This window comes from Sorangium sp. So ce834 (assembly GCF_051521425.1).
In the GTDB taxonomy this organism is placed as follows: Bacteria; Myxococcota_A; Polyangia; order Polyangiales; family Polyangiaceae; genus Sorangium; species Sorangium cellulosum_D.
This window is the reverse complement of the sequence record NZ_CP150351.1, coordinates 115,343-173,013: the sequence shown is the minus strand read 5'-3', so window position 1 is coordinate 173,013 and position 57,671 is coordinate 115,343. Positions and strand designations below refer to the sequence as shown.

At 71.6% G+C, this 57,671-nt stretch carries 44 protein-coding genes and 1 pseudogene; 29 read left to right on the top strand and 16 right to left on the bottom strand.

The features are described from left to right. Nucleotides 1–309 precede the first annotated feature (309 nt). Nucleotides 310–1,626: a DUF6531 domain-containing protein gene (locus WMF20_RS00620; protein WP_437609733.1), complete on the bottom strand. Its 1,317-nt coding sequence runs from the start codon at nt 1,624–1,626 to the stop codon at nt 310–312. A gap of 68 nt (nt 1,627–1,694) precedes the next feature. On the opposite strand from WMF20_RS00620, the gene WMF20_RS00615 reads away from it, so the two are divergent. The 5 genes and pseudogenes from WMF20_RS00615 (at nt 1,695) to WMF20_RS00595 (ending at nt 6,163) form a co-directional block, all read left to right on the top strand. Beyond that, nucleotides 1,695–1,976, top strand: a complete 282-nt coding sequence (locus tag WMF20_RS00615) for a tetratricopeptide repeat protein (protein ID WP_437617250.1) — start codon at nt 1,695–1,697, stop codon at nt 1,974–1,976. Nucleotides 1,977–2,195: 219 nt separating this feature from the next. Then, nucleotides 2,196–3,179, top strand: coding sequence for a TauD/TfdA dioxygenase family protein (locus WMF20_RS00610; RefSeq protein WP_437609731.1), 984 nt, complete (start codon nt 2,196–2,198; stop codon nt 3,177–3,179). Beyond that, nucleotides 3,176–4,033, top strand: coding sequence for a dienelactone hydrolase family protein (locus tag WMF20_RS00605; protein WP_437609728.1), 858 nt, complete (start codon nt 3,176–3,178; stop codon nt 4,031–4,033). The genes WMF20_RS00610 and WMF20_RS00605 overlap by 4 nt, the downstream gene beginning before the upstream one ends. A 309-nt stretch (nt 4,034–4,342) precedes the next feature. Next, nucleotides 4,343–5,155 (top strand): dienelactone hydrolase family protein, encoded by an 813-nt coding sequence (locus tag WMF20_RS00600; protein ID WP_437609726.1) that lies wholly within the window; start codon nt 4,343–4,345, stop codon nt 5,153–5,155. Between the two features lie 146 nt (nt 5,156–5,301). Next, nucleotides 5,302–6,163, top strand: a pseudogene (locus WMF20_RS00595) (alpha/beta fold hydrolase). A gap of 30 nt (nt 6,164–6,193) precedes the next feature. Here WMF20_RS00595 and WMF20_RS00590 read toward each other — a convergent pair. The 3 genes from WMF20_RS00590 to WMF20_RS00580 all read right to left on the bottom strand — a co-directional run bounded on the left by WMF20_RS00590 (nt 6,194) and on the right by WMF20_RS00580 (nt 8,792). After that, nucleotides 6,194–6,670, bottom strand: coding sequence for a DUF2059 domain-containing protein (locus tag WMF20_RS00590; protein WP_437609723.1), 477 nt, complete (start codon nt 6,668–6,670; stop codon nt 6,194–6,196). A 130-nt stretch (nt 6,671–6,800) separates the two neighbouring features. Then, complete coding sequence (locus tag WMF20_RS00585; RefSeq protein ID WP_129572468.1) at nt 6,801–7,628, bottom strand: MOSC domain-containing protein; 828 nt, start codon at nt 7,626–7,628, stop codon at nt 6,801–6,803. 180 nt (nt 7,629–7,808) lie between these two features. Then, nucleotides 7,809–8,792 (bottom strand): hypothetical protein, encoded by a 984-nt coding sequence (locus WMF20_RS00580; RefSeq protein ID WP_437609720.1) that lies wholly within the window; start codon nt 8,790–8,792, stop codon nt 7,809–7,811. A 79-nt stretch (nt 8,793–8,871) separates the two neighbouring features. On the opposite strand from WMF20_RS00580, the gene WMF20_RS00575 reads away from it, so the two are divergent. The 3 genes from WMF20_RS00575 to WMF20_RS00565 all read left to right on the top strand — a co-directional run bounded on the left by WMF20_RS00575 (nt 8,872) and on the right by WMF20_RS00565 (nt 11,781). Further along, nucleotides 8,872–9,528, top strand: coding sequence for a ferritin-like domain-containing protein (locus WMF20_RS00575; protein ID WP_129572466.1), 657 nt, complete (start codon nt 8,872–8,874; stop codon nt 9,526–9,528). Between the two features lie 397 nt (nt 9,529–9,925). Continuing rightward, nucleotides 9,926–10,264, top strand: coding sequence for a four-helix bundle copper-binding protein (locus WMF20_RS00570; RefSeq protein WP_237244898.1), 339 nt, complete (start codon nt 9,926–9,928; stop codon nt 10,262–10,264). Nucleotides 10,265–10,659: 395 nt separating this feature from the next. Next, nucleotides 10,660–11,781: a DUF4185 domain-containing protein gene (locus WMF20_RS00565; protein WP_437609716.1), complete on the top strand. Its 1,122-nt coding sequence runs from the start codon at nt 10,660–10,662 to the stop codon at nt 11,779–11,781. A 403-nt stretch (nt 11,782–12,184) separates the two neighbouring features. On the opposite strand, the gene WMF20_RS00560 is transcribed toward WMF20_RS00565, so the two are convergent. Then, a complete protein-coding gene (locus WMF20_RS00560) occupies nt 12,185–13,105 on the bottom strand; it encodes a transposase (RefSeq protein ID WP_437609714.1) in 921 nt (306 codons plus the stop codon). A gap of 550 nt (nt 13,106–13,655) precedes the next feature. Between WMF20_RS00560 and WMF20_RS00555 the strand changes: the two genes are divergently transcribed. Beyond that, on the top strand, nt 13,656–14,621 hold the full coding sequence (locus WMF20_RS00555) for an AraC family transcriptional regulator (protein WP_437609712.1): 966 nt from the start codon (nt 13,656–13,658) through the stop codon (nt 14,619–14,621). Between the two features lie 202 nt (nt 14,622–14,823). Then, nucleotides 14,824–16,368, top strand: a complete 1,545-nt coding sequence (locus WMF20_RS00550) for an IMP dehydrogenase (RefSeq protein WP_437609709.1) — start codon at nt 14,824–14,826, stop codon at nt 16,366–16,368. 206 nt (nt 16,369–16,574) lie between these two features. On the opposite strand, the gene WMF20_RS00545 is transcribed toward WMF20_RS00550, so the two are convergent. Next, the gene (locus WMF20_RS00545) at nt 16,575–17,489 is read right to left on the bottom strand and encodes a LysR family transcriptional regulator (RefSeq protein WP_437609707.1); all 915 of its coding nucleotides are present in this window, start codon (nt 17,487–17,489) and stop codon (nt 16,575–16,577) included. A 218-nt stretch (nt 17,490–17,707) separates the two neighbouring features. Between WMF20_RS00545 and leuC the strand changes: the two genes are divergently transcribed. The 4 genes from leuC to WMF20_RS00525 all read left to right on the top strand — a co-directional run bounded on the left by leuC (nt 17,708) and on the right by WMF20_RS00525 (nt 23,571). Next, a complete protein-coding gene (gene leuC, locus WMF20_RS00540; RefSeq protein WP_129572459.1) occupies nt 17,708–19,117 on the top strand; it encodes a 3-isopropylmalate dehydratase large subunit in 1,410 nt (469 codons plus the stop codon). 27 nt (nt 19,118–19,144) lie between these two features. Then, nucleotides 19,145–19,762: a 3-isopropylmalate dehydratase small subunit gene (leuD, locus tag WMF20_RS00535; protein WP_437609704.1), complete on the top strand. Its 618-nt coding sequence runs from the start codon at nt 19,145–19,147 to the stop codon at nt 19,760–19,762. 1,114 nt (nt 19,763–20,876) lie between these two features. Continuing rightward, complete coding sequence (locus tag WMF20_RS00530; protein ID WP_437609702.1) at nt 20,877–22,364, top strand: hypothetical protein; 1,488 nt, start codon at nt 20,877–20,879, stop codon at nt 22,362–22,364. Nucleotides 22,365–22,629: 265 nt separating this feature from the next. Next, complete coding sequence (locus WMF20_RS00525; protein ID WP_437609700.1) at nt 22,630–23,571, top strand: fibro-slime domain-containing protein; 942 nt, start codon at nt 22,630–22,632, stop codon at nt 23,569–23,571. A 32-nt stretch (nt 23,572–23,603) separates the two neighbouring features. On the opposite strand, the gene WMF20_RS00520 is transcribed toward WMF20_RS00525, so the two are convergent. The 4 genes from WMF20_RS00520 to WMF20_RS00505 are packed head-to-tail and all read right to left on the bottom strand — an operon-like array spanning nt 23,604 to nt 27,138. Further along, complete coding sequence (locus tag WMF20_RS00520; RefSeq protein WP_437609698.1) at nt 23,604–24,518, bottom strand: lycopene cyclase domain-containing protein; 915 nt, start codon at nt 24,516–24,518, stop codon at nt 23,604–23,606. Between the two features lie 15 nt (nt 24,519–24,533). Further along, a complete protein-coding gene (locus tag WMF20_RS00515; protein WP_437609696.1) occupies nt 24,534–25,442 on the bottom strand; it encodes a prenyltransferase in 909 nt (302 codons plus the stop codon). After that, the gene (locus WMF20_RS00510; protein ID WP_437609694.1) at nt 25,439–26,182 is read right to left on the bottom strand and encodes a ferrochelatase; all 744 of its coding nucleotides are present in this window, start codon (nt 26,180–26,182) and stop codon (nt 25,439–25,441) included. The genes WMF20_RS00515 and WMF20_RS00510 overlap by 4 nt, the downstream gene beginning before the upstream one ends. Further along, nucleotides 26,179–27,138, bottom strand: coding sequence for a UbiA family prenyltransferase (locus tag WMF20_RS00505; protein WP_437609692.1), 960 nt, complete (start codon nt 27,136–27,138; stop codon nt 26,179–26,181). Before WMF20_RS00505 ends, WMF20_RS00510 begins: the two co-directional genes overlap by 4 nt. Before the next feature lie 424 nt (nt 27,139–27,562). Here WMF20_RS00505 and WMF20_RS00500 point away from each other — a divergent pair, with 424 nt between their 5' ends. The 6 genes from WMF20_RS00500 (at nt 27,563) to WMF20_RS00475 (ending at nt 36,826) form a co-directional block, all read left to right on the top strand. After that, a complete protein-coding gene (locus tag WMF20_RS00500) occupies nt 27,563–31,315 on the top strand; it encodes a UvrD-helicase domain-containing protein (protein WP_437609690.1) in 3,753 nt (1,250 codons plus the stop codon). Between the two features lie 531 nt (nt 31,316–31,846). Continuing rightward, the gene (locus tag WMF20_RS00495) at nt 31,847–33,883 is read left to right on the top strand and encodes a right-handed parallel beta-helix repeat-containing protein (RefSeq protein WP_437609688.1); all 2,037 of its coding nucleotides are present in this window, start codon (nt 31,847–31,849) and stop codon (nt 33,881–33,883) included. A gap of 107 nt (nt 33,884–33,990) precedes the next feature. After that, a complete protein-coding gene (locus WMF20_RS00490; RefSeq protein WP_437609686.1) occupies nt 33,991–34,374 on the top strand; it encodes a hypothetical protein in 384 nt (127 codons plus the stop codon). Nucleotides 34,375–34,462: 88 nt separating this feature from the next. Continuing rightward, complete coding sequence (locus WMF20_RS00485; RefSeq protein WP_437609684.1) at nt 34,463–35,095, top strand: hypothetical protein; 633 nt, start codon at nt 34,463–34,465, stop codon at nt 35,093–35,095. 160 nt (nt 35,096–35,255) lie between these two features. Then, the gene (locus WMF20_RS00480; protein WP_437609681.1) at nt 35,256–35,981 is read left to right on the top strand and encodes a hypothetical protein; all 726 of its coding nucleotides are present in this window, start codon (nt 35,256–35,258) and stop codon (nt 35,979–35,981) included. Then, nucleotides 35,978–36,826 carry a GNAT family N-acetyltransferase gene (locus WMF20_RS00475; protein WP_437609679.1) on the top strand — a complete coding sequence of 283 codons (849 nt, stop codon included), beginning with the start codon at nt 35,978–35,980 and terminating at the stop codon, nt 36,824–36,826. Before WMF20_RS00480 ends, WMF20_RS00475 begins: the two co-directional genes overlap by 4 nt. Nucleotides 36,827–36,879: 53 nt before the next feature. On the opposite strand, the gene WMF20_RS00470 is transcribed toward WMF20_RS00475, so the two are convergent. Beyond that, nucleotides 36,880–37,191 (bottom strand): hypothetical protein, encoded by a 312-nt coding sequence (locus WMF20_RS00470; RefSeq protein WP_129572446.1) that lies wholly within the window; start codon nt 37,189–37,191, stop codon nt 36,880–36,882. Between the two features lie 614 nt (nt 37,192–37,805). On the opposite strand from WMF20_RS00470, the gene WMF20_RS00465 reads away from it, so the two are divergent. Together WMF20_RS00465 and WMF20_RS00460 are read left to right on the top strand one after the other, a co-directional pair. Beyond that, nucleotides 37,806–38,807 (top strand): N-acetylornithine carbamoyltransferase, encoded by a 1,002-nt coding sequence (locus tag WMF20_RS00465; protein WP_437609677.1) that lies wholly within the window; start codon nt 37,806–37,808, stop codon nt 38,805–38,807. Between the two features lie 5 nt (nt 38,808–38,812). Next, nucleotides 38,813–40,153 carry an acetylglutamate kinase gene (locus WMF20_RS00460; RefSeq protein ID WP_437609675.1) on the top strand — a complete coding sequence of 447 codons (1,341 nt, stop codon included), beginning with the start codon at nt 38,813–38,815 and terminating at the stop codon, nt 40,151–40,153. Nucleotides 40,154–40,223: 70 nt separating this feature from the next. On the opposite strand, the gene WMF20_RS00455 is transcribed toward WMF20_RS00460, so the two are convergent. Next, nucleotides 40,224–40,997 carry a GNAT family N-acetyltransferase gene (locus WMF20_RS00455; protein ID WP_437609672.1) on the bottom strand — a complete coding sequence of 258 codons (774 nt, stop codon included), beginning with the start codon at nt 40,995–40,997 and terminating at the stop codon, nt 40,224–40,226. 339 nt (nt 40,998–41,336) lie between these two features. Next, on the bottom strand, nt 41,337–41,945 hold the full coding sequence (locus tag WMF20_RS00450) for a superoxide dismutase (protein ID WP_129572442.1): 609 nt from the start codon (nt 41,943–41,945) through the stop codon (nt 41,337–41,339). 366 nt (nt 41,946–42,311) lie between these two features. On the opposite strand from WMF20_RS00450, the gene WMF20_RS00445 reads away from it, so the two are divergent. The 3 genes from WMF20_RS00445 to WMF20_RS00435 all read left to right on the top strand — a co-directional run bounded on the left by WMF20_RS00445 (nt 42,312) and on the right by WMF20_RS00435 (nt 49,841). Further along, nucleotides 42,312–44,138, top strand: a complete 1,827-nt coding sequence (locus tag WMF20_RS00445; RefSeq protein WP_437609669.1) for an OmpA family protein — start codon at nt 42,312–42,314, stop codon at nt 44,136–44,138. A gap of 14 nt (nt 44,139–44,152) precedes the next feature. Beyond that, nucleotides 44,153–48,415, top strand: coding sequence for a hypothetical protein (locus WMF20_RS00440; protein ID WP_437609667.1), 4,263 nt, complete (start codon nt 44,153–44,155; stop codon nt 48,413–48,415). Nucleotides 48,416–48,974: 559 nt separating this feature from the next. Next, nucleotides 48,975–49,841, top strand: a complete 867-nt coding sequence (locus WMF20_RS00435) for an Hsp33 family molecular chaperone HslO (RefSeq protein WP_437609665.1) — start codon at nt 48,975–48,977, stop codon at nt 49,839–49,841. 43 nt (nt 49,842–49,884) lie between these two features. On the opposite strand, the gene WMF20_RS00430 is transcribed toward WMF20_RS00435, so the two are convergent. Both WMF20_RS00430 and WMF20_RS00425 read right to left on the bottom strand, forming a co-directional pair. Continuing rightward, complete coding sequence (locus tag WMF20_RS00430) at nt 49,885–50,520, bottom strand: TetR/AcrR family transcriptional regulator (protein ID WP_437609663.1); 636 nt, start codon at nt 50,518–50,520, stop codon at nt 49,885–49,887. 177 nt (nt 50,521–50,697) lie between these two features. Beyond that, the gene (locus WMF20_RS00425) at nt 50,698–52,323 is read right to left on the bottom strand and encodes an FAD-dependent monooxygenase (protein ID WP_437609661.1); all 1,626 of its coding nucleotides are present in this window, start codon (nt 52,321–52,323) and stop codon (nt 50,698–50,700) included. 507 nt (nt 52,324–52,830) lie between these two features. Between WMF20_RS00425 and WMF20_RS00420 the strand changes: the two genes are divergently transcribed. Next, a complete protein-coding gene (locus tag WMF20_RS00420; protein ID WP_165373723.1) occupies nt 52,831–53,295 on the top strand; it encodes an SRPBCC family protein in 465 nt (154 codons plus the stop codon). A gap of 30 nt (nt 53,296–53,325) precedes the next feature. Here WMF20_RS00420 and WMF20_RS00415 read toward each other — a convergent pair whose 3' ends face one another. Continuing rightward, entirely contained in the window at nt 53,326–53,796 is a 471-nt protein-coding gene (locus WMF20_RS00415; RefSeq protein ID WP_437609659.1) for an ATP-binding cassette domain-containing protein, read from the bottom strand. A gap of 155 nt (nt 53,797–53,951) precedes the next feature. Here WMF20_RS00415 and WMF20_RS00410 point away from each other — a divergent pair, with 155 nt between their 5' ends. The 3 genes from WMF20_RS00410 to WMF20_RS00400 all read left to right on the top strand — a co-directional run bounded on the left by WMF20_RS00410 (nt 53,952) and on the right by WMF20_RS00400 (nt 57,671). Beyond that, nucleotides 53,952–54,755, top strand: coding sequence for a nucleotidyltransferase domain-containing protein (locus tag WMF20_RS00410; protein ID WP_165373722.1), 804 nt, complete (start codon nt 53,952–53,954; stop codon nt 54,753–54,755). Nucleotides 54,756–55,295: 540 nt separating this feature from the next. Beyond that, on the top strand, nt 55,296–56,111 hold the full coding sequence (locus WMF20_RS00405) for a cellulose binding domain-containing protein (protein WP_437609656.1): 816 nt from the start codon (nt 55,296–55,298) through the stop codon (nt 56,109–56,111). A gap of 375 nt (nt 56,112–56,486) precedes the next feature. After that, nucleotides 56,487–57,671, top strand: coding sequence for a PLP-dependent aminotransferase family protein (locus WMF20_RS00400; RefSeq protein ID WP_437609654.1), 1,185 nt, complete (start codon nt 56,487–56,489; stop codon nt 57,669–57,671).

Genomic DNA, 57,671 nt, shown 5'->3' with positions numbered 1-57,671 from the left:
ATCCACCGGTGGACCCCGCCCTTCTCGTCCCGCATCTCCACGAGCCGCCCGAGGAAGTCGTAGCGCAGCGCGCGCGTGCCGCCGTCCGGCTCGACGATCTCGACGCGGTTGCAGAGCGCGTCGTACCTCATCGACGTCTTGCCGCCGCCCTCGGTCTCGGCGTGGATCAGGCAGCCGCGCTCGTCATAGCGGAAGCTCGCGACCAGGCCCATCGCGTCCGAGAGGTAGATCTGGTTGCCGTTCGTATCGCGCGCGTGCTGCGTCTCGAGGCCATCCGGGCCGCGTGTGGTCACGACGTCCCCGCGATCGTCATACACGTAGTCCGTCGCACGCCCCAGCGGGTCGACCACGCGGTACACGCCGTCGGCCTCGCCCATCCTCCACGCGCGCCCGAGGCCGTCGCGGTATCCCACGAGCTCGCCCGACTCGTCGAACGCGTTGTCGTGCACCTGCCCCCGCCCAGACGATCCGGTCGGCCTTGCCGAAGGCGTTCACCTCGACCCTCCGCAGCGCGCGCGAGGTGATGACGTTGTTCTCGCCCGCGCCGTACTCGACCTTCGCATGCAGGAATCCCTTCGCGCGGCTGCCGTCCGCGAGCACCTCGGGCACGCCCTCGACCAAGAGCGCGCGCTCGTTCGGATCGTTGCACCACGTCTCCACGCAGCGGCCGTGGTCGTCGTAGCGGTAGTGGACCTCGAGGCCCGTGGGCCAGCGCTCCAGCACGAGCCGGTGGTCTGCGTCGTACGCGAAGGTCATCGCGTGACCCAGGGCGTCGCGCGCGGCCACGAGATCTCCGCGCTCGTCGTATTCATACGTGCGGAAGGACGTCCAGGCGCCCCTCGCGGACGCGTTCTTCACCTCGAACGCGGCGATGCGGCCGTCGCGGTGCCGGCGCACGCGGAGCAGCCGGCCCACGCTGTCGTTCACGAACTGGAGCGGACCGGTCCCGTTCTCGTAGAAGAGCCGGGCCTGGTTGCCGTTGCGATCCAGGAGCGCGCTGAGGCGGAACTCGTTGTCGATGGCAAAGGCATGCTCGAAGACCCGCGTGATCCCGTCGTCGACCTTGAGGAAGTAGCCCTCGCGGGTTCGCGTCAGCAGCCCGACCGGGAGCTTCACGGTCTCGCCCTCGTCGGGGCAGCGGCCCTCGCACGCGAGCGCGGTGGCCGTGACGACGCGCACCCGGCGGCGGCGGAGCTCGATGACGCGCCAGCCGAGCGAGTGGTTCCAGCCGTGGCCGAGGCCATCGTCGACGTCGCGCTGCGCGGAGCTGTAGGCGCGCTCGATCACGAGCGGAAACGCTCCCGGCAGCGCCATGTCGGTGACGGCGAGGGTGTAGACACGGCCCGTGACCGGATCGATGGGGTGTCCGGCCTGCGTTCCTCCCCCGCCCCCGTGCGCCGGGTTGGGGCAGCCGCCGCCGCTGCCCTGGCCGCAGCTACTGGCGTTGCGGCCGCCGCCCTCGGCGCCGTTGCCGCCGTTCTTGCCCCCTGCGCCCTGATCTCCGCCGCGTCCGTTGCCGCCGCGCCCGCCGCGGCCCCCGCCGCCGGCGCCGCCGCCCATGATGAAGACACCGGGGTTCATTCCCGGAATGGCGGGGATGTTGGGGACCGGAGCCGTGCGCGCCATGAGGCGATGGTCGCGCATCGAGACGCGGTGTCAATAGCCACCGCGAGGATGGATGATGCTCCGAAGCGATCCTGGGGAACGCCCATGCCGGCCTCGGGGATCCCCTGCTGGCCATCCAGCATTACGACCGACAGATGGCGATCGCCTGTGAGATCGGCGATCGGGAGGCGGAAGCTGCGTCGAGCTGGAACATCGGTATCGTGCATGAGGCGCTGGGCAACATCCCTCGAGCCGCCGGTGCAATGCGCAATTACGTGGAGTATCTCCGGTCGACTGGCCACGCGGACCTGCAGCATCATGAGGCTCACTTGAATCGTCTTCGCGCGAGGTTGGGCCACTGCGCACGGTGAGGGCGAGGCGATCGTCGCAGCATGAGGACGCGAGCGTTCGACGCGGTGGCCTGCGTGAAGCCGCCATCCACGTCGCGCGTCCATACGTTCACGCTGCGCGCTCGGTGTGTGCCCTCGCCTCCCCGTCTCCGCGCGCGTACCCCGCGGCTCGCTCCCTGGCACGGCACCCGCATACCTGACGCCCGTAACCGCGACGGGGGGACTACGCGGAGGAGACCCATGAGCCAGAGACCATCCGAGTCATCCATCCAGGTGAAGCCGCTCGCAGGGCACATCGGCGCCGAGATCCACGGCGTCGACATCTCCAGGCCGCTGCCCGACGAGTCCGTGGCGACCATCCGCGCGGCGCTGCTGAAGTGGAAGGTCGTCTTCTTCCGGAACCAGCCGCTCGGCCACGCCGAGCAGATCACCTTCGCCGCTCGCTTCGGCGAGGTGACCTACGCGCACCCGCACGAGGACGAGCCGTTCGACGAGCACCCGGAGATCCTCGCCATCGACAGCCGCCGCTACGATCGCCGCTACGGCAAGCGCTTCAGCTACGAGAACCGCTGGCACACCGACGTCACCGCGGCCGTGAACCCGCCGGCGGCGTCGATCCTGCGGGCGCACATCCTGCCTCCCTACGGCGGCGACACGACCTGGACCAACCTCGTGGCGGCCTACGAGGGGCTGTCCGCGCCGCTGCGCGCGCTCGTCGACGGACTGCGCGCCGAGCACCGCTTCGGGCTGAGGTTCGCCCCGCAGGACCAGGACAGCCCGTACCTGCGCAAGGTGCGGGAGAACCCGCTCATCTCGATCCACCCGGTGGTGCGCGTCCACCCCGAGACGGGCGAGCGCGCGCTGTTCGTCAGCCCCGGGTTCACCAGCCACATCGTCGGCCTGTCGCCGCGCGAGAGCAGCGCGATCCTCGACCTGCTCTTCGAGCAGATCAGCCGCCCGACGTACACCGTGCGGTTCCGGTGGGAGCCGGGCAGCGTCGCGTTCTGGGACAACCGGGCCACCGCGCACCTCGGCCCGCAGGACCTCGGGCACCTCGACGTCGAGCGCGTGCTCTACCGCGTGACGCTGACCGGGGACATCCCGGTCGGGGTCGACGGGGTGCGCTCCGAGATCGTGGCCGGCGAGCCGTTCGGCAAGCGGCCCCCGAGCAAGCTGAAGGCCGCCCGAAAGGACAAGGCGCCCGAGGCGGAGGTGCAGGCGTGACCGCCGCGAGCGCAGGCGTCGAGAGGACGTCGTTCCGGGGTCCCCATGGGACGGTCGAGGCGGTACAGGTCCGCCCGTCGTCGGCCGGGCGCTCGCCGGCGCCGGCGGTGCTGATCCTCCATGAGGGGCTGGGGCTCACGGCCCACACGGTCGAGCTGGCGAGGCGCTTCGCGCAGGAGGGTTACCTCGCGTTCGCGCCGAACCTGTACTCGCACGACGCGGTTCACCGGACCTTCACCGAGGCGGAGGTGGCCCGCGGCGTCGGGCTGCTGCGCGCTCCGGACCGCGACGAGGCGGTCGCGCGGCTGCCGGCGGGCGAGCAGGAGCGGCTGAAGGCGGTGTTCGCCTGGTTCAGCGAGCGCGATACGTCGACGTACCTGCCGGACGCCCGGGCGGCGGCGGCGCACCTGGCTGGGCGGCTCGACGTGCGTCCGGGGGGCATCGCCGCGGTCGGCTTTTCGCTGGGCGGAGGGCTGGTGGGACAGCTCGCTGTTGCGGGTGTGGAGCTCGCGGCGGGCGCGGTCTTCTACGGGCAGGCGCCGCCGCTGGACCAGGTGACGAGTGTGCGATTTCCGCTGCAGGTGCACTATGCGGAGGAGGATCCGGCGATCACGCCGAAGGCGCGCGCGGTGCAGGAGGCGTTCCGGGCTGCGGGGCGGGAGCTGATCTCGTTCGTGTACCCGGGGACGCGGCACGGGTTTTTCAACGAGACGCGGCCCGCGTACCACGCCGATGCGGCGCAGCTCTCGTGGCGGCGCACGCGGGAGTTCTTCGCCGAGCGCATCGGCGGCGGCGTCGCCGCGCAGCCGCGGCCGCATGCGGTCGCCGGCGAGGGCGTGCGGGCAGCGGGGTAGCCGCATAGGAGCACGGCCGCCCCGGACATAGGGATGTTGCGGTAACCGCAACCTGGTAACCGCAACCTGGGTCGGCTACCGCAACCTCGGTCGGCTAACCTGGGCCGGCTGCCTGGTCGGGTACCTCAACCTGGGTCGGTCACCTCAACCTCGGTCGGCTACTTCAACCCAGGTCGGTCGCTCAACCCAACCTGGGTCGGTCACCTCAACCTCGGTCGGCTACTTCAACCCGGGTCGGTCGCTCCGGTCGGTCGGTCGCTCCGGTCGGTCGGTCCCACCTCTGGCACGGCGGCTGCTCGGGCCCAGGCCATGACCGCCTCCACGCCCATCGCCGAGAGCAACGCTCCGAGCCCCATCCACACCGACGACGCCGGCCTCATCGCCGGCGCCGTCACCGTTCCCGCACCGGCCGGCGACCTCCCCGGCTACCGCGCCCACCCCGCCTCCGGCGGGCCGTTCCCGCTGGTGCTCGTCATCCAGGAAATCTTCGGCGTCCACGAGCACATCCGCGACGTCGTCCGCCGCTTCGCGAAGCGCGGCTACTACGCCCTCGCCACGGATCTGTTCGTCCGCCAAGGCGACCCGAGCCGCCTCACCACCATCGACGAGTTCCGGGCGCTGGCCGGTCGCGTGCCCGACCGGCAGGTGCTCTCCGACCTCGACGCCAGCATCGCCTTCGCGCGCGCCTCCGCCAAGGCCGACGCCACCAAGGCCGCCGCGGTGGGCTTCTGCTGGGGCGGGCGCATCACGTGGCTCTATGCCGCCCACAACCCCGCGCTCAAGGCGGCGGTCGCCTGGTACGGACGCCTCACCGGCGACCGGACCGAGGCGCAGCCGAAGCACCCGATCGACGTGGTGACCGCGCTGCAGGTCCCCGTCCTGGGCCTCTATGCCGGGCAGGACCAGGGCATCCCCCTGTCGACGGTCACCGAGCTCCAGCAAGCGCTCCGGGCCGCCTCCGAAGCCGGCGGCGCGCCCGGCGCCGCGCGCTCCGACATCCGCGTCTACCCCGACGCCCCGCACGCCTTCTACGCCGACTACCGGCCGAGCTACCGTCCCGAGGCCGCGGCCGACGCCTGGGAGCGCCAGCTCGACTGGCTGACCCGACACGGCGTCGCCTGACCGCGCGCCGGACGCGATCTCGCCTCGGCGGCCGCTGCTGCCCCGGCACCACGCTGCGCCTCCGCTGTTCCTCCGCACGCACCCAAGCTCCCTCGCTCCGACGCTCCCGCGCCCCCGGCGCGCCGCCGATCGGCTACCCTGACGCCGTGCGCGCGAGGATCCGAGACACCGAGATCTACTTCGACGTCGAGGGAATGGGCCTCGTCCCCGACGGCCCCGAGATGCGCCAACGGCCGGTGATGTTCGTCGTGCACGGCGGGCCGGGCGCCGATCACTCCTCGCACAAGGGCGGGATGACGCCGCTCTCCGACCGCGCGCAGCTCGTCTACTTCGATCACCGCGGCCAGGGGGCGCTCGGCGCGCGGCCCGAAGGAGACATATACCCTCGAGAACAACGTCGAGGACATGGAGGCGCTTCGCCAGCACCTCGGCCTCGATCGCATCGTGGTGATGGGCACCTCCTATGGCGGCATGGTGGCCATGGCCTATGCGCTCCGGTACCAGCAGCACATCTCGCATCTCATCCTCGTGGCCACGGCGGCGAGCCACCGCCTCATCGACCGATCCAAACAGATCGTGGCGAGCCGCGGCACCGACCAGCAGAAAGACGCATGCGAGCGCCTCTGGGCCGGCAAGCTCGAGAGCGACGAGCAGTTCGCCGAGTTCCTCCAGATCATGGGGCCGCTCTACTCGACCACGTTCGACCCGCAGAAGGCGGCCGAGGCCAGCGCGCGCGCCATCTACAACGTCGAGGCGTGGAACGTGGCCCTGGAGCGGTTCATGCGGACATTCGACTTCACGCCGCGCCTGCCCGAGATCAAGGTCCCTACCCTCGTCATCGCCGGCCGGCACGACTGGATCTGCCCGCCCGATCTGTCGGAGGAGATCGCGCGCCTCATCCCGGGCGCCGATCTACGCGTCTTCGAGCGCAGCGGCCACTCTGTGCGCGCCGACGAGCCGCGGGCGCTGCTCGACGCCATCGCCGGCTTCCTGGTCTACCGGCGGTAGCGCAGACGATGGCTCCGAGCGCGGCGCGCGCTACTGGATCCCGACCTTCTTCATCGCCGCGGGCATCCGCTGCATGATGACCGACCCGACCTTCTTTCCCACCTCCCCGCTGATCTCGGGGAGGAGCTTCGCGGCCTTCTTGCCGACCGGCGTGCCGTAGAACTTGATGAGCTCCTTCAGCTCATCGGCGGTGAACTTCCCCGCGTAGATCTCGACATTCCACTGGACCAGCTCGTCGTACGGCAGGACCTCGGCGACGACCGCCTTCAGCTTGCCGGTGTCCTTGGCCGAGATCTTCGCGCCCGCTTGCTGCATCGACGCCCCCATGTTGGTCATCAGCTGATCGATGAGGGCGTTGTAGACCTCCTTCGGCATGACGAGGTGCGTGAGCTCCATGGCGAGCTTCTTCTCGGCCTCACCGGCGTGGGCGTCGCCGAGCGACACGAGGGAGAGCAGGGTCACGAAGGCGAGCGAGACGATCCAGGAACGGGGCGCGTGCTTTCTCATGATCCATGTCTATCACGGACGCGCCGCGGTCTGCGTCGCCCCCGCGAGCCCGCCGCCTCCCGCAGCTCGATCCGCCGGGGCGCCCGTGGTGCGGGCGCGCGCGAGCCGCGCGGGCGGCCCACGCTCCCCGTCATACGACCGTCACCTCGTCCCCCACCCGCAAGGCGCCGGACTTCGTCTCGTGGATGTAGTTCTGACCGAAGTTCACGTCGCCGGGCTTCTGCGGATCGCGCCGGTACGTGGCGAGCGTGCGGAGCGGCTCCGGGCCGCGCTCCGCGGTGAGCTGATCGGTGGTGGTGACGACGCATCTGGCGCACGGGCCGCCGGCGCGGAGCACGAGCTCACCGACGCGGACGCGGCCCCACCGGTCCTCGTCGAAGGCTTCGCAGCCGCTCACGACGAGGCTGGGACGAAAGCGATCCATCGGCAACGCCGCGGCGCCCCGGTCCTTGAGGTGAGCATTCAGGTCGGCGAGGGAGGCCTCCGAGATCACGAGCAACGGGAACTCGTCGGCGAACGACACCACATCTTCCGGGCGTGCCACCGAATCCTTGAGGACGGGCCGCCGGAACGCCGCGCCGGCCCGGACGAGCCGCGCCGGGTGATCCAGGAAGTCGCTGAGCCACGCGGCGACGTCATCGCCGCAGTCCTCGGCCAGGAGGCCGGTGCTGCTCCAGACCTCGACGGTGAGCAGGCGCGCGCCTTGCGCCGACTGCGACGCGCGCGGCACGGAGATCGGCGAGCGGCCGGCGGCGCCGAGCGTGAGCTCGCCCTCGGAGAGCTGCGTCTCGATGAGCGCCATGCGCGGCAGCGGGCGCTGGGTGAGGGGTTTGCACTCGGGGTCGACGATCATGAACCGCCGGTCGCCGACGAGGCCGAGCTCGTCGACGGCCGCCGCGTCGAGCGCGACGCCACGGCAGCCTTTGACGGGATAGATGTGGATGGCGGAGAGTCGCATTCAGGGCTTATATCACTCCTCGGCTCCGCCGAGGGCTCCGGCGTCGCGCGCTCCGCGCCGGCGGGCGACGCCCTCCTCGACGGCGGCGTCGCTCGGCCGGCGCAGCGTTCGGCGGCGCTGGAAAGGGGCCTCCTCCGGCGGCGATCGCGCGTCGGGAGAGGCTCCCTCCGCCGCTCCCCTTCATGCCACGCCGCCGTCCTCCGGGATCCCGAGCACCTGCCGCAGGTCCATCCCCACGATGATCTCGGCGTTCTGCCGCACCCAGTCGACGAGCGCCGGGCGCAGGGCGCGCGCGATCTCTTCCTTGACGAGCCCTTCGACGGCGCTGGGGCCGAGGTGCTTCGGGTCGAGCGTGACGCCGCCGCCCGCGGCCAGGGCGCTGAACAGGCGCACGAGCGACTCGACGCCCGCGGCCTGGCCGGCCGCGCCGAGCGGCTCGACCCGCTCGACGGCGATCTCCCCGCCGCGCCTCACGACGAAGCGGCGGAGGTCGGCCTGCTCGACGCCGCGCTTGAGGAGCACCGCCGAGGAGCAGTCGACCTCGATGCGCTGCACGCGCGGCGCCGTCTCGATCTCCTGCCGGGTGCCCTCGACGTCGACGCTGGCCGCGATGGTGGCGCCCGCCGGGATGCGGAACCCGTCCGAGCCCACCGCGCCCGCGAGCGCCTCGCGCAGCGTCAGCCGCGCGGACACGCGGGCGCCGCGGACGGCGGGGCCGCCGCCGTCGGACTCGAGGTTCAGGAGCACCTGACGCACGGTCACGACGAGATCGGGATCGCTCGTCGGGTCGTACGGGGGTATGGCCATGGGCGTCGAGGTGACGAGTCCGCGCATGAAGGCGCGGGCCTCGTCCTCGGCCGAGTCCTTCCCGACCCGGACGAGCCCTCCCGTGTAGAAGACGTTGGGCGTCATGGCGCCAGTGCGGAGGTCGTACTCGACCTGCTGCAACCCCATGTCGCCGAGCGGCGGCGGCAGGTCGATGACGAGGTAGGGCTCGAAGGCGACGCGCAGGAGCGTCGGCGCGAGCGTCAAGCGCAGCGCCGTGGCGCTCGACGTGGCGAGCGCGGCTATCCCGGTGCGCTTCAGGACGGTGCGCGCGGGGAGGTCGAACGAGATCGAAACCGACTCGAGATCGAGCCACGGGGGCAGGAAGCGCCAGGCCATTCGGGGAGGGTACACCCATCTCGCCCCCGGGAGGGCGGCCTATTGACCCGCCGCCCGGGGCGCGCCAATCATGCCACCCATGAAGCCAGAGGAATTCCTGGGTGAGCTCGACCGTAGGGTGGGAGAGCGCCTCGCCCGCATCGGGGCCGCGGCCGGCGCGGCGGAGCCAGGGAGCGGGATCGGCATCCCGGAGCTGCTCGCGACCGCGCTCAAGAAGGAGCTCGAGGCGACCGAGGAGGCTGCGCTCTGGCTCACCACCGAGACCGACGTCGAGGTGAAGCTCGCCCTCGCCCGGCAGTGCGGCGATGAGGCGAGGCACTACCGGCTCATCGCCGAGCGCCTCCGCGCGCTCGGCGTCGATCCGGCGGCGATCCCGGCCAGGTTCGGGCCGCCCACGCCGATGTTCGGGTACCTGAAGGGGCTCGGCTCGACGGTCGAGCGCGTCGCAGCGGGCCAGTTCACGCGGGAGGCGCTCGCCAAGGTGCACAACCAGGCCTTCATCGAGTACTGCGAGTCGCAGGGGGACGCGGAGACGGCGCGCCTCTACCGCGACGTCATCCAGCCCGACGAGGGCCATCACCACGAGATGGGCCGGCGGCTCCTGGCGCGCCTCGCGACCACCGAGGAGGCCCAGGCGCTCGCGCGCGCCGCGGCGATGCGCACGCTCGAGATCGCCGAGGAGCTCCAGGAGATCGCGCGTATCAAGATGGGTATCTGCCGCGCGCCCGGGTGCTAGCCGCCCAGCCCGCGACACGGCAGACGCGGGTGGCCTCCGCGCGGCTCTCGCCGCCCGCCGCGAACTCGCGAACGCGAGGCGGGCCCTGGCTCTCCCGGTCGACGCCTGGACGTCGTTCGCGCGCCGCCGCGTCCAGCCATCGCGCCGAGCGGGCGACCAGGGCGGGCGCAGCCGTTCGATCGCGCGCTAAATGCGTCCCCGGGCGTCCGAGCCGTTCGCGCGACGCGTTCGGGACACGAGGGCGAAAGCGCGTCGGCCGCTGTTCGGAGGCCTATATGCGGGATGGCCCGACGTGCGAAGATCGCTCAATCCATTCAACCTCTGGATACCAAGGTTGCCTCGTTGTCGCGAGATATCCTCGAGGCGAAGAGCGGCCCAGTTGATCGAGGGGATTGCCATGAGCAGGTTTCCGGGGGACAGATCGTTCCGGGAGGTGGCTCGGTTCACCCAGGATTGTGGTGCGATCTGCACCCATGCAAGCCAGTACTGCCTCGAGATGGGAGGCGCGCACGCCGACGCCACGCAGGTGCGGCTGCTCCAGGACTGCGCCGACATCTGCGAGGCGGCCTCGAAGCTCCTCCTGCGCAGCTCGCCGCAGCGCGCCCAGATCACGAGCGTGTGCGCGAGCCTCTGCGACCTGTGCGCGGCGAGCTGCGACAAGTTCACCGGCGACGCGCAGATGAAGACGTGCGCGGACGAGTGCCGCCGCTGCGCCGCTGCGTGCCGGCAGATCTGAGGTGTCGGGGCGTCGGCGCGCTCCGACCGTGCGCGTCGCGCCTTCCGGCCCATGCGCGCTCGCGCGATGCTCTGCCGGGAACAGCAGGGCGGCCAGCGGATACCGTCGAGCTTCTTGGTGCTGTACCTGAATTGACTTACGGCTCTGGCCACCGGAGCGCTTCGACGAAGCACGTTGTTTGATGTTCTTTTCGCCCTGGCGATCTTTCCTTTGAGCCGAGCAGCGGTGTAGCTTCCTGGCCTTCCTGCGGCCCCTGTCGTTCCGCATCGCCCCATCCCTTGCGCACGCGGCCTCTGCGCGCGGCGGCCGGACCGCGCTCGCGGCCGCGCGCGGTCCGGCCGTCGCGCGCGACGCATGTGGCGGCGATCATCGGCTGCCGTGGTACGCTCGCGCGCATGCGTTATCGAAGGACGACGGGGGCGGCCGGGGTCGCACTCCTGTGCGCCGGGTGCGGCGCGGACGCGCCCGAGGCTCGGGTGCGCGAGGTGCGCGACCTGGGCGCGCTGACGTTCGAGCCATCGATTCGAGGGCGGGACGGCGGGTACAGCGCGCGGTGGGGTGACCGCTCGGTGTGGGTGTTCGGCGATACGACCCTGGAGACGCCTGGGTCCGACGGATCGGGCTGGAGATCGAGCACCTTCTGCTCGACCGACGACCTGAACGCGTCGGACGGGCTCTCGTCGCTGACCGAGCCGCTCGACGCGGCCGGCGCGCCTGGGGAGTTCCTGCCGTTCACGGGGGAGGAGCTCGAGTTCAACGTCGCGCACTCTGGCCCTCAGGCGGAGGGGACGTGCAAGGAGGACTGTGGGGCGCGCTATGCGTTGTGGCCGGGGCCGATCGTCGTCGATGAAGCGACCGGCCGCGCGCTGGTCTTCTACAGCAAGCTGATGGGGCGTGCCGGGGGGTTCGACGTCGACGCGCTGGGCTCGTCCATCGCGGTCTGGGAGGGCCTTGACGCGCCGATCGTACGTCCGGCGGTGCGCCCGGACGCCGCGGATCCCACGCTGCTCTTCGGCGCGGACGAGCCGTCGTTCACGTCGGCGGCGCTCGTCCACGAGGGGCTGCTTTATGTATATGCCTGCGCGTGCTCGGGGCTCACGTGCCCGTGCCTCATCGCGCGCGTCCCGCTCGCGCAGGTGACGGAGCGCGGGGCGTGGAGGTTCTTCTCCGATGGCAGCTGGGTGGAGGGTTACGACGAGGCCGAGCCGGTCATGGCGGGAGCGCCGATGATGTCGGTGCACTGGAACGAGCACGCCGGCAGGTACGTCGCGATCTACAGCGAGCCGGTGTCGTCGGAGATCTCCGTGCGGACGGCCCCCGCACCGGAGGGCCCGTGGTCGGACAGTGCGGTGGCGTTCACCGCCGAGGCGCCGTCAACCCCGGAGGCATGGCCGTACGCCGGCCTGGGGCACGCGGAGCTCGCCCAGGAAGGAGGCCGGGTGGAGTATGTGACCTACTTCCGGGAGACGGGTTTCTTGGAAGGAGAGCTCCGACTCGTGGAGCTAGAGCTCGAGTGAGCCGGACGACCTGACCCGGGTTGACCGGGCTGACCCGACCTCACCCGGGTTGACCGGGCTGACCCGACCTCACCCGGGTTGACCGGGCCGCCACCCGGGTTGACCAGAGGTGATCAGACGATCCGACCCGGGTTGACCGACAGCAGCGGACCCGACCCGGGTTGGCCGAGCGCCACCCCATCCGCGCCACTTCACGCCGGTCGGGCTAACCCCCGGTTGACGGAGTGGCCCAATCCGGGTTGACCTGTCGATTGGACCAGCCACCCATACGTACGCCCGTGTTCGGTCAAACCGGGTCTACAACAACCTGCTTGAGTCGCCTCGCTCCGCCATCTTCAGACGCACGTGCCCTCCGGCGACGTATCGCCCCCCGTCGCCTCTCCGTGCCCCGCCGGCGCAGCAACTACACCGTGAGCACGGCGTCCGCCACGGTGGCTCCGTGAAACGCGCGCATCCACCACGTCCCCGCGGGGAATACGGCGTTGCGCACACCGCTGCGCCACCGTTCGAGCGCCGCGCGATACGACGCACGAAACGTACGCACGGCGGCAGCAGCGATTCGCCATGCATCGCCCTGCTCGCGGCCGACCGCAAACGTCGGACTGCAGTCGCGCAGCGGTTCGAAGCTCGTGGCACGCTCAAATGGGGACACCCGGCTGGCGCCCTCGGCGCCAAGGACGTGTTGCCCTCGCTGCTCCACCGCTTCACGGGCCTGCGCTTCCTGTCGCTCCAGCTCGGCGGCGACCTCGCAGCGAAAGCCATCGCCGCCGTCCTGTTCTATGGCAGGTGGCAGCGCGAGCGCGAGCGTTACTTCTTCTGGCCACTGCGGATTTTTCGGATCGAGATATGCCGCGGGTCGCATCGCGCGCAGCACGCTGCAGCCGAGATCGTTCACATCCACCTTGGCGCCGGGCCACTCGTGCGCATGTCGGACCAAGCCGGCGGCCACAGGATTCGCGAGCACGTAGGCGATCTTCTCCACCACCGCCGCCCGCGTCAGCAGCCGCACCACGCTCGTAGCCTCGTGGTCCCACACTGGCCCTTCCCACGTGCGGAGCACCTTGGTCCCGAGCGCGACGATGCGATGGAAGAATTGCAAAAAACGCGGCAGGACGCCCATCGTATCGGTCACGACGAGGTGCAGGTGCGTCGACATCGCGCAGAGCGCGTGGACCTCGATGCCGAAGCGGCGCGTCGAGACGGCGAGGATGTAGACCAAGAGCTGGGTGATGGCCGCATCCGGGCGGAAGAGCAGATGCCTGCGCAGGACGCGACGGGTGATGAGGTAGGTGGCGCCTGCGGCAATTTCGCGGGGCTGGCTCATGGCTGGCGTACAATGACAAACGCCGTGCCGTCGGCTGGTGCGAATGATTTCAAGGACTTGGCTCGCTTCTTTGGGTGGCGCCGCCAGGGCGCCAGGTGGTCCGCCACCTGGACAGTCCTTGCGGCTCGCCCAACCTGCGGCTGCTCCTCCGGCCTGGGCTAGTCCAAATCTGAAGTCCCAAAACTCACTCCAACCTGCGTCGGGTTCCCGGTTGATCCAATCCAATCCACCCCAACCTGGGTCGAGTCGCCCCGAGTCGCCCAACCTGGGTCGAGTCGCCGACCTGCGGGACTTCGAGCCGGATCGGGACGGGTAACTTGGATCGGGACGTCCAACCTGGGTCCGGTCGCCAGCGCGCCCAACCTGGGTCGGGTTTGCCCAACCTGGGTCGGGTCGCAGGGTCGGGTCGCAGATCGCAGCGCCCAACCTGGGTCCGGTCGGCAGGGTGCGGTCGGCATCGGCGCGCCCAACCTGGGTCAGGTCGCCGCCGGGTCGCCGCCGGGGTCCAGTCGCGGTTTTTCTCAAACCAGCCATCAGGTAACCTCCCCCTGTGGCGACCAGCGACAGGAGCCGAGCCGAGTACCAGAAGCGGGTCAACCGCGTCATCGACTACATCCAGGCCCACCGCGGCGAGGAGCTCTCCCTCGAGACGTTGGCCGCGGTGGCGGCGTTCTCGCCGTTTCACTTCCACCGCGTCTTCAAGTCCATGACCGGCGAGAACCTCCGCGAGTTCATCCAGCGGACACGCCTCGAGACCGCGGCCGGCCATCTCACGTTGCGGCCGCACGCCGACATCCTCGAGATCGCGCTCGAGAACGGCTTCAGCTCGGCGAGCGCCTTCGCCCGCGCCTTCAAGGAGCGCTTCGGCATGAGCGCCTCCGCCTGGCGCAACGGAGGCGCCGCGGCCGCGCGCAAGGCGCGGCAAGCGGATCGCAAGCCGGGTGAAGTCGACCGCAACCCCGGCCAAGCAGCGGCGCGCGCCGTCGCGCACGATGACGCCTCGTCGGGCACGGACGCCCGCCAAAACGAGGAGGAGATCATGAACGTGACGGTGAAGATGCTGCCGAGCTACCACGTGGCCTACGTCAGGGGCGTCGGCGCCTACGGCCCCGGAGGCAGCGTCACCGAGTCCTGGCAGCGCCTCATCCGCTGGGCGAGCGCGCGCGATCTGTGGACCCCGGACCGCATCTGCCTCGGCATCGCGCACGACAACCCCAAGATCACCGACCCGTCCAAGTGCCGCCACGACGCCTCGATCGTGATCCCGGACGGCTTCAAGGCGGACGGCGAGGTCAACGTGACCGACATCGCCGGCGGAAAGTACGCTGCGAGCCTGTTCGTCGGCGAGGCGCACACGATCGGCGCCGCGTGGGACCGGCTCTTCGGCGAGTGGCTCCCGCAGAGCGGTTATCAGCCTGACCACCGGCCCTGCTTCGAGCTCTACCAGGGCGAGTTCCACGATCCCAAGACCAACACCTACCGCTGCGAGATCTGCCTGCCCGTGCGCCCGCTCTAGCTGCGCTCGCCCGACGCCCGGCGCCCCTGGCCGGACCTCTGCGCCGCGCCAGCCGCGCCGGGCGCGGGCGCCCCCGGCTCTGCCCGGCCGGGGCCCCGCCGCCCCCTCCGTGCACCCATAAATGCCCGATTTTGCTCACATTTCATCCGGTACCCGCCCCGGCCGCATTTGACAGCGCGAAACGCGTGCACTACGAGCCGACATGGCATTCATCTACGATGAGCCGAGCAGGACCTTTGGCGAGTACCTGCTCGTCCCGAATCTGACGACGAAGGACTGCGTCCCTGCGAACGTCGATCTCACGGCCCCCGTCGTCCGGTTCAAGGCCGATCCGGGCGCGGGGCCGCCGGACCCGAGGCTCGCGCCGCTCACGATCAACGTGCCCATCACCAGCGCGATGATGCAGTCGGTCTCGGGCGCCGAGCTCGCGATCGCGCTCGCGCGCTGCGGCGGCCTGTCGTTCGTGTACGGCTCGCAGGGCATCGAGGAGGAAGCCGCCATGGTGCGGCGCGTGAAGAACTACAAGGCCGGGTTCGTCGTCAGCGACTCGAACCTGCGCCCCGAGGCCACGCTGGGCGACGTCCTCGCGCTGACCGATCGCACGGGCCACTCCACGATCGCGATCACCGAGGACGGCACCCCCACGGGCAGGTTCGTCGGCATCATCACGAGCCGCGATTACCGGCTCGGCAAGACGCCGCTCAGCACGCCGGTGCGCGAGATCATGACGCCGTTCAAGTCGATCCACTGCGGCAAGGTCGGCATCGATCTCCAGGAGGCGAACGAGCTCATCTGGCGCCACAAGCTCAACACCCTCCCGGTCATCGACGAGCGGCAGCACCTGCAGTACCTGGTGTTTCGGAAGGACTACGAGTCGCACCAGGCGCACCCGCTCGAGAACGTCGACCATGAGAAGCGGCTGATCGTCGGGGCCGGCATCAACTCGCGCGACTACCGGGAGCGCGTGCCGGCGCTGGCGGAGGCGGGCGCCGACGTGCTCTGCATCGACTCGTCGGACGGCTACTCGGAGTGGCAGCGCGACACCATCGCCTTCGTGAAGTCGCAGGGCAAGCCGATCTACATCGGCGCCGGCAACGTCGTCGATCGCGAGGGGTTCCTCTACCTCGTCGAGTCCGGCGCCGACTTCGTCAAGGTCGGCATCGGCGGCGGCTCGATCTGCATCACGCGCGAGCAGAAGGGGATCGGCCGAGGCCAGGCGTCGGCCGTGATCGAGGTGGCCAAGGCGCGCGACGAGTACTTCCAGCGCACCGGCGTCTACGTGCCGATCTGCTCCGACGGCGGCATCAGCCAGGACTACCACATCACGATCGCGCTCGCGATGGGCGCCGACTTCGTGATGATGGGCCGCTACTTCGCGCGCTTCGACGAGGCGCCCGGGCGCAAGGTCCGCGTGAACAACCAGTTCATGAAGGAGTACTGGGGCGAAGGGAGCAACCGCGCGCGCAACTGGCAACGCTACGATCACGGCGACACCAGCAAGAAGAAGGACCAGCTCGAGTTCGAGGAGGGGGTCGACAGCTACGTCCCCTATGCCGGCAAGCTCAAGGACAACCTCGACACCACGCTCGCCAAGGTGCGCTCGACGATGTGCAACTGCGGCGCCATCTCGCTGCGCGACCTGTACATGCGCGCGCGCCTGACCGTCGCCTCGGCGGTCAGCATCCACGAGGGCGGCGTCCACGACGTGATGCTGAAGGACACGCGCAGCAACCCGCGCGAGGCCTGAGCCCCGGAGGCCGGCCGCGCCGGCCTCTCCGATGAAGATACGAAGCTCGGGCTCGCCCAGCTGGCTCGTATCGATGGGGATCTCGACCTCCATCCTCTCGTCGACCTCCGGAACGTCGCTGAACCCGGCGGCGTTCGGCCGACGAGCTGTGCGCCCGGCGGGCCGCGGCGACGCTCGCCGCCGCCCCGCCGCGCGCTGCGATCTCGCTACGCCCGGAGGAGCGCCCGCGTCCGCTGCTCCGCGCGGCGCCCCTCGGCCGCCAGGCGCTCGATGAAGCGCTCGATGATCGGATTGCGTCGGAAGTTTTCACGCGTCATCAGCTCGACGGGCAGCGGCTCGACCTCCTCGGCGATCTCGACGTCCAGCCGCGAGCGCGCAACCTCGGTCAGCGCGAGCGCCGGCGCGAGGCCGATGCCGAGCCCACCCGAGACGTACGAGACGAGGAGCGACACGCTCGACACGTCGATCGTCGAGATCGGCCGGATCCGCTCGCGATCCAGGTAGGCGTCGAGCAGCCGCCGCCCCACGCTGCCGGGCGCCAGCCGGAGCAGCGGCTCGTGCCGGAGCCGCTCGCGCAGCGCCGGCGCCTTGCCCTTGAGCCGCGGCCCCACCCACAGGAACGGCTGCACGAACAGCGGCTGCTTCACGAGGTCGCCGCCCGCCGAGGACGCCGACGCGAGGCCCAGGTCCACCTCCCCGCGCTCGACCCACCGCGCGGCGTCGATCGAGTTCGCCGTCGTGATCGCGAACCGCACCGGCGCGCGCTGCTCGAGCATCTGGCGGATGACCGGCACGAGCAGCCCCTTGCCGAGGTAGTCGCTCGCCGCGAGGCGCAGCGTCGTCGACGGCTCCCCCGCCAGCTCCGAGAGCAGCTCGAACACCCCTTCCGCCTGATCGAACAGCCGCGTGATCGCGCCGAGCGCCGCCTCGCCGGCCGGGCTGAGCCGCACGCCGCGCCCGTCGCGCTCGAACAGCGCCACCCCGAAGTGCTCCTCCACCCGGCGCACCTGCTGGCTGATCGCCGACGGCGTCTTGTGCAGCCGCCGCGCCGCCTCGGCGACCGAGCCCGACCGGGCCACCAGGAGGACATCCTCGAGCGCGGGGAGGAGCGACGCATCCATGTAGCGTTACTTAACCCATCGTGAAAAAAGTTTCATTCGACTTAATGCTCGCGGGCCCGCATAGTCATGACGCCCGCCCGACGCCGGACCGCCGGATCGGGGGCGCGCCGGCCGCCTCCGCGGAGCCGGCTGGCGCGCCCCGGCGCTCGGGCCGGTCCGCTTCGTACGCCGTCCCCTTCAGCCGCGTTCAGCGTTCAGTTGCACCGCGAGAGGCCATCATGGGTAAGAGTCTCTATGACAAGGTTTGGGACCTCCACAAAGTCCGCACGTTGCCGAACGGCGAGGATCAGCTCTTCATCGGCCTTCACCTGATCCACGAGGTGACGAGCCCGCAGGCGTTCGGGATGCTCCGCGATCTCGGCCTGCGCGTGCGCATGCCCGATCGGACGTTCGCGACGCTCGATCACATCGTCCCCACCGACAACCGCAAGCGGCCGTTCAAGGATTCGCTGGCCGAGGGGATGGTCGACGCGCTCAAGAAGGCGTGCACCGAGCAGGGGGTCACCTTCTTCGATCTCGAGTCCGGTCGGCAGGGCATCGTGCACATCATCGGCCCCGAGCTCGGCCTGACGCAGCCTGGCATGACGATCGCGTGCGGCGACTCGCACACGTCGACGCACGGCGCGTTCGGCGCGATCGCGTTCGGCATCGGGACGACGCAGGTGCGCGACGTCCTCGCCACGCAGACGCTGAGCCTCCAGCGGCTCAAGGTCCGGCGCATCCAGGTCGAGGGCAAGCTCGGCCCGGGCGTCTACGCCAAGGACATCATCCTCGAGATCATCCGCCGGCTCGGCGTGTCGGGCGGCACGGGCTACGCGTACGAGTACGGCGGCTCGACCATCGACGGGTTCTCGATGGAGGAGCGGATGACCCTGTGCAACATGTCGATCGAGGGCGGCGCCCGGGTCGGGTACGTCAACCCGGACCAGACGACGTTCGATTACATCAAGGGTCGTCCGTACGCCCCGAAGGGCGAGGCGTGGGAGAAGGCGCTCGAGTACTGGCGCTCGATCGCGTCGGACGAGGACGCGCGGTACGACGATGTCGTGCGGATCGACGCGAGCGCGATCGCGCCGACGGTCACGTGGGGCATCACGCCGGGCCAGGCGATCTCGGTGAAGGAGAAGGTGCCGGCGGCGGAGGACGTGGCGAACGAGTCCGAGCGGGCGCTGATCCGCGAGGCGCTCGAGTACATGCGGCTCGAGGGGGGCAAGCCGATCGAGGGGACGAAGATCAACGTGGCGTTCATCGGCAGCTGCACGAACGGCCGGCTCTCGGATTTCCGCGAGGTGGCGCAGCGCCTGAAGGGGCACAAGGTCGCGCCGCACGTGCGCGCGCTGGCGGTCCCCGGATCGATGGAGGTGGCGCGGGCGGCCGAGGCCGAGGGGCTGGATCGGGTCTTCCGCGAGGCGGGCTTCGAGTGGCGCGAGCCGGGCTGCTCGATGTGCCTGGCGATGAACCCGGACAAGCTCATCGGCGATGAGCTGTGCGCGTCCTCGTCGAACCGCAATTTCAAGGGCAGGCAGGGGAGCCCCACGGGGCGCACCGTGCTCATGAGCCCGGTGATGGTGGCCGCCGCCGCGGTCCGCGGCGAGATCGCCGATGCTCGTGACGTGTTCGGAATCTGACGACGCTCGCACCCGAGGGAGATTTCCATGGCACTCGACTTGATCCAAACCGTCACCGGTCGCGCCGTTCATGTTCCGGGGGACGACATCGATACGGACCGCATCATCCCGGCGCGCTTTCTCAAGTGCGTCACCTTCGACGGCATCGGCGAGCACCTCTTCCGGGACGTGCGCTTCGACGAGCGCGGCGAGAAGCGGGAGCACCCGCTGAACGACCCGCGGTTCGCGGGGGCCACGATCCTGATCGCCGACCGCAACTTCGGCTGCGGGTCGTCGCGCGAGCACGCGCCGCAGTCGATCGCCAAGGCGGGGTTCAAGGCGATCGTCGCCGAGAGCTTCGCCGAGATCTTCTTCGGCAACTCGACGACGCTGGGCATTCCTTGCGTGTCGGTGAGCCGCGAGGGCCGCGCCGCGCTCGCGGCGCGCGTGAACGCCGATCCGTCGGCGCTCGTCACGGTGGACCTGCAGGAGCAGGTCGTGCGGGCGGGGAGCGATCTCGCGGTGCCGTTCACCATCAAGCCGGGGGCGCGCGAGTCGCTGCTCCGGGGCACGTGGGATCCGATCGCGCAGCTGCTCGAGGGAGCCGAGGAGGTCCAGAAGGTGGCGGCGCGGCTGCCGTACGTGCAGCGCGCCGCCGCGCAGTAGCCCCGCGCTCAACCGGTGCCGCCGCGCGAGGCGGCTCGCCGGCAACGAGCACCTCAACCTGGGTCGAGCACCTCCGAGCACCTCAACCTGGGTAGGCACCCCAACCTCGGGCACCTCAACCTGGGTAGGCCATCTCCGGGCACCTCCGGGTACCTCAACTCGGGTCGGCCATCTCTGGGTGCCCCAGGTGCGGCAATGGCTCAAATTGGCACACCGCCAGGGCCCCGCTACACTCCGACCTCATCGCCCTCCACTGTAGCTCGCAGAGATCGCTCTACCCTCACGCACGCCTCCAACCCGGGGTCCCGCTGCTCTGTTTCCTCAACCTGGGTCGGCCACCTCCACCTCCGGGAACCTCAACCCGGGCACCTCAACCTGGGTCGGATGCCGGTTCACCCACGGGCACCCCAAACCTAGATCGAACGCCTCAATCTCGGTCAGGTCTGTTTCGCGTATTGGGTCGGGCGCCTCAACTTCGGTCGGGTACGCGCGGTCCGTCGGGTCGCAGCCGCCGCCGTGCCCTCAACCTGGGTGGGGTCGCCGCTGTGCCCTCAACCTGGGTCGGGCCGCTCAATCTGGGTCGGGTCGCCCAACCCGGGTCGGGTCGCCCAACCTGGGTCGGGTCGCCCAACCTGGGTCGGGTCGCCCGGGTCGGGCCGCTCAACCCGGGTCGGGTCGCCCAACCCAGGTCGGGTCGCCGCTGTGCGGGTCGGGTCGTCCAACCTGGGTCGGGTCGCCCCAACCCGGGTCGGGTCGCCCCGCCGGGTCACGTCACCGGGTCGCCGCCGCAGAATGCCCGGCGGCGCATCTGGCCCAACCTGGCACTCAACCAGCTCCGTCCGTCACACTGTGGCCCTACCGCGCTCGGCGTTGACGCACAAGCCAGCCCACCCCTCTCGCAAACGCAGAAATCCCCCGCCTCACGCCGCGCTCTGGCCGGCGGGAGGCGTCGCCGAGCGGCCGAACGGGCATGGCATGTCCAGTGCTTTATCCCCCACGAGCTCTCCGAGTGGCGCTGAGGAGCCGCGGAGCAGCAGCGCTCCGCATGCCGCGGCGCAGCGCCATCGTTCCTTGATCGCGTGTCTTTCACAGGCGCGCAGGACGGAGTACCCCCATGCGATTCGCATTCTTCTCCTCTCTTATTTCGCGTTCGTCGACCGCTCGCTCCTCGCTCCAGGGGCTCGTCGCGCTCTCCGCGCTCGTGGTGCTCACCGGCGCCAAGGGGCAGGGCTGTGGGTCCGTGGACGTGCCGACGACGCCGCCCGAGCCCGACTGCGGACCTGGCTTCCACTGGGAGACGGTCTGTTCGCCGTGCGAGATCGGCGAAATGTGCGAGGAGCAGTGTGTGCCCGATAACGTCTGCCCTCCTGGATGGAGCCAGCAGACCTTCTGCGGCGGCAGCAGCACCAGCGTCACCACCTCCGCGGGCCAGGGCGGCATGGCCGGCGGCGTCGCCATGCCGATGTCTCCCGATGAGTGCTGGACCGAGTGCGTGCCACCGCAGCCGTTCTGCCCACCGGGCACCATCGAGCAGACCGTGTGCAGCGGCGGCGTCACCTCCACGACCGCCACCGCCGGCTCCGGCGGCTGGACCGGCAGCAGCGTCGGTGTCGGCGGTATGGACGGCGGCGTCGGCATGCCGATGCCTCCCGGCGATTGCTGGACCGAGTGCGTACCCGTGCAGCCCTACTGCCCGCCGGGCACCAAGGCGCAGACCGTCTGCGGTGGCACCACCGTCGCCGTCAGCAGCAGCAGCAGCGTCGGCGTCGGCGGCTCCGGCGGCTCCGGCGGCTCCGGCGGCTCCGGCGGCTCCGGCGGCTATGCTGGCACCGGCGTCGGCGGCTCCGGCGGCGCTGGCGCCTGGGAGGGCACCGGCGGGTCCGGCGGGGTCACAGCCCCGCCGTACCCCGGCGATTGCTGGACCGAGTGCGTGCCCGTGGAGCCCTACTGCCCGCCGGGTACGCAGGCGCAGACGGTCTGCGATGGCGGCCCCAACGTCGTCAGCAGCACCAGCGTCGGCGCCGGTGGCTACGGCGGTGCCGGCGGCAGCAGCGGCACCGGCTGGGGCGGCTGCTGGACCGAGTGCGTGCCCGTGGAGCCCTACTGCCCGCCGGACACCATCCCGCAGACCGTCTGCGGCGGCAGCGCCGTCTCCGTCGGCAGCACCGGCACCGGCACCGGCTCCGGCGGCGGCGTCCCGAGCCCCGGCAGCGAGTACTGCTGGACCGATTGCGTGCCCGTGGAGCCCTACTGCCCGCCGGGCACGCAGGCGCAGGAGATCTGCTACGACGGCATCCCCGAGACGACCGTCAGCGTCGGCACGGGTTACGGCAGCGGCGGCGGCTGGGGCGGCTGCTTCATCGAGTGCGTGCCTGTGGAGCCCTACTGCCCGCCGGGCACCCTCGAGCAGAAGGTCTGCTCCGGCGCGGGCAGCACCGGCACCGGCATGGACGACGCCGCGTACCCCGGCGAGTGCTGGATCGAGTGCGTGGAGGGCGCCATCTGCCCCCCCGAGGCGATCAAGCGGACCATCTGCGAGGAACCGGCCGGCGGCGGCTCACCCCCGGTCTGCCGGACGGAGTGTGTCCTGATGCTGCCGTGACGCGGCGGGCGCGAGCGCTCCCTCGCACGGGAGGCTTCGGGAACGCGTCAGCATCGCCCGCCCCCTACGCTGGAGCGTCACCGCGCCGATGAGACGAAAGCGCCGCGGGGGCTTCCAACCCCGCGGCGCTTTTGGCGTATCAGCGGTCCAAGAAGGCGCCGCGGCGGCCCGACGCGGCCGCGCACTCCTGGAATGACGCCGGCCGGTACGATTTCGCGAAGGGCAACCAGGACCAAACGCATCCAGGGGAGCAGGAGGCGGCTCCATGAACCTGGCCCACCCAGAAGCATCTTTCTGCCCGGCCTTTCGACGGCCCCTGGCCCTGATGCTCCTCTCGTGCGCGGCGCTGCCGCTCGCGGGGTGCCCCGTCCAAACCGCCTCCATCGGCCGTCGCAACGAAGATGCCTCGCACGTCGAGATGCCCGATCCATCGGACCAGGAGATCGGCAGCGAGACGCCGAACGTCGGCGGAGGTCCGCCCGAGGACGACGACGGCAGCGGAGGCGGCAGCGCCGGTGCCGACGCCTTCATCGACGACGGCGACGGCGGCAGCGCCTCGGCCAAACCTCCGCCCCCCGACGCGAGCCTCTGCACGGCGAGCTTCCCCATGACCGTGCGCGACTTCTCCGAAAAGCATCAAGATTTCGGCCCGTCTCAGACCACCGGCGGGAAGAAATTCGAGCCCAAGACCGAGCTCCAGAACGGCAAGCCGGTCGTCGCGAACCCGCCCGAGGAAGGCGCCGTCGCGAGCGACAGCTTCGACAAATGGTTCCAGGACGATCCGGCCGTCAACAGGACGCTCCACCAGCTCATCCACCTCGATATCCGGAACGGCCGCGGACAGCTGGGCGACCGGAGCTTCTACTACGTCGACGGCCGCGGCTTCGGCAACGAGGGTTACGCGCACAACTTCGGCTTCACCGTCGAGTTCGAGGTGCCGTTCACCTACGCGCAGGGGAGCTCGTTCTCCTACGAATCGAGCGACGACGTCTGGATATCCATCGACGACACGATCGTGGCCGAGCACTCCGTGAGCGACGGGGTGAACGGGGGAATCGTCCGTCTGGACGCGTGGGCCGATGCGCTCCACCTGAAGACCGGGTCGTCCCACAAGCTCAAGGTCTTCTACGCCGAGCGAAACTTCGAGGCCTCGGTCTTCCTGCTGGAGACCGCGCTCAACATCGAGTGCGTCGAAGCCATCGATTGAGCCGCCCGCGGCGCGGAGGGCGCGTCCTCGGGTCAGCCCGCTCGCCGGTCGGCGCTCGGCGCCTTCGCGTACCTGAGCCCGAAGGCCCACGCCGGGAACACCGTGGCCGCGAGGCCCGCGCCGAGCCCGTAGAGGATCTCGTCGACCGGCACGCCGAGGAGCGTCCGGCCCGGCAGCAGCACGCTGGGCCGCCAGGTGCGCTCGAACACGCCGGGCACGAGCGCCGCAAAAACGAGGCACAGGCCGAGGTAGAGGGCCGCCGACAGGAGAGCTCCGAGCAAGCCCGGCACGAGCAGATCGCGGCGCGCCCCGACGAGCGCCGCGGTGACCGCGATCATCGCCACCACCGCGGCGTAGAGGACGGGCACCCCGGCCGCGAGCAGCGCGCCGGCCGTCGCGAGCGCGAGCGCGACCCCCGCCGCCGCCCGCAACCACGGTCGCGCCGCCGCCCGCAACCACGGTCGGGCCCGCGCCGCCGCCGCCCGCAACCCCGGTCGGGTCCGCGCTGCCCGCAACCACGGTCGGGTCCGCGCCGCCCGCAACCCCGGTCGGGTCCGCGCCGCCGCCGCCCGCAACCCCGGTCGGGTCCGCGCCCGCAACCCCGGTTGGGTCCGCGCTGCCCGCAACCACGGTCGGGTCCGCGGCGCGCCCGGCGCGGCGCAGGGCACCAGCGCGCGGCGGAACACCACGGCGTACGCGGTGGACGAAAACGCGCTGAGCCCGACGATGAACAGCAGGTCCTCGACGCCGAACCCGAACCGATCGGCCAGGTCGAACAGGAACTTGGGCGTCCAGTACGTCGGGTAGAACAGCCGCTCCGTCGCCGCGAACGGCAGCGAGGCGACCGCCGCGCGCTTCATCAGCGAGCGCAGATCCGGGCGCGCAACCCAGATGGCGATCCCCGGCAGGAGAAAGAGGACCGAGAGCAGCAGGAACTCGTACGTCACCTCCCCGCCCCCTCCTCAGCGCGCGGCGAGGGCGACGGCGGTGGCGGCCAAAAGCGACAGCGTCGCCGCCCCCGCGGCCGCGACCCGGACCAGGAGCAGGCGCGAGCCCGGCGGCGCTGGGCGGGCCAGCAGCACGACGAGCGTCGCCGCCGCCGGCACGAGCAGCCCCGGCACCGGGCGCAGGCCCACCGAGCCCAGGCCGATCGGCGCGAGCAGCAGCGAGAGCCCGTTCAGGAGCGCCACGCACAGCGCGGCCCGCTCTCCGCCCGCACGCACGGGCAGCGTCCGCTTCTCGCTCTCCCGGTCCGAGGGCTCGTCGGGGAGCGCGGTGGCGATCGCGCAGCCGAGGTGGCTCGGCAGCAAGAACGCGAGCAACGCGAAGGGGAACCGCGCGAGGTCGCCCCCCTGCGCCAGATACCCGTAGAGCGGCAGGACAGCGCCGACCCCGACCATCTGGAGCAGCTCCCCGCCCCCGCGGTACGAGAGGCGGAGCGGCGGGTAGCTGTAGGCCCAGAGGAGCACGAGCGCCGCGATCGCGAGGAGCACGAGGAGCGGCGCGCCGACCGCCGCGGCGAGCGCCGCCGAGACGGCCACGAGCGCCGCGGCGCAGGCCACGGCCGCGGCGCTGAGCGCGCGGGGCGAGAGGCGCCGCTCCACCAGCACGCGCGAGCCGCCCGAGAACGGCGTGGCGGTCCGGTTGCGGCGGTCGGTCTCCTGGTCGGCGACGTCGTTCGCGTAGACGATGAAGAGCTGGTCGAGGAGGCCGAAGAGCTGGACCGCCGCGAGCGTCCCGAGATCCAGCGGCCGGCCCGCCGCCCGCGCGCCGAGCAGCTGCCCGAGCAGCAGCGGGAGCGCGATGGTCGGCTGCGAGGCGAGCCGCGACGCCGCCAGCCAGGCCCGGAGCGCCCCCCGCCGGGCGCTCATCGCCCGCCGCCCCGCGACAGGCCGAGGCGCTCGGCCAGCTTGGCGCGCAGGTCGGTGAACGGGAGATCCCAGCGGCGCTCGCCGTCGAGGCGCCACGCCTTGAGCGGGATGAGGTCCACCTGGGCGAGCAGGTAATGGAGCTGCGACTCCTCGCGCGGCTCGCGGATGAAGCTGAACGGGTTGCGGTACTCCCGGCCGTTCAGCTGCGAGTACTTGCGATCGTTGCTGGCCACGAGGTCGATGAGCGCCTTCTGCCGGCCGTCGAGGTAGTCGAAGAACGCGAGATCGAACGGCCCGACGCCCGCGCGCTCATCCGGCTTGCGCGTCACCCAGCGGGCCCAGTCGTAGCCGTAGAGGAAGTCGTGCGCGTAGCGGAAGCGCAGCTTCGACTTGTTGCCGAAGCCCACGCAGAGCGACACCACGCGGCCCGCGAAGTCGCCGATCGCGGGCGCGCTCCCGGCCTGCCACAGGCAGCACGCCAGGTAATCGAGGTCCCAGAAGATGTTGTCGGGGAAGTTGTCGGAGATCGCGCGGATCACCTCGCCGAGCCCGCGGGCGAACGCCTGCGCGCGCTCGGCGTCCTCGCAGCCGCCCGCGATCTGCTCGACCAGCGCGACCGGGGCGGGCGCGCACGGCCGGCCCGGCGCGACCGAGGCGCGCGCGCCGAGCAGCGGCGTGAGCTGCGCGAGCTCGTCGCGCGCTTCGGCGGGGATCGCGGACGCGGCCGGGGCGCCGGTCACCTCGGCCTCCCGCCGGCGCAGAGCCCGGCGGCGAGCACACCCGCCGACAGGGCGGCCGTCCCCCACCAGATCGCGCGGTGCAGCTCGAGCTTGTAGGCCGCCTGCGCGGCGAACGCGTTCGTCACCGCGCCCGCGCTCCTCCCGACGAGCCGCGCCCGGAAATAGAGCGCGACGGCCGCCGCCGGCGCGACCGACCAGGTCGGCGGGGCGCCCGCGGCGAGGAGCGGCGCCGCGAGCCAGAGGAGCGGGCCGAGGCCGACGAGGGCCTCCGTGGCCCGACGCGTGATCGCGTTGCCGAGCAGCGCGGCCACGGTGCGCTTTCCGCCGGCGCGATCGCTCTGCTCGTCGGAGAGCCCGCTGGCCAGGGCGCTCGCCAGCGCGAGCGCGAGCAGGCCCGGCAGGAGCGCCGCGAGCCACGCCGGCGCCCACGCGCCGCACTGGGCATACGCGTGCAGCAGGGGGAGCACGCCGCCCACGCCGATCATCTCCAGGAGCTCGCCGCCGCCGCGGTAGTTCAGCCGGAGCGGCGGCAGCGTGTACGCGACGAAGACGAGCAGGCCGAGCGCGGCCAGGGGGAGCAGCAGCGGACGACCGAGCGCGCCGCCGGCCACCCAGGCGACGAGCAGCGCGGCGGCGCAGGCGCCGAGGCCGGCGAGGAGCAGGGCATGCGCCGGGAGGATGCCGTCCGGGATGGTCTTCGGCGAGCAGCCCTCCGGGAACATGCGCCGCTTGAGGGCGTCGACCTCGCGATCGCCCCAGTCGTTCAGGAGCACGACGAACGCGACGTCCGCGACCATCCACAGCGCGCCGAACGCGAGCGCGCCCGCCGACAGCCGGCCCGCGACGGCCGCGCCCACGGCCTGCCCACATACGGCCGGGACGAGCACCTTGGGCCAGCTCGCGGGCTTGAGCGCGTACCACCACCGCGCTCCAGGGCTCATCGACTCGACGCGCATGGATCAGGTCTTTCTGCTGCTAGCACAAGAACCTGCGCGCCCATGGGCCCCACGAGACCGCCCGGGATCCGGGCGCTCGCCGCTCGGGCGCGCCGGGGCAACGCCGCGGCGTGTCGACCGCGCGCCGTGCGGCGTTTCCTTCCACGCCGATCTGAGCCACCTTATGCCCCGGCGGCCTCGCCGCGCGACCTCGCGCGACGGGCGGCGATGGCGCGGGCGCGAAGGCTGGAAGACACGAAGAAAGTTCAATGATTTTCATGCCTTCCCGCTTTCATGGGCGCTCTCTCCGGTCCGAGGGCGGCGCCGCCGTGCGGCGCGCCGTCTCCCCCTCGCCCTCGCCCTCGCCCCGCCCCTCCCCGGCCCCGGCCGGCGCGCCCCTCCGGCGCGGCCCCGGCGAGCGCCCGGCTCCCCGGCGGAGGCGCCCATGAGCGCCGACGCGGCCCGGGCGCGCGGCGCGCGGGAGCTCGCGGACGAGCCCGCCCGCCGCCGCATCCGCGAGGACCTCCGGACGACGCTCGTCGTCGAGGCGGCCGCGGGCACCGGCAAGACGACCGCGCTCGTGTCGCGGATCGTCGCCGTGCTGCGAAAGGCGCCCGAGGAGGGCGGCGGGACGCTCGATCGCATCGTCGCGGTGACCTTCACGGAGAAGGCCGCCGGCGAGATGAAGCTGCGCCTCCGCGCCGAGATCGAGCGGGCGCGCGGCGACGCGGCGTCCGGCCCGGCGGAGCGCGCGCGGCTCGACGAGGCGCTCGCGCACCTCGAGGCGGCGCGCATCGGCACCATCCACTCGTTCTGCGCCGACCTCCTGCGCGAGTGGCCGGTCGAGGCGCGCGTCGACCCGCTCTTCCAGGTCGCCGCCGCGGACCAGGCCGAGGCGCTCTTCGACCAGGCCTTCGACGCCTGGTTCCAGCGCACCCTGAACGACCCGCCCGAGGGCGTGCGCCGGATCCTCCGCCGGCGCCCGCGCGACGGCGCGCAGGGCCCGCGCGACCTGCTCCGGAGCGCGGCGTGGCGGCTCGCCGAGCACCGCGACTTCACGCGCCCCTGGCGCCGCGATCCGTTCGATCGCGAGCGCGCCATCGACGAGCTCCTCGACCGCCTCGCGGCCCTCGCGGACCTCGGCGCCGAGGCCGACCGGGAGGGCGACTACCTCGCGCAGAGCCTCCGGAACATCGACCGGTACCTCGCGGAGCTCCGCCGCCGCGAGGAGGTCACCGGCGGGCGCGATCACGACGGGCTCGAGGCCGAGCTCGGCGAGCTCGCGCGCTGGAAGGAGTGGCGCTGGAAGGGCTCGGGCAAGGCGTTCGGCGCGGACCTCTCGCGCGCCGAGGTGCTCGCGCAGCGCGACCGGGTGAAGGTCGAGCTCGACGCCGTGCTCACGGCCGCGAGCGCCGACCTCGCGGCCTGCCTCTCGCGCGAGCTCCGGCCGCCGATCGAGGCGTACGACGCGCTCAAGGCGCGCGCCGGCAAGCTCGACTTCCTCGACCTGCTCCTCTGCGCCCGGAACCTCCTCCGCTCGAGCCGCGCCGTCCGCGAGGAGCTGAACCTCCGCTTCTCGCACCTCTTCGTCGACGAGTTCCAGGACACCGACCCGCTCCAGGCGGAGCTCCTGCTCCTGCTCGCGGCCGACGACCCGGCCGAGACCGACTGGACGCGGGCGCGCCCGGTGCCCGGCAAGCTCTTCGTCGTCGGCGATCCGAAGCAGTCGATCTACCGCTTCCGCCGCGCCGAGGTCGCGCTCTACGAGGCGACGAAGGCCCGGCTCGTCGCGTGCGGCGCGAGCGTGCTGTACCTGTCGACGAGCTTCCGCAGCGCCCCGTCGATCCAGGAGGCCGTCAACGCGGCGTTCGCGCCGCTGATGCAGGGGGGGTCGGGCGAGGGCGCGGCGAGCCAGGCGCGGTACGTCGCGCTCGAGCCGTTCCGGGACGACCCCGTCGGGCAGCCGACGGTGATCGCGCTGCCGGTGCCGCGGCCTTACGGCGACTTCGGGAAGATCTCCGATTTCCGGGTGCGGCAGTCGATCCCGGACGCGGTGGGCGCCTTCGTCCACCACCTCATCCACGGCGGCCGGGGCGCGGCGGGCGGGCGGCGGTGGACGGTGACCGAGCGCGAGCGCCCGGGCCAGCGGGTGCCGCTCGAGGCGCGGCACATCTGCCTCTTGTTCAAGCGGTTCCAGACGTTCGGCGAGGACGCGACCCGCGCCTACGTGCGGGCGCTCGAGGCGCGGCGGATCCCGCACGTGCTCGTGGGCGGGCGGTCGTTCCACGATCGCGAGGAGGTGATGGCGGTGCGGAGCGCGCTGCTCGCGATCGAGTGGCCGGACGACGAGCTCAGCGTGTACGCGACGCTGCGCGGGCCGCTCTTCGCGCTGACGGACGACGTGCTCCTCCTGTACCGCGACCGGTTCCAGCGCCTGCACCCGCTGGCTCAGCCCGACGACGGGGCGCTCGATCTCGCGGTCGAGGGCGGAGCGCGGCCGCTCTGGGAGGTCGCGGAGGCGCTCGCGGTGCTCGGGCGGCTGCACCGCGAGCGCAACCGGCGGCCGATCGCGGACACGATCGGCGGGCTGCTCGACGAGACGCGCGCGCACGCCGGCATCGCGATCTGGCCGACGGGGGAGCAGGCGCTCGCGAACGTGCTGCGGGTGATGGATCTCGGGCGGCGGTTCGAGGCGGGCGGCGCGACGTCGTTCCGGGCGTTCGTGGAGCGGCTCGAGGCGGACGCGGAGCGGGGCGAGGTCGCGGAGGCGCCGGTCGTCGAGGAGGGGACGGAGGGGGTGCGGATCATGACGGTGCACCGGGCCAAGGGGCTCGAGTTCCCGGTGGTGATCCTGGCGGATCCGGCGTCGCCGGCGGTGCACCAGCACCCGTCGCGTCACGTGGATCCGGAGCTCGGGCTGTGGGCGGAGCCGCTCGCGGGCTGCGTGCCCGCGGAGCTCGTCGAGCGCCGCGACGAGGTGCTGCGCCGCGATCGCGAGGAGGCGGTGCGGCTCGCGTACGTGGCGGCGACGCGGGCGCGCGAGCTGCTCGTGGTGCCGGCGGTGGGCGACGCGCGCCCGGGGGACGGCTCAAGCGACGGCTGGCTGGACGTGCTGCACCCGGTGCTCTATCCGGCGCCGCGCGACCGGCGCAGCGCGCGGCGCTGCGAGGACCTCGGCTGCCCGCCGTTCGGGACCGACACGGTGCTGGAGCGCCCGGCGCGGTGCGAGGCCGACGAGCGCGACGCGGTGGCGCCCGGGGAGCACACGCCGATGGCGGGGTCGCACCGCGTGGTGTGGTGGGATCCGAGCACGCTCGACCTGGATCGCGAGCCGGAGGCGGGGCTCCGGCAGCAGCGGATCCTGCAGGCGGACGCGAGCGGGGCCGGCGCGACGGCGGGCGCGGGCGCGACGACGGGCGCGGGCGCCGCGGCGGCGGACGCAGGCGCGGGCACCGCCGCGGGCGCGGGCGCCGCGGCGGGCGCGGGCGCGGCGGCGGAGATCGGGCAGCGCGGGTACGAGGTGTGGCTGGAGGCGCGGCAGCGGGCGATCCGGGACGGCGCGGTGGCGGCGATCCGCGTGAAGACGGCGACGCAGATCAGCCATGAGGCGGCGACGGAAGCGGCTGCGGCGGCGGCCGGCGCGGCGGGATCGGCCGCGCAGCGGAGCGGCGCGGCCGGCGCGCCGCGCGCGGACGCGTTGCCGGTTATCTCGTTCGAGCAGACCGCGATCGCGCGCGAGGGCCGGCCTTACGGCAAGCGGTTCGGGACGCTGGTGCACGCCGTGCTGGCCGAAGTGGATCTCCGGGCGGGCGAGGACGAGGTGAGGACGGTGGCCGCGGCGCAGGCGCGGCTCCTGGGAGCGCCGGCCGAGGAGGTCGACGCGGCGGTCGCGGCGGCGGTCGCGGCGCTCGAGCACCCGCTGCTCCGGCGCGCGGCGGAGAGCGCGGCGCGCGGCGCGTGCGAGCGGGAGACGCCGCTGCTCCTGCGGCTCGAGGACGGGACGCTCGCCGAGGGCGTGGTCGATCTCTCGTTCCGGGAGAGCGTGGGCGACGTGGGCGTCTGGACCGTGGTCGACTTCAAGACCGGCTCGGACGCCGGCACGGCCCACGCGGCCCAGGAGGCGCAGGTGCGGCTCTACGTGCAGGCGATCGCCGAGGCGACGGGCGAGCGGGCGAGAGGGGTGGTGCTCCGGGTGTGAGGGGCGCCGCCGGGCGCCGCCGCTCGGAAGGCCAGCGAGCGAGGACCGGCGGCGCGCGAGGCTCGGTATGACGCCGCGTGCCTGGATGGCCGCGGAGCGCGGGAGCATGCGAGTCGAGCTGCCACGCTGAGCAGCAGACGTCGGCACATCGATGCGGCTTCACTGCCCGGCTCACGCCCGCAGCGCGCCGTGTCACCTCGTGGACGACGGGTCGATCGGGCGATGGAATCACCGCTCCTCGATCCTCGAGCGCGAGGGTCGACGGCGGGCTCAGCGCGTGACGCCGCACGCGGTTCTCCTCTCATCCTGAGAGCATGTACTCGCCTGGTAAGCACAGGCAGCTCGTGCGATGATGATGACTCTGGGCGCGAGGGCGAAGCAGGCGGCGAGCGATGGCCCCCATTCGCGCATCGACGCATCGATTCGGCCATGCCCCGCCCGTCCTCGCGAGCACGGAGGCACCGGCAAGGACGCTGCTTGCGCACGCGGGCGCAAGAGGCGCCTCGGGCAGAGACCAGCGAAGGAGAACCCATGATTTACAATGTAATGGACTATGGCGCCGTCACGCTCGAACGCGTCACCAACGGCAACGACGCCTACGAATATGGCAACCATTATCCGGACACCGCCAACACCAACAACACCGCGGCGATCCAGGCAGCGATCGCCGCCGCCAGCGCAGCAGGCGGCGGCGTCGTCTATTTCCCCCGCGGCGTCTACCGGATCCAGTCGCCGATCCAGGTCTCCTCGGACGGCGTGATCCTGGAGGGCGAGGGCCGGCACAGCGTGCTCCTGCACTGGCCTGGCGTGGGCAACCCCTTCATCGCGGTGCGTCTGCAGAAGGGCGTCGGCTTCGATGAGCTGAGGAACGTGGGCGTGCGAGATCTCACGATCGCGTTCAAGGGTGCCGGTCCCTACAGCGATGGAGCGCTCTACTTCAACGCCTGCGTCGACTGGTTCTGCGAGCGGGTCACCGTCCGCGGGGGTGGAGCCGGGATGGGCGATTCCTTCACCAACGGGATCAACGTCTCGTACCGCTCGCGCGACGGCATCATCTCCGGGTGCGTGGTCGACGGCGTGAGCAAGCCCGGCATCTACCTGAGCTGGGCCGAGCACGTCACCGTCGTGGGGTGCGTGGTGAAGAACGTCAATTGCACCGCGCCCAATGCCGCGGACAACGGTGGCGGGTTCAACGTCGCCGGCGGCCACGACATCACCTTCCTCGATTGCCACGCGCACAACTGCTCCGGCGGCGGCATCCAGTTCAGCACCGGCAGGTTCAACGAGCCCTTCATCGGCACCATCACGGCCGTGGCATCGCAAACCAGCTTCACCCTCCAGGTGCCGGAGCTCCTTGCCAAGCAGTACATCGAGAGGCTGGGCGTGTGGAACGACAGCCAGAAGCGCATCGAGGCGCTCGAGGTCGCCGCTGTGACCGATCTCGGAGGCGGCACCTCGTGGTCCGTGACGCTGAGCAAGGCGCCGGACCAGACGCTCGCCGTTCACAACCCGAGTGGGAGCGCATGGAACGGAGTCGCTTATTCCAACTTCGTGCCGTTTCGAAACATCAAGATCATCGGTGGATCGTCGAGGAGCAACGGGACGGGGATCAACCTGGGAGCGCAGCGGATCGGGGCCGTTGGCAAGGACATCGTGATCTCCGGGGTCCTCTGCGAAAACAACACCGTTGGCCTTCAGGTGGCCTCCACGGAGGACGTGATCATTCAGGGCTGCATCGTCCGCGGCAATGCCGAGGGGATCAAGTTGACGGACGTCACTGCCAGTGCCCCGCCGGTCGACAATCTGACCAACCGGATCACGATCAGTGACAGCGAGATCTACGACAACACAGGCGTCGGACTGAGGCTGCGGTCGGTGAACAACGTCACGGTCCAGAACACGAGGATCTCCCGTACATCGAGCGCGCTTCAGAATATCGCCATCGTGTTCGACACGACGTCCACGGGCGGGAGATCGACCGACATCAAGCTGCTCGGGATCGATCTCGCCGGGTACACCTCGACCACCAGCTCGCCGATCGTCGATCTGAACGTCAACCAGAGCGTCCCGCAGACAGGCCACTACGAGCTCGCGTACCCTCGGTCGCCGGCGGGCTTCCTCTATGCGCCGCCGGGCTCGGTGTACCGGGACACGTCGAACGGCGCCGTGTACCGGAAGACCCAGGGGTGGGCGAAGGACAACTGGACGGCTTCGCTCGGCGGCCATATCCAGACGACCACTGCCGCGGAGGCGATCGTGGCGAGCTACGCGCTGCCGGAGAAGTCGGTAGTGCACGCGACCGCGGTGGTGGTCGCGCGCAACGCCGCGGATAACGAGTGCGCCGTCTACCGGTGCGCGGTCGGCGCCAAGCGGCACGAAGACGACCCTGCGGCGCTCCTGGGAGCATCGCAGAAGATCGGCGCGGAAGGGGAGGACGTCTCGGGCTGGGACGTCACGTTCGGCGTGGCGCCCAGCAGCAACAACCTCGAGCTGCGTGTCCAGGGCGAGGCGAGCAAGACGATCGACTGGGTAGCCCGGCTCGAGCTCGACATCCACACGGCGGCGTGACGCCGGGCGCCGTGACGCCGCGCCGCCGGTGTCCGGCACATCGCGCGGAGCAGCAGGTGCGAGCGCCGAGCCACGTCATCCTGGCGCGGTTGCGCTAGGATGGCGCCATGCTCGACCGATGGCGGCAATTCCGTACCAACCCAGGGAAGTGGGGTGTGGTGCGCACCGTCGTGGCGCTCGCCCTCGCGCTCACGGGCGCCGTGATACTCACCGCGTACGCGCAGTCCTACTGGCCCACCGTGCCCGGCGTCGCGCTCGGGTTCGTGATCCCGTACCTGGCTCGGGACGCGCTCGTCGAGCATGCGCAGAAAGTGCAGCGCTTTCAGTCTTATTCCATGGTCGGCATCGGGCTGATCGCCGCGGTGGGGCGCGACGTCTTCAAAGAGGTCGGGCCCATCGGGCTCGCGGTGGCGCTCACCTTCGCCGCGGCTCAGGTGGGCACGTACTTCTGGCTGCTCTCGGATCCCCGGATCTCGATCGTTCGCAGCTGAGGCATCACCTGGGTTGCTCCCCGGCACGTCGAGGCGCTCGTCCGGCGGCGACACGTCGGAGGAGCCATCGCGCGCCCTCGGCGGAGCGATGTCGAGAAGCGGCGATGTCCGCGAGGAGGCGGTCGTTCCTGGTACGATGCGCGCCGGCGCGGAGGCCGGCATGGGGATGAGCGACGACGGTGGGAAGAAGCTGGGGGTCATCGGTACCGCCATTGCGGCCATCGGGATGATGGTGGCGCGCGGCGCCGACGACTGCGGGCGACTTGGGCTCAAGGGCCTCGGGGCGGCGGAGCATGCCGCGCCAGCGGCCGCGGGGGATGCGCTGCTCGGCGCGGGCAAGGCGGCGGCCCTCGGCGACGACGCGCTGCTCGGCGCGGGCAAGGCGGCGGCCCTCGGCGATCCTGCGCGCGCCGCGGCGCACGCGGGCGATGGCGCGCACGCGCCGAAGGTGGTCGAGGTGCAGCCCGGCAGCGCCATCGAAGACGTGGCCGGCAAGCTTGCAGAGCAGGGGCTGGGGCTGGGGGTGGAGATGCTCCCTGGCGCAACCGACGAGCAGGAAGCGGACGCGACGCAGCCTGCGCCGGAGGCGGCCGCCGCTCCCGGCGTGCAAGGAGCGCGGCGGGCGCCGACGCCGCCCGCCGCCGGCAGCGCCGATGCGGGCGCCGCCGCCACGGGCGCGCCGGCGCCCCGGACCGTGGAGCGCCGGTCCCCCGCAAGGTGACGCAGCGCGCGTACGTCAGCCTGCTCGGTCGATGTCGAGAGGGGCGCCGAACAGGCTGTCGTCTACGTCATCTACGCCTGGCAGGTACGCCTGGCAGGACGGATGACGGTACGCGGCGCGGCGCCGTAAGATGCTGCGGCTTCCCATGATCCATGCCTCCATGAACGCACCTGCCCTGCTCCTCTGCCCGCTGCTGCTCTTCGTGATGGGCTGCGTCGCCGGCGAGCCGGCCCCCGCCGCTCCCCCTCACGCGGGGGCCGACAACCCCTGCGCGCCGGGTGGAACACCGCGGCCTCCCCGCCGGAACATCGTGGCCACGACGGTCACGCCGAGCGGACAGGTCATCGACTGGATCCCGATCGAATCGCAGACCCCCGACGGCAAGATCGCGTCCCCTCCTGCACCTCCGACGAGTTCGAGCGACGCCGCACCGGCGCCCCCGAGCGGCGCCGCGCCGGCGCGATCCCCGGTGGAGACCGGGGTCGAGCTCGGGCCGAGAGGTCCGGCCGGCACGGTGCCGGTGCTGCGCCCGCGACAGCCGCAGTGCGATTGCCTCCCTGGCTACGTCCAGCAAGCCGATGGCTCGTGCGCGGAGCTCGCCACGCACTGCTCGGGAGAGGGAGCGATGGCGTCCAGCAAGTCGTTCACCGTCTGCTGTCCGGAGCTCGCGCGCATTCCCCTGATGGAGCGCGTCGATGGCAAGTGCGTGACCACGGGGCACGGCGCGCACCTCTGCGCGAAGTGCGGCGACGGCGCCTGCGGCGCGGGCGAAAACGACTGCAACTGTCCGAACGACTGCCACGCAGCCCTCGGCGCCGCGCCGCCGCAAGGTGCCGCCGCGGAGGCGTCCACCCCGGCAGCCGCGGTAGGATCATCCGGCCCATGAGCGCCCTCCTTGCCGAGATCGAGCGGTTCTACGACGCCGTCCCTCGCCGTCGTGCCGACGCCGAGGACCATGGACCGCTGACCCTCTTCGTTCGCCGCGGCGACGGCTGGCCCTACTATGCTCGCCCCACCCTCGGTGTTCGAGGCACCGTGTCGGCCGAGGACGTGGCCGCGGTGCGCGCGCGTCAGCGGCAGCTCTCGATCCCGGAGGCGTTCGAGTGGGTGCTGGAGACGACCCCCGGGCTCGACGCCGCCGCCGAAGCGGCGGGCCTGCACGTCCGCCGCTGCCCGCTGCTCGTGCTCCACGGCGAGCCCGTCCAGGCCGCCCTGCCCGAGGACATCGCGCTCTCGATCATCACCGCGCACGACCCGGATCTCGCCGCCGTGCAGGCCGTCGCGCACGTCGCGTTCGGCGCGCTCAGCACTGCGGCGGGCCCTGCTGGGCCGGCCGAGCGCGACGCCGCCGCAGCGGCGCTCCCGGCCGGGCTCGCAGCGGCCTGGCACGCGTCGCTGATCGAGGGAACGATGGTGCACGCCGCTGCCCGGAGCCCCGGCGGCGCGCTCACCGGGCCGCTCTGCGTGGGCAGCTACCAGCACGCGCTGGACGTCGCCGAAATCGTGGGCGTCGGGACGCTGCCTGCGGCCCGGCGCCGGGGCCTCGCCGCCGCCGTCACCGCGGTCCTGGCCCGGCACGCCCTCGACGCCGGGATGCGCACCGTGTTCCTGTCTGCGCAGAACGACGACGTCGCGCGCGTCTACGAGCGGGTCGGATTCCGGCGCGTCGCCACCGCGTGCATCGCCGAGCCGCCCGAGCAGGCGGAGCGCGCCGAGGACCTCGCCACGTGACCGGTACGAGGCCGGCGAGATCGACCTACCGAGTCATCGACGGCACAGAGGGCTCAGCCGGAGACGGCGTGATAGTCCGGCCCCTCTTCCCCGCGCAGGATCTCGGTCCGAACGACCGATGCGTCCCGCAGGTGCGCCACCGCGCCGAGCTCACCGTCGCGACGGTACGCCGAGAAGGCGTGTTCGTCGGGAAAGGTGACGATGTGAATCTCCTTCAGGCTGAGCCCAGCGCTGTCGGGCGCCGTCACCACGGTGCGCTCGATCGCGCCGCCGTACCGGGCCATCACGGCCGCGGCCCTCCTCTCGTACGCGCGGAATGCGTCGAGCGCCTCGCATCGCACCGTGAGGATCACAACCAGCGTCACCGGAACGTCCCCTCGTTCACGTCACGCCCCCGCAGAAGCACAAAAAAAAAGAGCGCCCATTCGACGGTGGGGGGGGGAAACCGTCACGGGCGCTCCGCCTCCAGGTTTAGCAGGATGCGGACCAAGCGCTGCACCCTGGTTTTCCGCGCGTTTTCCTTAGGGAGACTGCGTACCCCTTTCGATCCTGAAACCGGCGCATGCAATCCTGACATCCTCCGGTCGCTGCCGGCGACGGGCGGCCCGTCCGGCGGTACGGCGCCACACCTGACGCCGGCGCCCGCCGTCGTCGGCCGATGCGACATGCTCGACGGCGGCGGGGCTCCGCGCCCTCCTCGGGCGCGAGCACGTCGTCGCGCGCACACGGCTTGAGGCCGGCGGGGACCACGTTGCTTGGGCCGCCGGAACCACGTTGCTTGAGGCCGCGGGAACCACGGTCGCCGCCGCGCCAGGGAGCGCGGCCGCCGCGCGGAGCGGCCGCTCGACTCCGTCCGACGAGGCGCGCCGCGCCGGCCGACGGAGCGCGCCGCGCCGGCCTGCGCGCATCGTTGACATCGCCGCCAGGATTGCTCCAATGCGAGCGCCCGCTCCGCGCTGATCCAACGAGGAGGCATTCGATGCGGCACTTTCTGACCACGATGGACTATACCCGCGCCGAGATCGAGGGCCTCCTCGAGCGCGCGCAGCGCTTCAAGCGCCGGCCGATCGAGCCGCGCCTCAAGGATCGCACCATCGCGCTCGTGTTCTTCAACCCGTCGCTGCGCACGCGCACCTCCTTCGACGTCGGCATCCGGGAGCTCGGCGGGCACGCCGTGGTCCTGGAGCCCGGCCGGGGCGCCTGGCCCATCGAGTTCGAGGAAGGCGCCGTGATGGACGGCGAGCCGGAGGAGCACGTCCAGGAGGTCGCTCGCGTGCTCTCGCGCTACGCCGACCTCATCGGCGTGCGCGCGTTCCCCAAGTTCCAGCGCTGGGAGGAGGATCGCCAGGACAAGGTGCTCCAGAGCTTCGCCCGCCACGCGACCGTGCCGGTGGTGAACCTCGAGACCATCACCCACCCTTGCCAGGAGCTCGCCCTCGCGCTCGCCATGAAGGAGCGCCTCGGCCGCCTCGACGGCAAGAAGTTCGTGCTCACCTGGACGTACCACCCGCGCCCGCTCAACACCGCAGTCGCCAACTCGGCCGTTCTCATCGCCTCCAAGCTCGGCATGGACGTCACCCTCCTCTGCCCCACCGAGGAGTACCACCTCGACGAGCGCTACCTCGACGCCGCCAGGAAGAGCGCGGCCGAGAACGGGCGGAAGCTCTCGATCACCTACGACATCGAGTCCGCCTACCGGGGCGCCCACGTCGTGTACGCGAAGAGCTGGGGCGCGATTCCCTACTTCGGGCGCTGGGAGCAGGAGAAGCCCCTCCGCGACCGGCACAAGCACTTCATCGTCGACGAGCAGAAGATGGCGCTCACCGCGGGTGGGCTCTTCTCCCACTGCCTGCCGGTCCGGCGCAACGTGAAGGTCACGGACGCCGTGATCGACTCGCCGGCCTCCATGGTCATCGACGAGGCCGAGAATCGGTTGCATGTTCAGAAGGCCGTGATGGACGTGCTGGCCAACGGGTGGTGACCGCGATGGGCTCGACACAAGACGTCATCGTCCGCCTGCTCAGGAACCTCGGCAGCCGCAAGGAGGTCGAGCAGTACCTGAAGCAGTACGCGGCCGTCGATCAGCAGAAGTTCGCCGTCATCAAGGTCGGCGGCGCCATCCTCGACGAGGACCTGGAGGCGCTCGCGACCTCGCTCGTGTTCCTGAACCAGGTCGGCCTGTATCCCATCGTGATCCACGGCGCCGGGCCGCAGCTCGATCGGGCGCTCGCCGAGGCGGGCATCCAGACCGAGCGCGTCAACGGGCTGCGCGTCACGACGCCCCGCGTCCTGGAGATCGCGCGCCGCGTCTTCCTGCGCGAGAACCTGCGGCTCGTCGAGGCGCTCGAGGAGATGGGCACGCGCACGCGGCCGATCACCGCGGGCGTCTTCGAGGCGTCGCTGATGGACGAGGGTCGCCTCGGGCTGGTCGGCAGGGTGGAGCGCGTCCACGTCGACGCGGTGAGGTCCAGCCTGCGCGCGGGGCACCTGCCGATCCTCGCCTGCCTCGGCGAGACGCCGGGCGGGCAGATCGTCAACATCAACGCCGACGTGGCCGCGCGCGAGCTCGCGCTCGCGACGCAGCCGTTCAAGATGATCTTCCTCACGAGCGCGGGCGGCCTCCTCGACGAGCACGGGCGCATCATCTCGGCCATCAACCTCGAGGAGGACTACGCGGGCCTCGTCGGCCAGCCCTGGGTGACCGGGGGCATGCGGCTCAAGCTGCAGGAGATCAAGCTCCTGCTCGACGGGCTGCCGCCGACCTCCTCGGTGTCGATCACGGCGCCGGATCACCTGGCGAAGGAGCTGTTCACGCACACGGGCTCTGGCACGCTCGTCCGCCGCGGCGAGCGGATCCTGCGGCACGACACGCTCGACGGCATCGATCGCGGCCGGCTGCGCGACCTGCTCGAGGCGTGCTTCCAGCGGCAGCTGGACGAGCACTACTTCGACAAGAAGCCGTTCTACCGCATCTACCTGTCCGACTCGTACCGGGCGACGGCGATCCTCACGCTCGACTCGGGCGACAAGGCGCCCCTGACTCCGTACCTCGACAAGTTCGCGGTGACCACGGAGGCGCAGGGCGTGGGGATCGGCGGCTCGCTCTGGACGCGGATGAAGAACGAGAACCCGAAGCTGTTCTGGCGCGCCCGGAACGGCAACGAGATCAACCCCTGGTATTTTCAGCAGGCCGAGGGCAGCTACCGCAACGAGAAGTGGACGGTGTTCTGGTACGGCCTGTCCAGCTTCGACGACATCCGGGCCTGCATCGATCACGCGCTGTCGTTGCCGGCGACCCTGCGCCAGCACGGCACGACCGAGCGCTGACCCCGCGCCGCCGAGCCCGGCGCGCGCCCGCCGCGCCCGGGCTCGCGGCGGGTCGCGCCTCGGTCCGGGCTCACAGCGGGTCGTCGTCCCCGTCGGCGTCCGCCCGTGCGAGGGGCTCGCGCCCCCGGTCGGCCGCAGCGTCCGGCAGGTGCGGCTCCGGCGGCGGCGGGGCGCTCGTCCGCTTCTCGGCGGCGCGCGCCTTCGGCGATCGCCGCGAGCGCTTCGGCTTGGCGGACGCGCCGGACGCCTCCGGAGGGCGCGGCTTCTTGAGCGCCCGCGGCGGCAGGAGCTCCGAGTCGACAGCGACCTTCTTCGCCATGAAGATCGCGGCGTCGAGCCGGTAAAAGCTGCGCTTCCGGTAGAACTTGAGGGCGCCGATGTTGTTCTCGGCCACCTCCAGCACGAGGTGGGTGCAGCCGTGGATGCGCGCGAGGTGCTCGAGCTGCTCGAGCATGAACGCGCCGACGCCGCGACCCTGGTAATCGGGGTGGACCGCGAGCTCCTCGACGAAGAGCGGGCGCATGTCGTGCTTCGTGAAGTACCGCTCGTTCATCCAGTTGTCGGTCCCGGTGATCTCGAACGCGCACTCCGCGTAGCCGACGATCTCCTGCCCATCGCCCTGGCGCACCTCGAAGAGGAGCTGCTCGACGCCTTCCTCTTCGTAGACCTCCAGGAACCGCTTCTTCGAGCGAGGGCGCTGGTACTCGACCGTTTCCCGGTTCACGTCGCGGAACACCTTTTTGAGAAATTCCCAAACTCGGTTCAGGTCGCGGCGGTGGATCCGGCGGACGTAGATGAGGCTCTCCTCCCCGGCGCCGGGGGAGCTCGACTCGGCCTTGGTCATTGTCGCGCCCAGTCTACAGGACGAACGCGGAGCGGGCACATCGCGACGACCGCGAGGCTCGCCCCTCCAGGGGCGCAGGGCTCGTGAGGGCGTGAGCGCGAGTACGGAGGAAGGCAGGGTCGCGCCATCGAGGGCGCTCGCCTCAGGTAGGCATCACGCTACCGAGGGCGCTCGTCTCAGACGTCGACCAACGTCAGGCCCGAAGCGGCAGCACGCCCCAGGCGGCACAAATGGATCGCGGGGTGGTGGGGCCCCGCCGAGCTTCGCTCGGTGGGGCGGCGGGGGCGCGTGCCCCCGCCGCGAGACTGCGGCGCGTGCCCCCGCCGTGAGACTGCGAGACTACACCGCGGCCTGCGGGCCGATCTGCTGGAGGCGCGCGTTGATCACGTCCCAGTTCAGGCCGGAGAGCACGTTGGCCACGTAGTCCGCCTTCTTGGTCTGGTAGTCCGCGAAGTACGCGTGCTCCCAGGCGTCGATCGCGACCATGATATGCGTGTTCGCGAACAGGCCTACATCGTGCTCGGTCCGGATGAGGTTGTTGAAGAGCTTCTTCTCCTGGTAGTCGTACACGAGCACCGTCCAGCCGTGCGCGCTCAGGAGCGCCGCCTTGGCGTCCGCCAGCCAGTTGTCGAAGCTGCCGAAGGAGGCCTCGATGATCTTCTTCGACTGGGCGCTCGGCTGCGTCGAGCCATTGCCGATGTTCTCGAAGTACAGCTCGTGCAGCACCGTGCCGTTGAACGCGACAGGCTCGCGGCGCTTGAGCTCGCTGTACGCGTTGTACGAGTAGTTCGGCGCGCTGCGATCCGCCTTGCCGAGCTGCTCCCAGATCTCGTTGAGCTTCTTCACGTAGCCCTGGTACAGCGTGAAATGCGCCTTGAGCTGCAAATCACTCAAGCCCTTGGCGTTGCCGCCGAGGAGATGGTCGAAGTTCTTCGGTTCGCGGGCCATGGTGCCTCCTAACGAGTGCCGCGAGCAACGCGTGCCGCGGGGGGTAGGCCGCCGCTCTACCGCTGCTGCCCTCCGGTAGCAACCCTGGCGTGCGAGGTGCCACGGCGCGCCCTCACGGCGCAAGCGGACCTGCCCCAGACCCGACCGCGCTTGCAGGAAACTCCGTACGGGGCGCGAGGCGCACCGTGAATGCGCGTCGGAACCGCCGCGACCAGGGCCGCGCCGCCGCGCGCACAGCGCCTCCCTCGATCCGGGCCGATGGGCCGCCGCGCCGGGAAAAACCTCGTGAAACGTTGAACGCCGCGGGCGTTTCGGTCGATACTCCGGGGGCTTGCTGTTCCTTCGCGCAAGGAGGCGACCTCGTTCATGCCGGCTCGTACACAGGGGACCCATCCGACGGCCGCGCTCGCGGCGGCGCTGTGCCTGCTCGGGGCAGCGGCTCAGGCCGAAGCGCAGGAGCCCGCGAGACCCGAAGGCTTCGCGCTCGACAGGTTCCAGCCCGCGCCGGCAGGCGACCGCATGTTCGGTGTCCAGTCCGCCTACGCCGCGGGAGACACGTCGCCCCACATCATGATCCTCGGCGACTACGCCCAGGATCCGCTCGTGTTGCGGAGGCTCCGGGGGAACGAGGATATCGGCGACGGCAAGGTCGTCGGCAGCCAGCTCCTGCTCCACCTGAGCGCCTCGCTCTCTCTCTGGAAGCGCCTCACGGTGAACGTCGATCTGCCGCTCGCGTTCCAGTCCGGCGACGGCGGGGTCGCCTCGGGGGCCGTGCTCCCGCAGCCGGCCACGAGCGCGCTCGGGGACCTCCGGCTCGGCGCGCGCGCGACCCTCTACGGCGACTACTTCGATCCGTTCCAGATCGCCCTCGGCGGCTACGTGTGGCTGCCGACCGGCGACCCCGAGGCGTACTCCGGGGACGGCGACGTGCGCGGCAGCCCGCAGCTCGTCCTCGGCGGCCACCTGGATCGCGCGGTCTGGTCGCTCGCCGCGGGGCCGGAGTTCCGGTCGAGCAGGCAGTTCGCCAACGTCGAGCAGGGGATGATGGTGCACTGGGGCGCCGGCGTCGGCCTGCTGCTCGACGACGAGCGGCGGCTGCAGATCGGGCCGGAGATCACCGGCTCGATCACGATCTCCGACGTCCAGCCGCGCACGACCAACCTGGAGGCCCTGCTCGGCGGGCGCTACCGCTTCGCCAGCGACTTCGAGGCCGGGCTCGCCGTGGGCCCCGGCCTCACCGCCGGCGTCGGCACGCCCTCGATCCGCGCGGTGGCCATGGTCGCCTACTCGCCCGAGGTGAAGCCGCCCGTGAAGGACCGGGACGGCGACGGCATCCCCGACGACGCCGACGCGTGCCCGGACGTCGCCGGCGTGGGGAGCGCGGACCGCGCAAAGAACGGGTGTCCGCCGCCCAAGGACGCGGATCGCGACGGCATCCTCGACGCCGTCGACGCCTGCCCCGCCGTGGCCGGCGTCGCCTCGCCGGACCCGAAGAAGAACGGCTGCCCGCCGCCCGGCGACCGCGACAAGGACGGCATCACCGACGACGTCGACGCGTGCCCGGACCAGGCCGGCCCGAGCGACGAGGACCCGAACAAGAACGGCTGCCCGCCGCCGCCCGATCGCGACAGCGACAAGATCCCCGATCCCTCGGACGCGTGCCCGGATCTGCCCGGCATCGCCACGACCGACCCCGCCACGAACGGCTGCCCGGGCGACACCGACGGCGACGGCATCCGCGACGACCAGGACGCCTGCCCGAACGAGAAGGGCAAGCCGAACGAGGATCCGAAGCAGCACGGGTGCCCGGCCGCGGTCCGGGTGACCGAGACCGAGATCGTCATCCTGCAGCAGGTGCAGTTCGACATCGGCAAGGCGACCATCCGGCCGATCAGCCACGAGCTGCTCGAGGAGGTCGCCGGCGTGCTCAAGGACCATCCGGAGATCCTCAAGATCGAGGTCCAGGGCCACACGGACGACCGCGGAGCGCGCCAGTTCAACACGAAGCTGAGCCAGGCGCGCGCGGAGTCGGTGCTGATGGCGCTCGTCGAGCGCGGCATCGCGCCCGAGCGCATGCAGGCGAAGGGCTACGGCCCCGACGTCCCGATCGCGGACAACAAGACCGAGGCGGGGCGCCAGAAGAACCGGCGCGTCCAGTTCAACATCATCGAGAAGGCAAAGAAGCAGCCATAGGGCTGGAGGCTTCGATGGCAAAGCGATTGGCAATCACGGGGCTGACCGGCGCCGCGCTGCTCGGGGCGCTCTCGGGGACCGCGGGCGCGGCGCCGGTGCGCCGGGTCCAGGTCGCGCAGCGCGGCGACTTCGTCCTCATCGGCAACACGCTCGCGCACGAGTGCGGGCCGTCCACGCCCGCGCCCCTGGTGGGCTCGGTCGCCGCGAACTGCGGCGCGGACGCGACGCTCGGGGACTCGGCGCCCGACGTCTACTGGCGGGCCGACAGCCCGCTCGCGGGGCAGGCCGAGGCGAGCCCCACGGTGGCTCCCTCGGCGGCCCGAACCACCGCGGTCCTCAACCTCCCCGCGGGCGCGCGGGTGACCCACGCCTACCTCTACTGGGCGGCGAGCCGCGCCACGGGCTCGGCCGATCTCACCGTGACCCTGGATCGGCCCGGCACCTTCAGCAACAGCGTGACCGGCACGCTCTCCGGCGAGGTGTCCTCCAGCGACATCCACGCCCAGGCGGTGGCCGACGTCACCGAGATCGTGCGGGCGCGCGGCGCGGGCGCCTACCGCCTGGGCGGCATCTCCAACGCGATCGCCCTCAACGACGTGAACAAGTCCTTCGTGTTCGCCGGCTGGTGGATGGTCGTGCTCTACGAGCTGACCACCGCGCCCGCCCGCAACCTCGCCGTCTTCGACGGGCTCGACATGGTGTTCGACGGCGAGGCGGTGGGGTGGACGATCTCGGGGTTCGTCGTCCCCTCGGGCGCGGGCACGGCGAAGCTCGGTGTCATCGGCTACGACGGCGACAGCACGACCGGCGACGGCATCGAGTGGAACCGGACCGGGCTCTTCGACGCGGTGAACCCGGTGAACGACTTCTTCAACAGCTCCCGGTCGTTCCTCGGCGCGCCGGCGTCGGCGTTGGGCGATCTGCCGCGGCTCACCGGCGGGCCGCTGAGCATGAGCGGCATCGACATCGACGTGGTCCAGGTCCCGTCCAACCTGCTCAGACCGGGCGACACGTCGGCGGAGGTCCGGGCGGTGGTCCTGGGCAACGACAGCTACCTGCTCGGCGGCCTCATCACGTCGGTGCCGACGCGGCTGCCGGATCTGGCCAAGTCGACCAAGTCGGTCCTGGACCTCAACGGCGGCGGCGTCGCGCCGGGCGATACGCTCGAATACACGATCATCGTCGCGAACACCGGGGACGACAGCGCCGCGAGGGTCGTGCTGAACGATCCGCTGCCGCCCGGGGTCACCTACGTGCCGGGCTCGCTCGAGATCACCGCGGGCCCGAACATGGGCGGCGTGACCGACGCGGCCGGCGACGACGAGGGCGAGTACATCGCCGGCACGAGGACGGTCCGCATCCGGCTCGGCAACGACGCCAACGCGGCCCAGGGCGGGTCGCTCGGCGTCGACGAGACCACGACGGTGCGGTTCCGCGTCACCATCGACCCGGGCACGAACGGCGAGATCGCGAACCAGGCGATCGTCACCGGGCAGAGCCCGGCGGGCGGATCGGCCCAGGACTACCCGACGGACGGCAACGGCGCGGGTGCGGGCGCGCCGCCCACGACGATCCTTGTCGACAGCGACGGCGACGGGCTGAGCGACGGCGACGAGATCGCCGCCGGCACGGACCCGAACGACGCCGACACCGACGACGACGGGATCAGCGACGGCGACGAGGAGCTCTGGGATCGCGACACCGACGGCGACGGGCTCGTCAACGCGCGGGACGTCGACAGCGACAACGACGGCCTCTTCGACGGGACCGAGGTCGGGCTGACGGACTGCAACGGCCCGGGGACGAACGCGCTCGCGGGGCACTGCGTGCCCGACGGCGACGCCGGGGCGACCACGACCGATCCGCTGGACGCCGACACCGACAACGGCGGCGCGCTCGACGGCTCCGAGGATGCGAACCTGAACGGCGTGCTCGACGAGGGCGAGACGGATCCGACGACGGGGCACGGCGCCGACGACCGCCAGGTCGCCGACAGCGATGGCGACGGGCTGAGCGACAAGCTCGAGGAGCACCTCGGCACGGACCCGAACGACGCCGACTCCGACGACGACGGCGTACGCGACGGGCGCGAGCCGAACCCGACGGATGATCACGACGGCGACGGGCTCATCAACGCGCTCGACGTCGACAGTGACAACGACGGCCTCTTCGACGGCACCGAGCTCGGCCTCGGCTGCAGCGGACCGGGCACCGATGTCGCGGCGGGCAGCTGCAGGCCCGACGGCGACAGCGGGGCCACCACGACCTCGCCGATCGACCCGGACACCGACCGCGGCGGCGCGACCGACGGGTCGGAGGACGTCAACCTCAACGGCGTCATGGACGCAGGCGAGACCGACCCGACGTTGGGCCATGGGGCGGATGACGGGCAGAACGCCGACAGCGACGGCGACGGGCTGAGCGACAAGCTCGAGGCGACGCTGGGCACGGACCCCGACGACGCCGACTCCGACGACGACGGGGTGCGCGACGGGCTCGAGCCGAACCCGGCGGACGACACCGACGGCGACGGCCTCATCAACGCGCTCGACGTCGACAGCGACAACGACGGCCTCTTCGACGGGACCGAGCTCGGCCTCGCCTGCGACGGCCCCGGCACGGACGCGCCGGCGCGGCGCTGCACCCCGGACGCGGACGCCGGCGCCACGAAGACGTCGCCGCTCGACGCGGACACGGACAACGGCGGCGTGACCGATGGCTCCGAGGACGCCAACCTGAACGGGGTCGCGGACAACGGCGAGACCAACCCGACCCGCGGGCACGGCGACGACGACAGCGGAAACGCCGACGGCGACGGCGACGGGCTGAGCGACGATCTCGAGGAGACGCTGGGCACGGATCCTGGCGACGCGGACACGGACGACGACGGCGTGCAGGACGGGCAGGAGCCGAACCCTTCGGACGACACGGACGGCGACCGGCTGATCAACGTGCGCGACGTGGACAGCGACGACGACGGGCTCTTCGACGGCACGGAGCTCGGCCTCGCCTGCGACGGCCTCGGCACCGACGCGGACGCTGGGCACTGCAGGGAGGACGCCGACCGCGGGGCGACGAGGACGTCGGCGGTGCTCCGTGACAGCGATCGGGGTGGCGCGAGCGACGGCTCCGAGGACGCGAACCTGAACGGCGCGATCGAGGCCGGCGAGACCGACCCGACCGCCGGCCACGGCGACGACGACGACCAGAACGTCGACAGCGACGGCGACGGGCTGGGCGACGACCTCGAGGCGTACCTCGGATCGGATCCGGGAGATCGCGACAGCGACGACGACGGTCTGTTCGACGGCGATGAGCCGAACCCCAGCGACGACGGCGACGGCGACGGGCAGCCGGGCGTCCTGGATGCGGACAGCGACGGCGATGGGCTCTTCGACGGCACCGAGGCGGGGAAGGACTGCGCGGACGAAGACACCGCCGTCGACGCCGGGACTTGCACGCCGGACGCCGATGGTGGGGCCTCGACGACGAGCGTCGTGGACCCCGACACCGATCGGGGCGGCGCGAGCGACGGCGAGGAGGACCGGAACCACAACGGCATGGTCGACGAGGGGAGCGACGAGACCGATCCGAACGACCCCGGGGATGACCGCGGCGACCGTGACGGCGACGGCCTCTCGAACGCCGAGGAGACGGCGCTCGGCACCGATCCGGACGACGCGGACAGCGACGACGACGGGGTGCTCGACGGCGAGGAGCGCGAGCCCGGCGCCGACACGGACGACGACGGGAAGATCAACGCGCTCGATCCCGACAGCGACGGGGACGGGCTCTTTGACGGGACCGAGCTGGGCAAGGACTGCTCGCATGCGGACACCGACGCCGACGCGGGGACCTGCGTGCCCGACGGCGACAACGGGGCCACGACGACGGATCCGACGAAGGCCGACACCGACGGCGGCGGCGCCATCGACGGCGAGGAGGACGAGGATCACGACGGCGTGGTCGACGCGGGCGAGCGCGATCCGAACAATCCTGCGGACGACCGGCCCGTGACGTGCGCGCGGGACAGCGATTGCGACGCCGGCATGGTGTGCGACGAGGCGACGAAGCAGTGCGTCGCGGGTTGCCGCAACGAGGACAGCAGCATCGGTCCGTGCCCCACGGCGCCGCTCGGCGACGGGATCGTGGTGCAAGGCGGTGGCTGCGCCTGCACGGCGGGCGGGGACGGTCACGGCAGCCCCTCGGTGCCGTGGGCGTTGCTCGCGGTCGGCACCTGCGCCGCCGCGCTGCACCGACGCCGCCGGCGCGGCTGAGTCCTTCCGCGACGGCGCCTCCGCTCGGAGCAGGTGGGGGCGCCGGGTCGTGATTCGCTGAAGAATTTCGGTTTGCCTGTCAGGCGAGCCCCCTGGGGCGGAGCAGCGGATCCGACCCCAGCGGACCCGACCCAGCGGACCCGACCCAGGTTGCCCCGGCGGACCCGACCCAGGTTGCGGGGAGCGGACCGGAGCGGACAAGCGGACCCGACCCAGGTTGCGGGGAGCGGACCGGAGCGGACCCGACCCAGGTTGCGGCCGCCCCCGCCCCGCGGACCCGACCCAGGTTGCGGCCGCCCCACCCAGGTTGCGGCCGCCCCACCCAGGTTGCGGCCGCCCCCCCGCCCCGCGGACCCGACCCCGGTCGCGGCCACCCCGCCCTGCCCCGCGGACTCGACCCCGCGCGGACCCGACCCAGGTTGCGCCGGACCCGCCCCAGCCCAGGCTGCCGACGGGACCAGCAGGTCCGAGCGCCGCCCCCCCCGCCCGGGTCGCATCCGCCGCGGGTTGCCATCTGCCGTCCGTGGCTTAACGATATTTCTTCACGGGAGAGTGCATCTTGCTCCGACCTTCTGATTCCGTCGTCCGCGCCATCACGATGGATGGCGCTTTTCGCGTCATCACGGCGCTGACCACCAAGACCGTGCGCGGAGCCATCGCGGTGCAATCGGCCACCGGCGCGACCGCGCAGCGGCTGGGAGAGCTGATCACCGGCGCCATCCTCGTGCGCGAGGCGATGGCGCCCAACCTGCGCGTGCAGGCGATCGTCAAGGGCGCGACCGGCCACGGGACCCTCGTGGCCGACTCGCACCCGGATGGCACGAGCCGCGGCCTGGTCAACCTGGGCAAGGGCGCCGCCGAGAAGAGCGCGCTGGAGATCGGCGAAGGATCGCTGCTGCAGGTCATGCGCACGCTGCCGAACGGCATGCTTCATCAAGGCGTCGTCGAGGTCCCGGCCGAGGGCGGCATCTCCGGCGGCTTGATGACGTACATGCAGGAGTCGGAGCAGGTCGTCTCGATGATCGCGGTGGCGACGCTGATCGGCGAGAACGGCGTCGGCGCCTCGGGCGGATATCTGGTGCAGCTCCTCCCGGAGGTCGAGCGCGGCCCGCTCATGGTGATGACCGAGCGGCTCAAGGATTTCGAGCGCCTCGACGACGTGCTCGCGCACGAAGGCGCCTCGGCGGACGTGCTGCTCGAGGAGCTGCTCTACGGCATGCCGTTCTCGCGGCTCGACGACTCGCCGCTCAGCTTCAGCTGTCGCTGCAGCGAGCTCCGGGTCATGACCACGCTGGCGAGCCTGCCGCGGACCGACATCGAGGAGATGGTCGAGGACGGGAAGGTCCTCGACATCCGCTGCGATTACTGCGGCAAGGACTACCAGGTATCGCCGTCGCAGCTCCGCTCGCTGCTGACGACGAGCTGATCGCCGCCCGCGGCGCGCGGCCGGTGCGCCGGGTCGCGCGAGGTCACGCTGGCTGACCGGGCGAGAGGCCGCGGAGTACGAAGGCGATGACCCGCTCGATCTCGGCCTCGTCATCCCACGCCGCCTCGGGGGCGATGAACACGCGGTGGAGGATGTATCCCGCGAACGTCGAGGCGATGCAGCGGAGGACGAGGGCGGGCGGCCAGCCGACGATCTGGCCCTCGCGCTGGAAGTGCTCGATCTGGGCGATCCCCTTCGCGAGGAACGGCGCGTACACCCGGCTGGCGATGCCGATCCGCAGCTCGGCGTCGAACGGCAGCTCCTGCGCGAGGATGCGCACGAGCTGCGGGTGCGCGCGCACGAACGCGGTGCGCTCGGCGAGGAGCGCCCGCAGGAAAGCCTCGACGGTCGGGTACGTCGCGTCGAAGAGCGGGTCCATGGAGCGCGCCAACGCGGGCCCCACGAGCTGCTCCATGACGGGACCGATCACCCCGAGGAGGAGGTCCCTCTTGGTGGGGAAGTACTTGAAGATCGTCGCCTCTGCGACCCCCGCGCGCCGGGCGATGTCCCTGGTCGCGGTCCCGCGGAACCCGTGCTCTGCGAACGCAGCCACCGCGGCCTCGACGATCTTTCGTTGCGCCTCGGTCAAGGTGTCGTTCGAGCGCGGTCGTCGGCTCATCGGCGTTCCCTCTGCTCACCTCTAGTACCGCCCGCCCGCGATCCGGACGCATTTCGACCGCCGCCGCGGGGCGGACCGCGAGCGGCGCCCGCCGTCGCGCGCGAGGCGCTGCGCTCTAAAGCGGCGCGCGCTTCTCCCGTCGTCCGGACGCCCGACGCGCCTCCAGCGGCCGCCGCGCTAGGCGGCTTCGGGGCTGCGCGTGAAGAGCCGGCCGAGGGCCTGCCGGAGCTCGCCCTCGTCGAGCGGGTCGCTGCGCACGCCGACGTAACCGTCCGGCCGGACGAGGACGGCGGCCGAGGACGCGACGCCGTACGCCGCGTGGGCGTGCCCGTCGGGATCCGCGAAGCCTCCGCCGTCGAGCGCGCCGATGACCAGGACCTCGAGGTCCGGCCTGCCGAGCTGCGCTGCAAGCTTTCGGGCGTGCTCGCGCGCCCCGCCGTCCGCCTGCGTGCCGGTGAAGAGCAGCAGCGTGAGCTCGGCGTCGCGCATCAGGTCGAAGAGGTGGACCTGCTCTCCCGCCGCGCTGCGGACCACGGCGTCCGGCGCGCGATCCCCGGCGCGGGGCCCGTGAGCCGGTGGGCTGCCGATCTGCACCGACAGCGGGCTCTTCCGGTAGCGGATCTTGAGCTGCGAGACGAATCCCAGGATCCGGCGCTGCACGGCGGAGATGCCGAGGGCGCGGGACGCGAGGCGCGGCGCGATCGCGCGCAGGGTCCGGCCTACCGGACCGTGACCGGCCATGAGGCCGAAGAGGCGGTCTGTGAAGCCGATCAGCCTGCGCGCCACGGGGAGCCGCTCCACCTCGTAGGTGTCCAGCAGCCACGCGGGCATCCGGCCCTGCTCGACGGCCGCGAGCTTCCACGCCAGGTTGTAGGCGTCCTGGATCCCGGTGTTCATACCCTGCCCGCCGGCCGGGCTGTGGATATGCGCCGCGTCGCCGGCGAGGAACACGCGCCCTTTGCGCAGCCGCGCGGCCACGCGGTGGTGGAGCCGGTAGCGCGAGAGGACGATCGCTTGCTGGACCTTGAAGGGAACCGGGATCATCTCGCGCATCGCGGCCTCGAACTCCTCGGGCGAGACCTGTGCGTCGTGCGTCGGCGGCGGTTCGGGCCGGATGAGGATGACCCGGAACCGGTGGCTGCCGGGCACAGGAAACGCTGCGGCGACGCCCCGGCGCGAGGGGCTGATGTAGATGTCGCCGTCGGGCAGCGGCCAGTCGATGATGAGGTCGCCGAGCATGCAGTGATCGTCGTAGGTGTCGCCCTCGAAGGCGATGTCGGCGCCCTTGCGGACAGGGCTGTGCGCGCCGTCGCAGCCGAGCAGCCACCTGGCGCGCACCTCTTCGCTGCTCCCGTCGGCTCGGCGGAGCGTGCACGTGACGCCGGCGCTGTCCTGCGTGTAGGAGGCGAGCCCGACGCCGCGCTCGAGCGTCACGCCCAGCCCGGAGAGCCGGGAGGCCAGGACGCGCTCGGTATCGAACTGCTGGAGGATGAAGATGCCCGGGATCGGCGTGGACAGCTCCGGGAAGTCGAAGATCGACAGCCGGGCGCGTCGCTCGTTGGAGAGGAGGACGTTGATGCCGCCCACGCGCACGGCGCGCTCCATGGCGAGATCGACGATCCCCATCCTGCGGAAGAGCTCCATCGTCCGTGTCTGAACTGCGAGCGCTCTCGAGTGATCCGAGGGCGGCTCCGGTGCTTTGTCCACGATCCGCACCGTGAGCCCCCGCCGGGCGAGCTCCCCGGCCATCGTCAACCCCGTCGGCCCTCCGCCGACCACCAGCGCGTCCAGTGCTCCCGCCATGACCCGCCTCCAATTGGTGAGTGAGCACTCACTCACCTAAGGCAGAGCAAGCGTGTTGGCAAGGGGACCGTCCCCACCGTCAACCGCAACGTGGTTGAGGTGGCATGGCTCCACCCCGTCGCCGGCCCCTCATCCGCCCCACCCAGGTTGAGGCAGCAGAGCAGAGCAGGGCAGCCGCCTCGGGGGGCCGACTGCCCGGGTTGCGCTCTGCCGACCGACCCAGGTTGAGCTCTGCCGGCCGACCCAGGTTGAGCTCTGCCGACAGCTCTGCCGACAGCTCTGCCGACCGACCCAGGTTGAGCTCTGCCGACCGACCCAGGTTGAGCTCTGCCGACCGACCCAGGTTGAGCTCTGCCGACCGACCCAGGTTGAGCTCTGCCGACCGACCCAGGTTGAGCTCGTCCCACAAATCCCGTCATGGACGGATCTTCCCCGCCCCCCCTCTCTCCCCTCTCCCCCACCCCGCCCCGCGTGCTTGCTCCGCGGGATCCATGCGATGGTCGCCGCATGGCAGAGGTCCACGTCAACGTCTACATCCACGCCCCGGTCGAGCGCGTCTTCGACGCGGTGGCCGATCACGAAAGCTTTCTTCGCTCCGGGGACGGCACCCACACGAAGCTCATCCGGCCGGGGCTCACCGAGCGCAACGGCCTCGGCGCCCTCCGCGAGGTGCGTGTCGGGAAGCGGATCCGCTACGTCGAGGAGATCACGGCCTTCGAGCGCCCCTCCTCGTTCGACTACCAGATCCTCGAGAGCACCCAGCCGCTCCAGCACCACGGCTCGCGCCTCCGCTTCACCTCGCGCGGCGACGGCACGGAGGTCGACTGGACATCGCGCTTCGACGTCCCGGTGCCGCTCGTCGGCGACCTCCTCGGCTCGCTCGCCAGGCGCTTGTTCACCGCAGCGTTCACCGAGCTGCTGCTCGCCGAAAAGGCGCGCCTCGAGGCCTCGCCGCCCGAGCCCGCCGCATGACGCGCCCGCGGCCCCGCCGGCAAGCCGCCCTCAGGACCGCCCAGCCGGCTGCCGGCCGGACCTCGCGAGCGCCTCGATCGCCACGGCCGCGAGCAGCGCCGCGCCCGTCACCATGAACTTCACCGACGAGGGGAGCGCCGGCAGATCCATCCCGTTCGAGATCGACCCGATCAATAGCGCCCCCGTCAGCGCCGACCACACGGTGCGTCGGCCCCCGAACAGGCTCGTCCCCCCGATCACGGCCGCGGCGATCGCGTCGAGCAGCACGTCCCCGCCGCCGGACGACTGATTGACCGCGAGCAGCCGCGAGGTCGCCAGGAATCGAGTGTTGTCGCACAGGGCGAGGTCCTGATACACGGTCGCGAGCCCGAGCCTCGACGCGTCCTTGGGCCCCCGCAGCGTGATCGGCTGCCCGCCGAACCGCATCTCGCCGCCGTCGGGCGGGAAGATGCCGGCGATGGTCTCGATCAGGGTCGACTTGCCGGCCCCGTTGTCCCCCACGAACGCGAGGGGCGCGATCGGCGAGGCCGCTCCGGATCTCGCCGATCGCGTTGCGCGGCGAGCCTCCGAGCGGGAAGTCTCCGCGCGGCCGCGCTACCGTACGACGGCCCTCCGGGAGGCGAGCTCCTCGGGGCAAGAAAGCGTGGATGACTTCAATGCGAGAACCGAACTATCGACCGCACCATCTCCGGACCGTATCGCGCCTCGTCGAGCGGCTGAGCGCGGACCCGTGCTCCTTGGCCGTCATCATCGGCGGCTCCCAGGCGAAGGGGCTGGCGAAGGAGACGTCCGACATCGACTTCTTCTGGGTGGTCACCGAGGAGGAGCAGAGGCGGCGCCAGGCGACCGGCGAGCTCGTCTACGTCGCCTCGGACGAGGGCCTCGTGGACTATCCGGGCGGGTACGTCGACGGCAAGATCGTCAGCCTCGACCTGCTCCAGAAGACCCGCGAGCGCGGCAGCGAGCCGGCGCGCTCGGCGTTCCTGGGCGCGATGGTCGCCTGGTCGCGGCTCCCGGAGATCGACGGCCTGGTGCGCGCGATCTCGGCCTATCCCGAGCACGAGCGCGCGCACAAGATGCTGGGCTTCATCGCCCAGCTGGAGGCGATGCGGTATTATCTCGAGTCGGCGGAGCAGCACGACAACCGCTATCTCCTGACCTGGGCCGCGTCGCGCGCGGTGCTCTTCGGCTATCGGCTGATCCTGGCGCACAACCGCATCCTCTATCCATACCACAAGTGGGTGAGGGCCTTCGTCGCGGACGCGCCCGAGAAGCCGGCGGATCTCCTGCGCCTCGCCGACGAGCTCATCCGCGCGCCGGGCAAGAGCACGGGCGAGGCGTTCTGCGGCGCGGTGCTCTCGTTTCGTGACTGGGAGAGACCCGCCCAGTGGCAGACGCGGTTCATGGAGGACTCCGAGCTCAACTGGCTCCACGCGCCGCCTCCGCTGGAGGACGCGTGAGGCGGCCCCGCGGGCCGGGACACAGGCGGCGAGAACACAAGGGCTCCCCCTGCATCGGCCCGTGTTCGTCGCCTACCTGTGCGCATACCTGTGCACAGGAAAGCTCCACATAGCGACCGCGGCATCAGCAGAAAATTACCAAAACAACGCTGCTCCTGCGCCCAAACTTCTTGCTGGCGCCGAGGGGATCTGGTTAAGCTTCCGAGCTCAACTTCCTTCCGTTCGACCTTCGGACAGGGTCGGGCGCTCGCAGGAGTACTCAAGATGCGACCGATAGCGAGGTGTGCGTCGCTGCTCGGCCCGAGGACGTCCGAAGCAGCTTGTATCCCGGGTCTTCGGATGAAGATGTCGGCGAGGGCAGGAGCGCCGCTCCTGCCGGGCAGTTGCAACCATCGAGTTGGAGAATCGCGCTCCTGGCTGGAGGGCTCGAGGGCTCTCGCTGCCGCCTCCCTCCTGATGCTCGCGGCGTGCGCCGAAGGCTCCAGTCTGGGCGGCGACGGCGGGGGAGGCGGAGGCAGCCCCACCTCGACCTCGATCGGCGTGACCAGCTCGAGCGGCGCGGGGTCCTCGGTGTCGACCACGAGCAGCACGACCAGCTCCGCGACGAGCGGCACGTCCGGCTCCGGCGGCGGTGTCGCGAGCACGACGGTGAGCAGCTCGGCAGGCGGGGACGGCGGCGCCGGCGGCGTCGGCGGGGCCGGCGGCGACGGCGGCGCTGGCGTGACGAGCACCACGGCGAGCAGCACCACCAGCTCCACCACGAGCAGCACGACGAGCTCCACCACGAGCAGCTCGGTCAGCACCACCGCGAGCAGCACGACCAGCGCCACGACGGGCGTCGGCGGCGGCAGCGCCACGAGCTCCACCACCGCGAGCTCCACCACCGGCGGCCCGACCACCCCGGCGCTCGAGCTGCAGTACGCGGCGAGGGAGACCGGCGCCGAGTCCCAGCAGCTGTCGTTCCAGGTCCGGGTCAAGAACACCAGCGCTGAGAGCGTCGCGCTCAGCGATCTGACGATTCGCTACTGGTTCACGGCCGACGTCGCGATAGTGAATCTCAGGAGCGCATGCGACCATGCGGCGACCACCGGCGGGTGCGACAACACCGTCAGGACCTTCGGCGCAGCGTCTGGCACGGACGCCGATCGCTATTTCGAGCTCGGCTTCGTCGCCGCCGCTGGCAGCCTCGCCCCGGGCGCCACGTCCGGAGAGGTGCAGCTCCGCATCTACAGCGCCGATTACGACCGCATGACCCAGACCGACGACTACTCCTTCGAGGCGACGACGGCCTGGACGCCCTCGATGCAGCTCACCGTCTACCACGACGGCGAGCTCGCCTGGGGCGTAGAGCCCTAATCAGCCGAACACCCCCCGACGACCGGCCCGGGCGAAACGCCTCGCGAGCGCGCTTCACGCCCAGCGCGCAGCGTGCTCCGGGCACGGATCTCCTGGCAGAGCCCTCGCCGCTCAGACCACGATGGTCGTATTTCCAGACCGCGTCCGTCTCGAGGACACCCCTGCACGCCCGTCGTTGCGCTGTGGCAGCCTGACACGCCGCGCGAGCACGCCACACCCAGCAACGCGCCTTCGCCCCTCCCGCGTTGCCGCGATGTAACCAAATTTCCAGGGAATTACGTCCTGCCACCGATCCCGAGGGTTTCCGCTCCGTCTGGAGACGGACAGCGCTGACGGCACCATCCTTGAATAAGCGGCGTCCGGACTCTCAAATCTATGGACGCTACCGCGCTCGCCCCCCTTCCGCCCCCGTCATCCCACACCCGGCCGTCGCAGGCCCCGAGCTCGCAGGCTCCGCCGCGGAGCGGGCCGCGGCTCGGCCTCGGCCGGTTCGAGACGCTGAAGCGGCGCGCCGCAGGCACGCCGGGCCTCATCAGCTTCGCGGGCGGGCTGCCGGCGCCGGGGGAGTTCCCGCGCACGAAGCTCGCGGCGTCGTTCGTCCGCGCGCTCCAGACCCCCAGCTGCCCGGCGCTCCAGTACGGCTGGCCCGAGGGCGACGAGGACCTCCGCTCCTGGATCGCCGGGCAGCTGCGGCGGCGCGGCGCCAGCGTCGCCGGCGACGACGTCATCGTGACGAGCGGCGCGCAGCAGGCCGTGTCGCTCGCCGCGCAGATGCTCCGCGGGCCGGGCGCCAGGATCGGCGTCGACCCCGAGAGCTACCCCGGGGCGCTCGAGCTGTTCCAGGCGCTCGGCGCGACCGTCGTCGACGACGGGCGCCACGTCGACGCCCACTACCTCATGCCCGCCGTCTCGAACCCGCGCGGCCGCAGGATGTCGCCCCGCGAGCGGGCCAAGGTCCTGTCGACCCTCCGGCCCATCATCGAGGACGACGCCTACGCGGATCTCAGCTTCGACGGCGCCGCCCCGCGGCCGCTCCTGGCCGAGGCGCCCGATCGCGTGTTCCACGTCGGGACGTTCTCGAAGACGCTGTGCCCGGGGCTCCGCGTCGGCTGGCTCGTGCCCCCGCGCGCGCTCCGGGCCGACGTCCTCAAGCTGAAGCAGGCCGCCGATCTGCAGGCGGCCAGCTTGCCGCAGGCGATCCTGGAAGACTACCTCCGCAACGAGGACTTCGATCAGCGGCTCGTGCGCCTGCGCGAGTTCTACGCCCGCCGCGCCGCCCGCCTGGAGCAAGCGCTCCGCCGGTACCTGCCCGGCTGGAGGTTCGAGCCGCCGGCCGGCGGCTTCGCGATCTGGGTCGAGCCCGACGCCGAGCCGAACGAGGCGTTCTTCCTGGCCGCCGCCATCGAGCACGGCGTCGCCTTCGATCCGGGGTCGCTGTTCCGCGCGAACGGCGCCGTGACCCCGTTCGCCCTCCGGCTGTGCTTCTCGTCCGTCGAGCGCGACGAGGACCTCGACGAGGGGATCCGCCGCCTCGCGCGGTGCTGGGCCGAGGTCGCGTAG

What these genes read in the sequence shown, in the direction of transcription:
- WMF20_RS00620 (WP_437609733.1), bottom strand. Translation starts at nt 1,626, where the DNA reads ATGGCGCGCACGGCTCCGGTCCCCAACATCCCCGCCATTCCGGGAATG.
- WMF20_RS00610 (WP_437609731.1), top strand. Translation starts at nt 2,196, where the DNA reads ATGAGCCAGAGACCATCCGAGTCATCCATCCAGGTGAAGCCGCTCGCA.
- WMF20_RS00600 (WP_437609726.1), top strand. Translation starts at nt 4,343, where the DNA reads ATGACCGCCTCCACGCCCATCGCCGAGAGCAACGCTCCGAGCCCCATC.
- WMF20_RS00590 (WP_437609723.1), bottom strand. Translation starts at nt 6,670, where the DNA reads ATGAGAAAGCACGCGCCCCGTTCCTGGATCGTCTCGCTCGCCTTCGTG.
- WMF20_RS00585 (WP_129572468.1), bottom strand. Translation starts at nt 7,628, where the DNA reads ATGCGACTCTCCGCCATCCACATCTATCCCGTCAAAGGCTGCCGTGGC.
- WMF20_RS00580 (WP_437609720.1), bottom strand. Translation starts at nt 8,792, where the DNA reads ATGGCCTGGCGCTTCCTGCCCCCGTGGCTCGATCTCGAGTCGGTTTCG.
- WMF20_RS00575 (WP_129572466.1), top strand. Translation starts at nt 8,872, where the DNA reads ATGAAGCCAGAGGAATTCCTGGGTGAGCTCGACCGTAGGGTGGGAGAG.
- WMF20_RS00570 (WP_237244898.1), top strand. Translation starts at nt 9,926, where the DNA reads ATGAGCAGGTTTCCGGGGGACAGATCGTTCCGGGAGGTGGCTCGGTTC.
- WMF20_RS00565 (WP_437609716.1), top strand. Translation starts at nt 10,660, where the DNA reads ATGCGTTATCGAAGGACGACGGGGGCGGCCGGGGTCGCACTCCTGTGC.
- WMF20_RS00560 (WP_437609714.1), bottom strand. Translation starts at nt 13,105, where the DNA reads ATGAGCCAGCCCCGCGAAATTGCCGCAGGCGCCACCTACCTCATCACC.
- WMF20_RS00550 (WP_437609709.1), top strand. Translation starts at nt 14,824, where the DNA reads ATGGCATTCATCTACGATGAGCCGAGCAGGACCTTTGGCGAGTACCTG.
- WMF20_RS00545 (WP_437609707.1), bottom strand. Translation starts at nt 17,489, where the DNA reads ATGGATGCGTCGCTCCTCCCCGCGCTCGAGGATGTCCTCCTGGTGGCC.
- leuC (WP_129572459.1), top strand. Translation starts at nt 17,708, where the DNA reads ATGGGTAAGAGTCTCTATGACAAGGTTTGGGACCTCCACAAAGTCCGC.
- leuD (WP_437609704.1), top strand. Translation starts at nt 19,145, where the DNA reads ATGGCACTCGACTTGATCCAAACCGTCACCGGTCGCGCCGTTCATGTT.
- WMF20_RS00530 (WP_437609702.1), top strand. Translation starts at nt 20,877, where the DNA reads ATGCGATTCGCATTCTTCTCCTCTCTTATTTCGCGTTCGTCGACCGCT.
- WMF20_RS00525 (WP_437609700.1), top strand. Translation starts at nt 22,630, where the DNA reads ATGAACCTGGCCCACCCAGAAGCATCTTTCTGCCCGGCCTTTCGACGG.
- WMF20_RS00515 (WP_437609696.1), bottom strand. Translation starts at nt 25,442, where the DNA reads ATGAGCGCCCGGCGGGGGGCGCTCCGGGCCTGGCTGGCGGCGTCGCGG.
- WMF20_RS00505 (WP_437609692.1), bottom strand. Translation starts at nt 27,138, where the DNA reads ATGCGCGTCGAGTCGATGAGCCCTGGAGCGCGGTGGTGGTACGCGCTC.
- WMF20_RS00500 (WP_437609690.1), top strand. Translation starts at nt 27,563, where the DNA reads ATGAGCGCCGACGCGGCCCGGGCGCGCGGCGCGCGGGAGCTCGCGGAC.
- WMF20_RS00495 (WP_437609688.1), top strand. Translation starts at nt 31,847, where the DNA reads ATGATTTACAATGTAATGGACTATGGCGCCGTCACGCTCGAACGCGTC.
- WMF20_RS00490 (WP_437609686.1), top strand. Translation starts at nt 33,991, where the DNA reads ATGCTCGACCGATGGCGGCAATTCCGTACCAACCCAGGGAAGTGGGGT.
- WMF20_RS00485 (WP_437609684.1), top strand. Translation starts at nt 34,463, where the DNA reads ATGTCGAGAAGCGGCGATGTCCGCGAGGAGGCGGTCGTTCCTGGTACG.
- WMF20_RS00480 (WP_437609681.1), top strand. Translation starts at nt 35,256, where the DNA reads ATGAACGCACCTGCCCTGCTCCTCTGCCCGCTGCTGCTCTTCGTGATG.
- WMF20_RS00475 (WP_437609679.1), top strand. Translation starts at nt 35,978, where the DNA reads ATGAGCGCCCTCCTTGCCGAGATCGAGCGGTTCTACGACGCCGTCCCT.
- WMF20_RS00465 (WP_437609677.1), top strand. Translation starts at nt 37,806, where the DNA reads ATGCGGCACTTTCTGACCACGATGGACTATACCCGCGCCGAGATCGAG.
- WMF20_RS00460 (WP_437609675.1), top strand. Translation starts at nt 38,813, where the DNA reads ATGGGCTCGACACAAGACGTCATCGTCCGCCTGCTCAGGAACCTCGGC.
- WMF20_RS00455 (WP_437609672.1), bottom strand. Translation starts at nt 40,997, where the DNA reads ATGACCAAGGCCGAGTCGAGCTCCCCCGGCGCCGGGGAGGAGAGCCTC.
- WMF20_RS00450 (WP_129572442.1), bottom strand. Translation starts at nt 41,945, where the DNA reads ATGGCCCGCGAACCGAAGAACTTCGACCATCTCCTCGGCGGCAACGCC.
- WMF20_RS00445 (WP_437609669.1), top strand. Translation starts at nt 42,312, where the DNA reads ATGCCGGCTCGTACACAGGGGACCCATCCGACGGCCGCGCTCGCGGCG.
- WMF20_RS00440 (WP_437609667.1), top strand. Translation starts at nt 44,153, where the DNA reads ATGGCAAAGCGATTGGCAATCACGGGGCTGACCGGCGCCGCGCTGCTC.
- WMF20_RS00430 (WP_437609663.1), bottom strand. Translation starts at nt 50,520, where the DNA reads ATGAGCCGACGACCGCGCTCGAACGACACCTTGACCGAGGCGCAACGA.
- WMF20_RS00425 (WP_437609661.1), bottom strand. Translation starts at nt 52,323, where the DNA reads ATGGCGGGAGCACTGGACGCGCTGGTGGTCGGCGGAGGGCCGACGGGG.
- WMF20_RS00420 (WP_165373723.1), top strand. Translation starts at nt 52,831, where the DNA reads ATGGCAGAGGTCCACGTCAACGTCTACATCCACGCCCCGGTCGAGCGC.
- WMF20_RS00410 (WP_165373722.1), top strand. Translation starts at nt 53,952, where the DNA reads ATGCGAGAACCGAACTATCGACCGCACCATCTCCGGACCGTATCGCGC.
- WMF20_RS00400 (WP_437609654.1), top strand. Translation starts at nt 56,487, where the DNA reads ATGGACGCTACCGCGCTCGCCCCCCTTCCGCCCCCGTCATCCCACACC.